Annotated in this window: 64 protein-coding genes and 5 pseudogenes (2 of these 69 cut by a window edge); 37 read left to right on the top strand and 32 right to left on the bottom strand. The window is 61.7% G+C overall.

Annotated features, from left to right (window positions below; all coding sequences use genetic code 11):
- The 3 genes in view from P1K32_RS16895 to P1K32_RS16885 are tightly spaced (at most 1 nt apart) and all read left to right on the top strand, a layout consistent with a single transcriptional unit that may run on beyond the window.
- Positions 1-268, top strand: partial view of a cytochrome ubiquinol oxidase subunit I gene (locus P1K32_RS16895; protein WP_276252418.1) — the 3' end only. Its footprint begins 1,187 nt before the window's first position; 268 of the gene's 1,455 nt are visible here — the last part of the coding sequence; its start codon lies beyond the left edge, outside the window; it ends in the stop codon at positions 266-268.
- Complete coding sequence (locus P1K32_RS16890) at positions 261-1,262, top strand: cytochrome d ubiquinol oxidase subunit II (protein WP_276252417.1); 1,002 nt, start codon at positions 261-263, stop codon at positions 1,260-1,262. The genes P1K32_RS16895 and P1K32_RS16890 overlap by 8 nt, the downstream gene beginning before the upstream one ends.
- A gap of 1 nt (position 1,263) precedes the next feature.
- Positions 1,264-1,467: a hypothetical protein gene (locus P1K32_RS16885; protein WP_276252416.1), complete on the top strand. Its 204-nt coding sequence runs from the start codon at positions 1,264-1,266 to the stop codon at positions 1,465-1,467.
- A 120-nt stretch (positions 1,468-1,587) separates the two neighbouring features.
- Here the strand turns inward: P1K32_RS16885 and P1K32_RS16880 are convergent, their stop codons facing one another.
- The 11 genes and pseudogenes from P1K32_RS16880 to P1K32_RS16830 form a co-directional block, all read right to left on the bottom strand.
- Positions 1,588-2,298, bottom strand: a complete 711-nt coding sequence (locus tag P1K32_RS16880; protein ID WP_276252415.1) for a DUF47 family protein — start codon at positions 2,296-2,298, stop codon at positions 1,588-1,590.
- A gap of 130 nt (positions 2,299-2,428) precedes the next feature.
- Positions 2,429-2,653 carry a hypothetical protein gene (locus P1K32_RS16875; RefSeq protein WP_276252414.1) on the bottom strand — a complete coding sequence of 75 codons (225 nt, stop codon included), beginning with the start codon at positions 2,651-2,653 and terminating at the stop codon, positions 2,429-2,431.
- A 64-nt stretch (positions 2,654-2,717) separates the two neighbouring features.
- Positions 2,718-4,379 carry an FAD-dependent oxidoreductase gene (locus P1K32_RS16870; RefSeq protein ID WP_276252413.1) on the bottom strand — a complete coding sequence of 554 codons (1,662 nt, stop codon included), beginning with the start codon at positions 4,377-4,379 and terminating at the stop codon, positions 2,718-2,720.
- Positions 4,380-4,543: 164 nt separating this feature from the next.
- Positions 4,544-6,292 (bottom strand): b(o/a)3-type cytochrome-c oxidase subunit 1, encoded by a 1,749-nt coding sequence (locus P1K32_RS16865; protein WP_276252412.1) that lies wholly within the window; start codon positions 6,290-6,292, stop codon positions 4,544-4,546.
- Between the two features lies 1 nt (position 6,293).
- Complete coding sequence (locus P1K32_RS16860; protein ID WP_276252411.1) at positions 6,294-6,809, bottom strand: cytochrome c oxidase subunit II; 516 nt, start codon at positions 6,807-6,809, stop codon at positions 6,294-6,296.
- Between the two features lies 1 nt (position 6,810).
- Positions 6,811-7,230 carry a halocyanin gene (locus P1K32_RS16855; RefSeq protein WP_276252410.1) on the bottom strand — a complete coding sequence of 140 codons (420 nt, stop codon included), beginning with the start codon at positions 7,228-7,230 and terminating at the stop codon, positions 6,811-6,813.
- A gap of 157 nt (positions 7,231-7,387) precedes the next feature.
- Positions 7,388-9,725 (bottom strand): annotated as a pseudogene (locus P1K32_RS16850) (heavy metal translocating P-type ATPase).
- A gap of 4 nt (positions 9,726-9,729) precedes the next feature.
- Positions 9,730-10,509 (bottom strand): sulfite exporter TauE/SafE family protein, encoded by a 780-nt coding sequence (locus tag P1K32_RS16845; protein WP_276252409.1) that lies wholly within the window; start codon positions 10,507-10,509, stop codon positions 9,730-9,732.
- Complete coding sequence (locus tag P1K32_RS16840; RefSeq protein ID WP_276252408.1) at positions 10,506-10,703, bottom strand: DUF8131 family protein; 198 nt, start codon at positions 10,701-10,703, stop codon at positions 10,506-10,508. Before P1K32_RS16840 ends, P1K32_RS16845 begins: the two co-directional genes overlap by 4 nt.
- A gap of 82 nt (positions 10,704-10,785) precedes the next feature.
- Positions 10,786-11,673: a sulfurtransferase gene (locus P1K32_RS16835; protein WP_276252407.1), complete on the bottom strand. Its 888-nt coding sequence runs from the start codon at positions 11,671-11,673 to the stop codon at positions 10,786-10,788.
- A gap of 127 nt (positions 11,674-11,800) precedes the next feature.
- A complete protein-coding gene (locus P1K32_RS16830; protein ID WP_276252406.1) occupies positions 11,801-11,923 on the bottom strand; it encodes a hypothetical protein in 123 nt (40 codons plus the stop codon).
- 226 nt (positions 11,924-12,149) lie between these two features.
- Here P1K32_RS16830 and P1K32_RS16825 point away from each other — a divergent pair, with 226 nt between their 5' ends.
- The 10 genes from P1K32_RS16825 (at position 12,150) to P1K32_RS16780 (ending at position 20,507) form a co-directional block, all read left to right on the top strand.
- Positions 12,150-12,866 carry a helix-turn-helix domain-containing protein gene (locus P1K32_RS16825; RefSeq protein ID WP_419181071.1) on the top strand — a complete coding sequence of 239 codons (717 nt, stop codon included), beginning with the start codon at positions 12,150-12,152 and terminating at the stop codon, positions 12,864-12,866.
- Between the two features lie 298 nt (positions 12,867-13,164).
- Positions 13,165-13,593: a CopG family ribbon-helix-helix protein gene (locus P1K32_RS16820; RefSeq protein WP_276252404.1), complete on the top strand. Its 429-nt coding sequence runs from the start codon at positions 13,165-13,167 to the stop codon at positions 13,591-13,593.
- 238 nt (positions 13,594-13,831) lie between these two features.
- The gene (locus P1K32_RS16815) at positions 13,832-14,857 is read left to right on the top strand and encodes an ABC transporter substrate-binding protein (RefSeq protein ID WP_276252403.1); all 1,026 of its coding nucleotides are present in this window, start codon (positions 13,832-13,834) and stop codon (positions 14,855-14,857) included.
- A complete protein-coding gene (locus P1K32_RS16810; RefSeq protein WP_276252402.1) occupies positions 14,854-15,696 on the top strand; it encodes an ABC transporter permease in 843 nt (280 codons plus the stop codon). The genes P1K32_RS16815 and P1K32_RS16810 overlap by 4 nt, the downstream gene beginning before the upstream one ends.
- A complete protein-coding gene (locus tag P1K32_RS16805) occupies positions 15,687-16,472 on the top strand; it encodes an ABC transporter ATP-binding protein (protein WP_276252401.1) in 786 nt (261 codons plus the stop codon). Before P1K32_RS16810 ends, P1K32_RS16805 begins: the two co-directional genes overlap by 10 nt.
- Before the next feature lie 100 nt (positions 16,473-16,572).
- Positions 16,573-16,986, top strand: coding sequence for a CopG family ribbon-helix-helix protein (locus P1K32_RS16800; RefSeq protein ID WP_276252400.1), 414 nt, complete (start codon positions 16,573-16,575; stop codon positions 16,984-16,986).
- A 122-nt stretch (positions 16,987-17,108) separates the two neighbouring features.
- Positions 17,109-18,230, top strand: a complete 1,122-nt coding sequence (locus P1K32_RS16795) for a metal ABC transporter substrate-binding protein (protein WP_276252399.1) — start codon at positions 17,109-17,111, stop codon at positions 18,228-18,230.
- A complete protein-coding gene (locus P1K32_RS16790; RefSeq protein WP_276252398.1) occupies positions 18,230-18,967 on the top strand; it encodes a metal ABC transporter ATP-binding protein in 738 nt (245 codons plus the stop codon). The genes P1K32_RS16795 and P1K32_RS16790 overlap by 1 nt, the downstream gene beginning before the upstream one ends.
- Positions 18,967-20,001: a metal ABC transporter permease gene (locus P1K32_RS16785; RefSeq protein ID WP_276252397.1), complete on the top strand. Its 1,035-nt coding sequence runs from the start codon at positions 18,967-18,969 to the stop codon at positions 19,999-20,001. The genes P1K32_RS16790 and P1K32_RS16785 overlap by 1 nt, the downstream gene beginning before the upstream one ends.
- Before the next feature lie 116 nt (positions 20,002-20,117).
- A complete protein-coding gene (locus P1K32_RS16780) occupies positions 20,118-20,507 on the top strand; it encodes a CopG family ribbon-helix-helix protein (protein WP_276252396.1) in 390 nt (129 codons plus the stop codon).
- A gap of 359 nt (positions 20,508-20,866) precedes the next feature.
- Here P1K32_RS16780 and P1K32_RS16775 read toward each other — a convergent pair whose 3' ends face one another.
- A complete protein-coding gene (locus P1K32_RS16775) occupies positions 20,867-21,295 on the bottom strand; it encodes a CopG family ribbon-helix-helix protein (protein ID WP_379691530.1) in 429 nt (142 codons plus the stop codon).
- A gap of 98 nt (positions 21,296-21,393) precedes the next feature.
- Here P1K32_RS16775 and P1K32_RS16770 point away from each other — a divergent pair, with 98 nt between their 5' ends.
- The 6 genes and pseudogenes from P1K32_RS16770 to P1K32_RS16745 form a co-directional block, all read left to right on the top strand.
- Positions 21,394-22,611, top strand: coding sequence for a GTP-binding protein (locus tag P1K32_RS16770; RefSeq protein WP_276252394.1), 1,218 nt, complete (start codon positions 21,394-21,396; stop codon positions 22,609-22,611).
- Positions 22,611-23,978: a GTP-binding protein gene (locus tag P1K32_RS16765; protein ID WP_276252393.1), complete on the top strand. Its 1,368-nt coding sequence runs from the start codon at positions 22,611-22,613 to the stop codon at positions 23,976-23,978. The genes P1K32_RS16770 and P1K32_RS16765 overlap by 1 nt, the downstream gene beginning before the upstream one ends.
- Positions 23,975-24,547 (top strand): MogA/MoaB family molybdenum cofactor biosynthesis protein, encoded by a 573-nt coding sequence (locus tag P1K32_RS16760; protein ID WP_276252392.1) that lies wholly within the window; start codon positions 23,975-23,977, stop codon positions 24,545-24,547. The genes P1K32_RS16765 and P1K32_RS16760 overlap by 4 nt, the downstream gene beginning before the upstream one ends.
- 183 nt (positions 24,548-24,730) lie before the next feature.
- Positions 24,731-26,032 (top strand): RNA-guided endonuclease InsQ/TnpB family protein, encoded by a 1,302-nt coding sequence (locus P1K32_RS16755; RefSeq protein ID WP_276252391.1) that lies wholly within the window; start codon positions 24,731-24,733, stop codon positions 26,030-26,032.
- On the top strand, positions 26,029-26,295 hold the full coding sequence (locus P1K32_RS16750) for an iron-sulfur cluster assembly scaffold protein (protein WP_379691590.1): 267 nt from the start codon (positions 26,029-26,031) through the stop codon (positions 26,293-26,295). The genes P1K32_RS16755 and P1K32_RS16750 overlap by 4 nt, the downstream gene beginning before the upstream one ends.
- Positions 26,292-26,381: pseudogene (locus tag P1K32_RS16745) on the top strand (SAM-dependent methyltransferase); the annotation flags it as partial. The gene P1K32_RS16750 and the pseudogene P1K32_RS16745, both read left to right, overlap by 4 nt.
- A gap of 25 nt (positions 26,382-26,406) precedes the next feature.
- On the opposite strand, the gene P1K32_RS16740 reads toward P1K32_RS16745, so the two are convergent.
- On the bottom strand, positions 26,407-26,541 hold the full coding sequence (locus tag P1K32_RS16740) for a hypothetical protein (protein WP_276252390.1): 135 nt from the start codon (positions 26,539-26,541) through the stop codon (positions 26,407-26,409).
- A gap of 219 nt (positions 26,542-26,760) precedes the next feature.
- Here P1K32_RS16740 and P1K32_RS16735 point away from each other — a divergent pair, with 219 nt between their 5' ends.
- The 5 genes from P1K32_RS16735 to P1K32_RS16715 are packed head-to-tail and all read left to right on the top strand — an operon-like array spanning position 26,761 to position 31,610.
- A complete protein-coding gene (locus P1K32_RS16735) occupies positions 26,761-28,302 on the top strand; it encodes a metal ABC transporter solute-binding protein, Zn/Mn family (protein WP_276252389.1) in 1,542 nt (513 codons plus the stop codon).
- Complete coding sequence (locus tag P1K32_RS16730; RefSeq protein ID WP_276252388.1) at positions 28,302-28,523, top strand: DUF7511 domain-containing protein; 222 nt, start codon at positions 28,302-28,304, stop codon at positions 28,521-28,523. Before P1K32_RS16735 ends, P1K32_RS16730 begins: the two co-directional genes overlap by 1 nt.
- Positions 28,520-29,293: a metal ABC transporter ATP-binding protein gene (locus P1K32_RS16725; RefSeq protein ID WP_276252387.1), complete on the top strand. Its 774-nt coding sequence runs from the start codon at positions 28,520-28,522 to the stop codon at positions 29,291-29,293. The genes P1K32_RS16730 and P1K32_RS16725 overlap by 4 nt, the downstream gene beginning before the upstream one ends.
- 2 nt (positions 29,294-29,295) lie before the next feature.
- Positions 29,296-30,333 (top strand): metal ABC transporter permease, encoded by a 1,038-nt coding sequence (locus tag P1K32_RS16720; protein ID WP_276252386.1) that lies wholly within the window; start codon positions 29,296-29,298, stop codon positions 30,331-30,333.
- Positions 30,330-31,610, top strand: coding sequence for an FAD/NAD(P)-binding protein (locus tag P1K32_RS16715; protein ID WP_276252385.1), 1,281 nt, complete (start codon positions 30,330-30,332; stop codon positions 31,608-31,610). The genes P1K32_RS16720 and P1K32_RS16715 overlap by 4 nt, the downstream gene beginning before the upstream one ends.
- A gap of 58 nt (positions 31,611-31,668) precedes the next feature.
- On the opposite strand, the gene P1K32_RS16710 is transcribed toward P1K32_RS16715, so the two are convergent.
- The 4 genes from P1K32_RS16710 to P1K32_RS16695 form a co-directional block, all read right to left on the bottom strand.
- Positions 31,669-31,821, bottom strand: a complete 153-nt coding sequence (locus P1K32_RS16710) for a C2H2-type zinc finger protein (RefSeq protein WP_276252384.1) — start codon at positions 31,819-31,821, stop codon at positions 31,669-31,671.
- 221 nt (positions 31,822-32,042) lie between these two features.
- On the bottom strand, positions 32,043-32,723 hold the full coding sequence (locus P1K32_RS16705) for a methyltransferase domain-containing protein (protein WP_276252383.1): 681 nt from the start codon (positions 32,721-32,723) through the stop codon (positions 32,043-32,045).
- On the bottom strand, positions 32,720-34,768 hold the full coding sequence (locus P1K32_RS16700) for a heavy metal translocating P-type ATPase (RefSeq protein WP_276252436.1): 2,049 nt from the start codon (positions 34,766-34,768) through the stop codon (positions 32,720-32,722). Before P1K32_RS16700 ends, P1K32_RS16705 begins: the two co-directional genes overlap by 4 nt.
- A gap of 492 nt (positions 34,769-35,260) precedes the next feature.
- Positions 35,261-35,458, bottom strand: a complete 198-nt coding sequence (locus P1K32_RS16695) for a heavy-metal-associated domain-containing protein (RefSeq protein WP_276252382.1) — start codon at positions 35,456-35,458, stop codon at positions 35,261-35,263.
- Positions 35,459-36,098: 640 nt separating this feature from the next.
- Here P1K32_RS16695 and P1K32_RS16690 point away from each other — a divergent pair.
- From P1K32_RS16690 to P1K32_RS16660, 7 genes and pseudogenes are all read left to right on the top strand, one after another.
- Positions 36,099-37,565: pseudogene (locus P1K32_RS16690) on the top strand (amidohydrolase family protein).
- A gap of 73 nt (positions 37,566-37,638) precedes the next feature.
- Positions 37,639-38,232 carry a helix-turn-helix transcriptional regulator gene (locus P1K32_RS16685; RefSeq protein WP_276252381.1) on the top strand — a complete coding sequence of 198 codons (594 nt, stop codon included), beginning with the start codon at positions 37,639-37,641 and terminating at the stop codon, positions 38,230-38,232.
- A 379-nt stretch (positions 38,233-38,611) separates the two neighbouring features.
- A complete protein-coding gene (locus P1K32_RS16680) occupies positions 38,612-38,911 on the top strand; it encodes a hypothetical protein (RefSeq protein WP_276252380.1) in 300 nt (99 codons plus the stop codon).
- 137 nt (positions 38,912-39,048) lie between these two features.
- Entirely contained in the window at positions 39,049-39,405 is a 357-nt protein-coding gene (locus tag P1K32_RS16675) for an SHOCT domain-containing protein (protein WP_276252379.1), read from the top strand.
- A 91-nt stretch (positions 39,406-39,496) separates the two neighbouring features.
- Entirely contained in the window at positions 39,497-39,640 is a 144-nt protein-coding gene (locus P1K32_RS16670; RefSeq protein WP_276252378.1) for a hypothetical protein, read from the top strand.
- A 4-nt stretch (positions 39,641-39,644) separates the two neighbouring features.
- Positions 39,645-40,013 carry an SHOCT domain-containing protein gene (locus tag P1K32_RS16665; protein WP_276252377.1) on the top strand — a complete coding sequence of 123 codons (369 nt, stop codon included), beginning with the start codon at positions 39,645-39,647 and terminating at the stop codon, positions 40,011-40,013.
- A gap of 170 nt (positions 40,014-40,183) precedes the next feature.
- A complete protein-coding gene (locus P1K32_RS16660) occupies positions 40,184-40,633 on the top strand; it encodes a universal stress protein (RefSeq protein ID WP_276252376.1) in 450 nt (149 codons plus the stop codon).
- Positions 40,634-40,752: 119 nt separating this feature from the next.
- Here the strand turns inward: P1K32_RS16660 and P1K32_RS16655 are convergent, their stop codons facing one another.
- The 7 genes from P1K32_RS16655 to arsD all read right to left on the bottom strand — a co-directional run bounded on the left by P1K32_RS16655 (position 40,753) and on the right by arsD (position 45,616).
- A complete protein-coding gene (locus tag P1K32_RS16655; RefSeq protein ID WP_419181070.1) occupies positions 40,753-41,136 on the bottom strand; it encodes an ArsR/SmtB family transcription factor in 384 nt (127 codons plus the stop codon).
- Positions 41,137-41,261: 125 nt separating this feature from the next.
- The gene (locus P1K32_RS16650) at positions 41,262-42,191 is read right to left on the bottom strand and encodes a permease (RefSeq protein ID WP_276252375.1); all 930 of its coding nucleotides are present in this window, start codon (positions 42,189-42,191) and stop codon (positions 41,262-41,264) included.
- Positions 42,192-42,434, bottom strand: coding sequence for a thioredoxin family protein (locus P1K32_RS16645; protein ID WP_276252374.1), 243 nt, complete (start codon positions 42,432-42,434; stop codon positions 42,192-42,194). It abuts the gene before it with no gap.
- Positions 42,435-42,819: 385 nt separating this feature from the next.
- Complete coding sequence (gene hcsS, locus P1K32_RS16640; protein WP_276252373.1) at positions 42,820-43,008, bottom strand: halo-CC-star protein HcsS; 189 nt, start codon at positions 43,006-43,008, stop codon at positions 42,820-42,822.
- Positions 42,999-43,367: a halo-CC-star protein HcsL gene (gene hcsL, locus P1K32_RS16635; RefSeq protein ID WP_276252372.1), complete on the bottom strand. Its 369-nt coding sequence runs from the start codon at positions 43,365-43,367 to the stop codon at positions 42,999-43,001. The genes hcsS and hcsL overlap by 10 nt, the downstream gene beginning before the upstream one ends.
- Entirely contained in the window at positions 43,364-45,289 is a 1,926-nt protein-coding gene (gene arsA / locus P1K32_RS16630; RefSeq protein WP_276252371.1) for an arsenical pump-driving ATPase, read from the bottom strand. The genes hcsL and arsA overlap by 4 nt, the downstream gene beginning before the upstream one ends.
- The gene (arsD, locus tag P1K32_RS16625) at positions 45,290-45,616 is read right to left on the bottom strand and encodes an arsenite efflux transporter metallochaperone ArsD (protein WP_276252370.1); all 327 of its coding nucleotides are present in this window, start codon (positions 45,614-45,616) and stop codon (positions 45,290-45,292) included.
- Positions 45,617-46,318: 702 nt separating this feature from the next.
- Between arsD and P1K32_RS16620 the strand changes: the two genes are divergently transcribed.
- The 4 genes and pseudogenes from P1K32_RS16620 to P1K32_RS16610 all read left to right on the top strand — a co-directional run bounded on the left by P1K32_RS16620 (position 46,319) and on the right by P1K32_RS16610 (position 48,116).
- Positions 46,319-46,708: an ArsR/SmtB family transcription factor gene (locus P1K32_RS16620; RefSeq protein WP_276252369.1), complete on the top strand. Its 390-nt coding sequence runs from the start codon at positions 46,319-46,321 to the stop codon at positions 46,706-46,708.
- Positions 46,709-46,769: 61 nt separating this feature from the next.
- Positions 46,770-47,201, top strand: a complete 432-nt coding sequence (locus P1K32_RS16615; protein WP_276252368.1) for a universal stress protein — start codon at positions 46,770-46,772, stop codon at positions 47,199-47,201.
- Between the two features lie 327 nt (positions 47,202-47,528).
- Positions 47,529-47,597 (top strand): annotated as a pseudogene (locus P1K32_RS17855) (twin-arginine translocation signal domain-containing protein); the annotation flags it as partial.
- A 189-nt stretch (positions 47,598-47,786) separates the two neighbouring features.
- The gene (locus P1K32_RS16610; protein WP_276252367.1) at positions 47,787-48,116 is read left to right on the top strand and encodes a hypothetical protein; all 330 of its coding nucleotides are present in this window, start codon (positions 47,787-47,789) and stop codon (positions 48,114-48,116) included.
- A 237-nt stretch (positions 48,117-48,353) separates the two neighbouring features.
- Here P1K32_RS16610 and P1K32_RS16605 read toward each other — a convergent pair whose 3' ends face one another.
- Positions 48,354-48,683, bottom strand: coding sequence for a hypothetical protein (locus tag P1K32_RS16605; RefSeq protein WP_276252366.1), 330 nt, complete (start codon positions 48,681-48,683; stop codon positions 48,354-48,356).
- A 149-nt stretch (positions 48,684-48,832) separates the two neighbouring features.
- On the opposite strand from P1K32_RS16605, the gene P1K32_RS16600 reads away from it, so the two are divergent.
- The gene (locus tag P1K32_RS16600) at positions 48,833-49,030 is read left to right on the top strand and encodes a hypothetical protein (protein WP_276252365.1); all 198 of its coding nucleotides are present in this window, start codon (positions 48,833-48,835) and stop codon (positions 49,028-49,030) included.
- A 104-nt stretch (positions 49,031-49,134) separates the two neighbouring features.
- Here the strand turns inward: P1K32_RS16600 and P1K32_RS16595 are convergent, their stop codons facing one another.
- The 3 genes from P1K32_RS16595 to P1K32_RS16585 all read right to left on the bottom strand — a co-directional run bounded on the left by P1K32_RS16595 (position 49,135) and on the right by P1K32_RS16585 (position 50,933).
- Positions 49,135-49,584, bottom strand: coding sequence for a pyridoxamine 5'-phosphate oxidase family protein (locus tag P1K32_RS16595; RefSeq protein ID WP_276252364.1), 450 nt, complete (start codon positions 49,582-49,584; stop codon positions 49,135-49,137).
- 164 nt (positions 49,585-49,748) lie between these two features.
- Positions 49,749-49,922 carry a hypothetical protein gene (locus P1K32_RS16590; protein ID WP_276252363.1) on the bottom strand — a complete coding sequence of 58 codons (174 nt, stop codon included), beginning with the start codon at positions 49,920-49,922 and terminating at the stop codon, positions 49,749-49,751.
- Between the two features lie 189 nt (positions 49,923-50,111).
- Positions 50,112-50,933, bottom strand: coding sequence for a phosphorylase family protein (locus P1K32_RS16585; RefSeq protein WP_276252362.1), 822 nt, complete (start codon positions 50,931-50,933; stop codon positions 50,112-50,114).
- Between the two features lie 331 nt (positions 50,934-51,264).
- Between P1K32_RS16585 and P1K32_RS16580 the strand changes: the two genes are divergently transcribed.
- Positions 51,265-51,702, top strand: a complete 438-nt coding sequence (locus P1K32_RS16580; RefSeq protein ID WP_276252361.1) for a hypothetical protein — start codon at positions 51,265-51,267, stop codon at positions 51,700-51,702.
- Between the two features lie 61 nt (positions 51,703-51,763).
- Here the strand turns inward: P1K32_RS16580 and P1K32_RS16575 are convergent, their stop codons facing one another.
- The 4 genes and pseudogenes from P1K32_RS16575 to P1K32_RS16560 all read right to left on the bottom strand — a co-directional run.
- On the bottom strand, positions 51,764-52,006 hold the full coding sequence (locus P1K32_RS16575; RefSeq protein WP_276252360.1) for an amphi-Trp domain-containing protein: 243 nt from the start codon (positions 52,004-52,006) through the stop codon (positions 51,764-51,766).
- 278 nt (positions 52,007-52,284) lie between these two features.
- A pseudogene (locus P1K32_RS16570) lies at positions 52,285-53,528 on the bottom strand (anion permease).
- Between the two features lie 192 nt (positions 53,529-53,720).
- Positions 53,721-54,458, bottom strand: coding sequence for a hypothetical protein (locus tag P1K32_RS16565; protein WP_276252359.1), 738 nt, complete (start codon positions 54,456-54,458; stop codon positions 53,721-53,723).
- Positions 54,459-54,594: 136 nt separating this feature from the next.
- A protein-coding gene (locus tag P1K32_RS16560; RefSeq protein WP_276252358.1) for a MarR family winged helix-turn-helix transcriptional regulator crosses the window boundary here: on the bottom strand, positions 54,595-54,598 show its final stretch. It continues 272 nt past the right edge of the window; only the last 4 of its 276 coding nucleotides appear in the window; its start codon lies off the right edge, out of view; its stop codon occupies positions 54,595-54,597.

Below are 54,598 nucleotides of genomic sequence, written 5' to 3'. Positions count from 1 at the left end.
TCGACAGCCGTGGGTCATTCAGGGCGTGATGCGGACCAGTGAGGGCGTCTCGCCGGGCCTCACCGGGACCGAGGCCACAATCACGCTGGTCGGCTTCGTGGGAGTCTACGCGACGCTGCTGGGGCTGTACACCTACGTCGTCTGGCGCATTATCCGGAACGGGCCGCCGGGCCGGGACGAGCTCCGCGCCGTCCCTGACGACACGCCGACGCCCGGCCCGGGCCCGAGTCCGAGTCAGTCGACCCCGGAGGCGGTCGACGATGACTAGCGTCGACTCGCTTGCGGCCGGCCCGCTCTTTGGACTCCCGCTGCCGGAGCTGTGGTTCGGCCTGATATTTACGATGCTTGCCACGTTTCTCTTCCTAGACGGCTTCGACTTCGGGGCCGGCGCGATATTCGCGCTCTTGGAGACCGACGAGGAACGCGAGACCGTACTGGCGGCCATCGGCCCATTCTGGGACGGCAACGAGGTGTGGCTGGTGGTCTTCGGCGGGGCGCTCTTTGCCGCGTTCCCGCCGGCCTACGCCGGTCTGTTCAGCCGTCACTACCTCCTGATGTTCGCCATTTTGGGCGCGCTCATCCTGCGCGGGCTCGCCCCGGAGATGTACGAACAGCGCCACGACGCGGGGTGGCAGCGGTGGTGGGGACGGGCCTTTGTCGCCGGCAGCGTCCTCGCCCCGTTCCTGCTTGGCGTCTTCGCCGGCAACTGGCTCGTCGGCAGCGGCCGGTCGCTGACCCTCGTCGGCCCCGTCGTCGGTGTCACGCTGACCCTGCTGACGGTCGTCTCGGGGGCGGCGTTCCTCCAGCTGAAAGCCCGCGAGCGACTCCCCGAGGCGGTGACGACCTACGGCACGGCCGCGACCGTGGGCTATCTGCTCGCCGTCGTCGTCACGCTCGCCGTCCTCGCTGTTCGGCTTCCGGAGGGCGTTTCGGCGCTGCTGGATCCCGTTATCATCGCCCTCGTGGTGGCCTCTATCGGACTCGCAGCGGGTTATGTCGTGGCGCTCCGGCGCGAACAGAGCCTTCGAGCCCTCGGGGCGGCGGCGGTCATGACCTACGGGCTCGTCGCCGTCGTCGCGATACTCATGTACCCCGCAATCGATCCGGCCGCGGGCGCCACCGTCAGGGGTACCATCGTCTCGACGCTGCCGCTGAACCTGATGACTATCGGCGCGTCGCTACTCTTGCCGCTGGTCGCGGTGTACTTCGTCGTGCTGTACTCGGCCTTTAGCGGCCCCATCACCCCCGAGGAGGCGTACTGACGTGGGGCAACCCCTGCTGCTGTCACGTATCGTCGTCACCTGGGTCGAGGTCATCGCGGTGGGATTTGCCGGGGCGGCCCTGGGCGGGATGGCCTCCGGCCCACCGCAGCTCATCGTCTATCTGGCGACGGTGCTTGCCTCCGTCGGCGCGCTGCTGTACAACGTCGACAGACTGATACAGCAGCGCATGGCCGAGCGTCGGTGAGTAGCAGGCTGCGCGTTCATTGCGTCTGCAGTGAATCCGTAGCAACAACGCCGGGCACAACGGCCTGCGAGACTGCGAACGGAGACCCCAAACGGCTGGCGATGGAGCGACCCGACGGACTCAGTTCTCGGAGTCGGGGTCTGCTTCAGTGACGATACCGGGTTCCTCACTCGAAATAACCGTAATCTGGTCGGTGAGGTCCTCGACCGTGTTCGCGAGCTCGTCGAGCAGGACGGCGAACTCCCGGTAGACGAGCGGGTCTTCGACGTCGTCTTCGAAGGCGCTCTTGATGACATCGTTCCGGATAGTGTCACACTGGCTCTCGAAATCGCGAATTTGCTCTATGCCATCGGTCAGCGTCGCCGTGGCGTTGGTCCGGGCGAGACTCTGTATGAACTGCGTGACGACGTCTGCGAGCGCTTCCGCCATCTCGACGATTACCGCGGCCATTTCCTGGAGCCCGTCGTAGCTATGGACATCAGGCGCGGGTCGTATCATCGTGAGCTCCTGTGCGATACGCTCGGTGTGGTTAGCGACGATATCGAGGTCCTTGTAGAATTTGAGTAGCGCAGACTGGTTGAACTTGATTCGGGTGCTGAGCAGGCCGATATCCTGGGAGTCAGCGTTCGCAATCAGGGCCGTGATCGACCGTCGGAGGTCGTCACACTCGCTTTCGGTCTCCTCTATCCGCTCGACGACCTGTTCCGTCTCGCTGCCGCTCGCGTACGCCTCGAGCAGGTCGGGCAAGTACGTGCTACACAGCGTCAGCCGGTCGAGATATGTTTTGGTCTGTGATTCCAGGGTCCCGCTGAAACCGGTTTCAGATGTCATAGGTGGCGGTTCGGGGCCGAACGACAAAAGCGGTTTCTTGGACGGTAACTAGTGTGAGCGGACTGATTCGAGCGTCCTGCTGCTGGCGATACCTCAGAGTGCAGGTCGGTACCAGTGCCGACGACGTCGGTCACCTCGTCCGCTGGTCCGATAGCACGGTGTTCTCCCGTCGGAGGCCGATTGCGAACAGCAGTATCGCACTCGGGACGAGCAAGAGCGCGCCCAGCGCGGTGACCATATCGTCGGTCAGCAGTCCGTACACGATAGCAGTGGAGGCGATACCGGCTGTGAACAGGGCCGGAATACAGATACGACAGCCGAGTACCCGGCGTTTCACTTTGTCACCCAGCGACATACGTATAGGGTCGGTGTCGGAGACCCCTGTACCCTGAGTTGTCGCCTGACAATCCCGGGCGCGGTCAGTCGTCGGCGACCAGCGACGGGTCGGCCCGGGCGGCCCGGTCGCGCTGTATTGCCTCGTAGAGGGCGTAGCCCCCGCTCAGGCTCCCCGCCCTGACACCGTGCTGTTCGAGGATGCGACCGGCGGCGTAGGAGGTCTGGCCCATCTTGCAGTAGGTGACGACCTCGTCGGGGAACTCGTCGGTCCGCTCACGGAGTTCCGGCAGCGGGACGTTGCGGGCGTCGGGGATGTGACCCGCTGCCGCCCGCATCTCCGGCGGGCGAACGTCGACCAGCGGCGGGACCTCGCCGTCCAGGTCGTGCCAGTGGACAACGTCGACGAGCCCCCTGACGACGTTCTCGGCGGCCATCCCGGCCATGTTGACCGGGTCCTTTGCGGAGGAGTACGGCGGCGCGTACGCGAGGTCCAGCTGTGCGAGCTCCGACACCGCGGCGCCGTTTTGCATCGCGGTCGCGACGACGTCGATTCGCTTGTCCACCCCGTCGCGGCCCACGCTCTGGGCCCCGCGAACGGTTCCGTCGGCCGGGTCGAACAGGAGCTTCAGCCAGAATCGCTCGGCTCCGGGGTAGTACTCCGCGTGGGTCGGCGGGTAGACGTACACTTTCTCCAGGGCCGCGTCGTCTAGGCTGTCCTCGGTCTCGCCGACGGTCCCGACCGTCAGGTCGAACACCTTCGCGACGGCGGTGTCGAGTACGGGGTCGAGAGTGTCGTCCCGGCCGGCCAGTACGGTTCCCAGCACGCGGCCCTGGCGGTTGGCCGGCCCGCCCAGCGGGACCCAGCCGTGGTCGCCGCCGACCGCCGGAACCGCCGCGGCGTCCCCGAGCGCGTACACGTCCGGCTCGGAGGTCTGCAACTGCTCGTCGACGCGTATCGCGCCGGAGTCGTGGATGTCGATACCGGCGTCCTCGGCGAGGTCGGTTCGCGGGCTGACACCCGCCGCCAGCACGACGAGGTCGACGCCCGTCGTCTCGCCAGCTGCGAATTCTACGGTCGTCTCCTCGCCCGGGTGAAGCGCACTGACGGTGGTGTCCAGCCGCAGGTCGACGCCGGCCTCTCGGATGCGGTTGTGAAGGTGAGCGGCCATCGCGGGTCCGAGCGTTTGGGGCATCACCTGTGACTCCATCTCGGCGGTCGTCACGGACAGTCCGGCCTCGTGAAGCGTCTCGGTCACCTCCAGCCCGATGTAACCGCCGCCGACCACGAGCGCCCGGTCGACCCCGTCTGTCTCGACACGCTCCCGGATGGCCGTCACGTCGTCGATTGTTCGGACAGAGTGGGTCTCGACGGCGTCGAGGCCGTCTATCGGGGGTTCGATTGGGGCTGCACCCGGCGAGAGCACCAGCGAGTCGTAGCACAGCTCCGTCGTTCCGTCAGCCGACTGTACTGTCACCGTCCGGACATCGGTATCGACACCAGTCGCTTCGTGGTTTGTCCGGACGTCGAGGTCGAACATCCCGGCGACCGTTTCGGGCTCGAGGACGGCAAGGTCGTCCTCGGGTATTTGCCCGTCCAGGTGGTAGGGGAGCCCACAGCTCGCATACGAGACGCGGTCGCTTGCCTCGACGACCACGATGTCGGCCTCCTCGTCCAGCCGCCTGAGTCTGGTCGCGGTGCCCATCCCGCCGGCGTTCCCGCCGACGACGACGACGCGTCGGCTCATCGTCCACCCCCGTCGACCGCGGTCTCGGCACGGTTCGCCAGAGCGGGTCCGTTACGACCGGTCGACCACCGCGTCGGGCTACTCGAATACATTCATCTGGACGTTATCGACGGCGGCGATGAACCCCAGGTTGGCCTGAGACAACGGCCGGCGATGACCGTGTGTCAGACCGGGAACGGGGCCGAGGCGGGATTGAAGACGCCGTCGGCGACCATCGAGTAGATGGGGAACCCGTAGGCGATAGCGACGAGGACGACGGCGATGACGAACCAGAGCTTGACGTTGTCGAGCACGCGCGGGCTGTCGGTGGCCCCGGAGATAGGTTCGGGGAGGTGGCTGTCGACGCGGAGCCGTCCACGCCCGCGTTCGGCCATCCAGGTCCCGGCCATCACGAACACGAACATGAGCGCGCCCAGCGTCAGCAGCGTCCCGCCGATGGCTATCTGGAGGCGCATCTCCGACATCGAGCCAAGCACCGGCGCGAAGTCGAACTGCGTGTACTGCGGTTCGGCGGTCCGCCGGGGCACCCCGGCCAGTCCTGCACGGTGCATCGCGTTGGACATCAGCCCCATGCCGATGAACCAGACGTAGGGCTGTATCTGTGCGACCCCGTAGAACTGGAGTCGCTTGCCGGTTATCTGCGGGTAGAGCCAGTAGCTTATCGCCATCATCGTCAGCGCGCTGGCGGTGCCGACGGTCAGATGGAAGTGTCCGGGCACCCACAGCGTGTTGTGGATGAGGGAGTTGATGTTCATCCCGGCGTTGATGATGCCCGAGAAGCCGCCGGCGGCGAACATCATCCCGGCCAGCGCACAGCCGGCGAAGGCCGGGTTCCCCCAGGGCAGGGCCTTGAGCCAGCCGAGATACCCCGACCCGCCGCGCTGGCGAGCCCCGTACTCCATGCTCGCGACGACGGTGAAGGCGGTGAGGAAACTCGGGAGCAACAGGAACATCGTGTTGGTCATGGCGATGAACTTGAACCCTTCCGGCACGCCGGGGTCGGCGTACTGGTGGTGAAAGCCCACCGGCGTCGACAGCAGCAAGAACAGGATGAAGACGACGCGGGCAAGCGGGTCGCTGAACAGCCGACCGCCCGACAGTTTGGGCAGTATGGTGTACCACGCGAAATAGGCCGGCATCAGCCAGAAGTACACGACGGGGTGGCCGAAGAACCAGAACAGCGTTCTGGTGAGCAGCGGGTCGACGCTCTCGATGAGCCCCAGCGACAGCGGCAGGAGGAAGACGAGCACCTCGACGGCGACACCCAGCGTGGCGATGTACCACATCAGCATCGTCGTCATAATCATGAACATCTGCAGCGGGATGCGCTCGTCGGGGTTGTCCTGTCGCCAGTGGTAGTACGTACGTATCCAGTCGGCCCCGGCGAGCCACGTCCCCACGAGCCATGCCGCAAGGCCCGCGTAAAACAGCGGGTGGGCCTGCAGCGGTGCGTAGAACGTGTACAGTACGTCGGCCGAGAACGGTATCTGGCCGACTAGCCCGCCGAAGATAGCCACCGACGTCATCACCGCCCCCGAGAGCATCAGCAGGAACCACGCGAGCGAGAACCGCGGCGAGGGCAGTTCCCGGCCGAGGCTTCGGCTGGTCCCCCAGGTGAAGATGCCTGTCAGGAAGAAGATGGTGAAAAACAGCGCCAGCAAGACGCCGTGGCCCGTCAGCACGGAGTAGTAATCGCCCGAGCTGATGAGCCCTCGGAAGACGTTCGTCCGGTGGAGCGCCTGCACGATTCCCAGGACGGCGCCGATAGTCAGGGCGGTAAAGGAGACCCCGAGCGAGAGGCGGGTGACCCGCGCGGCGTTCGGGTACCGGTCGATGAAGGCGAGCCGGTCTTTCAGCTGCGTCTCCTCTTTCTCGTACCTCTGTGGTGTCTCGGACCTGTGTGGGTGTGCCATCTCAGTTCACCCCACTCTCGTTGAACTGGGCGGGTGGGACGACCTCCAGGGACCCCTCCATATCGTGGTGGCCGTTCCCGCAGTACTCGTTGCAGACGAGCCCGTACTCGTCGGGTTCGTCGAACTCGACGGTGACCGTCGCGACCTGGCCGGGAACCGCCATGGTGTTGATGTTCGTGCCGACCACCTCGAAGCCGTGCATCACGTCCGTGCTGGTCACGTGGAACGTGACGGTGCTGTTTGCGGGCACCCGAACGGGGTCGCTCGTCCCGGGGACGAACAGGAACTGCTTGGCTTCGATGTAGACGTCGTAGTGGTCCGACTCGCTGCCGTTGTAGACGCCCGGCGACCGGAAGTTCTCGCTTTCAGTCGTGTTCGTCGGGTCGACCTCGCCGCCGGTGTCGTCGACCATACCGTAGCCGGCGCCGACGGCCCCGTAGGTTACCGTCCCGATAAAGAGGACGATGAGGGTCAGCGCACCCACCAGCCACAGGCGTTCGAATCGGTGGACGTGCATGTCAGCCCACCACCGTTGGCCCGTTCGCGAGGAACTCGACGAAGTACATGAACAGCCACATGACCGCGATGACAGCGAAGTACATCGCGAGCAGCAGTCCGGTCCCGACCGGGTCGAACGCGTCGTGGTCGACCGACCCCGTCTCGCTCGTTGCGACGTCGGACTCGTACATCGGCCCGGTGTGGCGGTTGACGACCCTGTCTTCCGTCGGTGTCGCGGGAGTGAAACGCTGTTCGGGCCGGTCGCGCCAGCTGAACAGGTAGACCGCGCCGATGGCGAGCCCGGTGAGCGCGAGCGCGGCGGCCGTGACGTAGAGCCCGGAGCCGCCGCCTCCGCCCGCCGCACCACCACCGGCGTCCTGTGCGCTCGCCGTGCCGGCGGTCGAGAGTGTGACCGCCGTCGATACCCCGCAAAGAACCACTCTCCGGGCGCGCCGGCGGCCAGCACGTCCGACTCGCCTGGCCGACGCCCCCGCGCTCGCTACTCGTTTCTCGGTAGTACCCATTCTGGTTCGACTGGATTGACCTTACAGACTTGAACCCTAGTTTGTCACGGGACAATCCGTCGGCGACCGCCGGTCAGCCACCCCCGCGGTCGGTGACGGCCCGCGTCGAGTTGAGCACCACGAGCAGGCTGCTCGTCGCCATCGCGACGGCCGCGAACAGGGGGTTGAGAAGTCCGGCGACCGCCAGCGGGACGGCGATTCCGTTGTAGAGGAACGCCCAGCCGAGGTTCTCGCGGACGCGCCGGCGGGTTCCGCGAGTCGTATCGAAGACAGACGGCACCGGTGTCAGCGAGTCGGTCGTGACCACCACGTCCGCCGCGTCGACGGCGAGGCGGGTGCCACGCTCCATCGCGATACCGACGTCGGCGGCGGCGAGCGCGGGCGCGTCGTTGCTCCCGTCACCGACCATCGCCACTGTCTCCGTCGCCGTCAGCCGCTCGACGACGGCCGCCTTGGCCTCCGGGGGACACCCGCGAACACCTCGTCGACGGCGGGGTCGTCCTCGAGCGGGCGGGCGGCATCCGGGTCGTCACCGGTGATGACGACGACGCGGTGTGTCTCGGCCAGTTCCCCGACGACGGACTCCCACTCGGGCCGGAACTCGTCGCCGGCGACGACGACCCCCGGACACGGCCGTCCCAGCCGACGTAGCTCGGGACGGTCGCGGCTGGCGCCGAGCGGTAGCGCTCTTCGAGCTCCGACGGAATTGTCCAGCCGCGGTCGGCAAGCAGGCCGTGCCCGCCGACCAGCACGTCCCGGTCCCCGACAGTCGCGCCGACGCCCTGTCCGGGGTAGTTCTCGAAGTCGGTGACTGGGTCGTCACGGGGGTCGCCTGCGTCGACGATGGCCTCGGCGACGGGATGGGTCGCGAACTGCTCGACCGCTGCGGCGTAGGCCAGTGTCGCCTCGTCACCCACGACGTCTCGCACCGTCATCTCGCCGGTGGTCAGCGTCCCGGTCTTGTCGAACGCGACCGTCTCTATCTCGGGGGCCGTCTGGAGGACGTCCCTGTCGGTGATGACGACGCCGTCTGCGAGCGCGTCGCGTATGCCGGCGGCCACCGCCATCGGTGTCGCCAGCCCGAGCGCACACGGACACGAGACCACGAGGACCGTCAGCCCGGTCAGCAACGCCGGAGTAGCGCCCGCCCCGACGGCGAGATGACCGACGGTCGTCAAGCCCGCGAGGGCGAACACGAGCGGCACGAACACCGCCGCGATACGGTCGACGAGCCGCTGGGGGCCGGCCGCGGCGCTCTGGACGTTCCACAGGGTCTCGACCAGTCGGTCGGCGGTGCTCGTCGGCTCCGCGTCGGCGCGCACGACCAGCCCGCCGTCGACGAGGACCCCGCCGCCGATGACCTCGTCGCCTGGTGCCTTCGAGACCGGGAGCGATTCCCCCGTGACCAGCGCCTCGTCGACTGCGCCCGTCCCGTCGACGACGCGGCCGTCAACGGGGACCCGCTCGCCCTCCCGAACTACCAGTTCGTCGTGGCCCTCGACCGCGTCCCGCTGGACCGTCTCCGTGCCCGTCGGGGTGCGACGCCGGGCCGTATCACTGCGCTCGTCAGTGATTTCAGCGAGCCGGCCGGTGGCCCGCCGCCGGACCCGCTCCTGATAGTAGTCCCCGACGGTGACGGCGAGCACTACCACGATGGCGATGTCGAAGTAGACGTCGACGTGGCCAAGCGCCATCGCGAGCGTGCTGTAGGCGTAGGCCGTCGTCGCCGCGACGGCGACCAGCAGGTCCATGTTCGGCTGGCCGACCCGGAGGCTGACCAGGGCCCCCCGGAGGAGCGGATAGCCCGTATACCCCAGGACGACGGTCGCCATGACCCAGACGTTCGCAAGCAGGAACCCGCCGGCCGGCCCCGAGAGGTCGACGAGACCACCGGCCGGCCCGACGCCGAGATAGACCGGGTAGAGAAAGAGGACGTACCACATCATCACCATCATCCCGAAAAAGCCGCCGACGAGCAGTCGCCCTTCGGTCCGGTAGTCGTCGTCCGGTTCGTCGGTCGTGTGTTCGCGGGCTTCGTAGCCGTAAGCCGTGACGCCCTCGGCCACGGCCGCGGCGTCCGTTCGGTCCGCGTCGTAAACGACCTGTACCATCCCCGACGTGTAGCTCGCTTCGGCCGCGCGGACGCCGTCGAGGTCGGTCGCCGTCGTCTCCAGGAACTGCTCGCAGGTCGCACAGTGCATCCCCGAGACGTCGAGGTATGCCTCGTCTCCATCGACGTCCGCCGTCGCCGGGCCGGTGTCGAGTTCCTCTTCCACGTCGGCGTCGCTCGGGTGCTCCGATAGTGTCCCAGCGACGGTGAGACAGCCCTGACAGCAGTACTTGCCGTCGACGTCCGAGGCGGTGTGTGGCGGATTCGGCGTCGGCAGCCCACAGAGTGTGCAGTCGCCCACTGAATCACCCCAGGGGCTGATATATGGGAATCGACGGGTGTGGGAGGTCGAATCCCAGAATTATCAGTCCGTGCGACAGCGGCAGGTATCCAAGGACGAGGAAGACGACGCCGAGCGTGCGATGCAGCCGGGACTGAAATCGGGGCGGTATCGAATTGAACGCGACGCCGTATCCGAACACCGCGGGGACGGTTCCGAGTCCGAGTACCGACAGCGCGAGCGCGCCGTAGGCCGGCGAGCCGACGGCAAAGGCGTACAGAAACGCCGGATACAGCAGCGGACACGGGAGGAGGCCGTGCACCGCGCCCAGCGCGACGATACGCGGCCCGCCGACCCACCGCTCGACGTGCTGATGAAGCCCCATACTGAGTCGCTGGAACAGCGACCCGGACCCGAGGCGGCCCACGGCGCCGGCTGTCGTCCCGGTCCGGAGATACATCCCACCGGTCACGATGATGAACCCACCGACGGCGATGCCGGCGACGGCCCGGACGTTGTCGGCCAGTGCGACGACCGCTGCAGTGTCGTAGACGACGGTTCCGAGCAGCCCCATGAGCGCCCCGATAAGCGCGTAACTCACCGTCCGACCGAAATTAAACAGCAGATGCTGGCGGATTTCGCCCCACGAGACCGGGCCGTCGTCGCCCAGCTGGTCGGCGTACAGCGTGACCAGCGGGCCACACATTCCAAGACAATGCGCGCCGCCGAGCAGTCCGACGAGGGCGAAGACAACGAGACCGACGTCGCCGGTGACAGCACCCACGCCGTGGCCGCCGGCCATCATCGTATCCGGGACAACCCGCGCTGTATGGATTCGAGGTCGTCGGACCCGAACATGATTCGGACCGCGACGACGATGAGGACCGTATTGACAACCGCCAGGACGGCGACCGGTTCGAGGGCGACGACAAATGCGACCGCGAACGGAATCGCGAGCAGCCCGACGAGTGGCAATCGCGAGACAGGCTCCGAGAGCATATCGGAAAGTCACGCCCTCCCTGACTTAGACCCCTGGTTGTCCTGTGACAAGTCCGCCGTGGCGACATGCCGGCAGTGGCAACTACTCGCCAGGAGTGGGACCGGTAACGATGGGGGCACCGATGAGGTTGCCCCACTCGATCCACGCACCGTCGTAGTTCCGCACTGAGGGGTGCCCCAGTAGTTCAGATAGCACAAACCACGTCAGCGACGACCGCTCACCGATTCGGCAGTAGACGATGACATCGCTGTCCCTATCGATTCCCCGAGTTCGGTAGAGATCCGCGAGTGTCTCGGTTGATTTGAACCGCCCATCAGACTGGAGATTTTCCGACCAGACTATATTCTTCGCGCCGGGGATATGGCCACCCCGCTGGGCGGTTTCGTTCATTCCCGGCGGCGTGATGAGCGCTCCCTCGTACTCCCCGGGCAGCCGGACGTCGACGAGTTCCGTCGGCTTGGATAGCGCACGCTCGGCGTCGTGTTGATACGCTCTCACGCTCTCGAAAGGCCCGTCCGGACGATACGAGCGCGGCGTGTACGACGGCACACTGGTCGTCGTCGGTCGCCCCGATTCGAGCCAGTGCTTCCGACCACCGTCGAGGAGATACACATCGTCGTGTCCGTAGTAGGTGAGCATCCAGTAGAGATGCGCGGCGAACCAGTTCGAGTTGTCCCCGTACAACACGATCGCTGAATCTTCGGTCATGCCATGGGTACCGAGGAGGTCCGCGAACGCTTCCTTCGATGGCAAATCTCTTTTTATCTCGTGCTGTAACTCGCGTCGCCAGTCGATACAGACGGCACCGGGAATGTGTCCCTGCTGGTAGAAGTCGGTGTTCAGATCGACCTCGATCAGGCGGAGCTCGGGATCGTCGGCTGCGACCGTTTCGAGCCGTTCTTCGAGCCACCCTGGCGTGACAAGTGCGTCTGCCACGGACGGTTGGGCGTATTTCGACTGGGGAGTCATTCTCGGCACACTGGGTCAACTCTCGTGCTGACCTAACTAAGGTAATCGGATTCTGTTACTTAAGGTTATCTCTGTCGCCTGACAATACCGCTGTCGGACGGCACTACTCCGGCGACGACAGACGCGGTTACCAGGCCGCAGCGAAGGTGAGCAAATCGATGCCGATGATAAAAATGGCGACCAGCACTGCGATACCGATAATGCCTTTGACGAACCACGGGAGCGAGCCGTCAGCGGTGGAACTGCCCATATCCGATCTAATATCTCCAGCTTTCTGAACCCTTCGTTGTCAAGCGACAATGTCCCTGTCCGGTCACCGTCCGCCCACTCGCAGGTCATCCGCTCGTGGTGCTGGCTATACCAAATAGACGGTATTCGCCACCCACGTACGGCGAGTATCGGTGCGCACCTGCGGCCGCCGGTGGCGAAGATGCGAACCGAAATTGACTGTACGCTCGACACGTAAGTGGGCACAGATGCGGGAGTTCGTCTTTGAAATCCGGTACGAACCTGATGCCGACGAGTTGATGGACCTGTTCATCGAGACGCCGGACGCCCGGTCGACGACGTTTCTCTGTTCGATGGGTAACGCACAGCTCTGGCAGCTAGACCGGATAACGGGCCCTTCTTCAGTCGTCGAACAGGCGACGGCTTTGTTAACTGACTCGACGTACGATCAGTTGACTATCAGTGACCGCGCCTGTGGTGGGCGCCGCTACAGTGACGTGCTCGAGAACGGTTCGCGACGGAGTCTCGTCTACAGTTACTTCGAACAGCTCATCCACTGCGATTCGATACCGACGATCACGAACCGGTATATCACAGGTGCGTTGCTCTTCGAGGTCACCCGTAACGGCAACACGGAACGCTGGCGAATCCTCATGGAGGACGAAAAGAAGGTCGGGATGCTGTACGACACTCTCGGCAGCCTCTTCCAGGACGGACTCTCCTTTCACTTCGACCACGTCAGCGACGCGTCGGGCCCCTTGCTCGCGCTCTTCGACTCGATCTCTGTTCGACCCGAACAGCGCCGTGTGCTCGAACTTGCGGCGGAGAAAGGGTATTACGAAACGCCACGCCAGACGACCCTCGACGAGCTCGCCGCGGAACTGGACTGGCCCCGCTCGACGGTCTCGTACAGGCTGCGACAGGCGGAGGCGGCACTCGTCGAGGAATATATGTCTGTCAACTGACCAGCGAGGGTCGCAGCGCTGGCTCTCGAGTCGGGCCTCTCGCGCAGAGCGAGTCGCTGGTCGGCGCTCGAAGCCCACGGTGTCACGAGCGGCTCCTGGCCCGCTCAAGAACGTGAACCGTTCGAGAAGCCAGATCCTCCGACGTAGCGGAGCTGAACATAGTCCACCACCTTGCAACGCTTGGCGTCTCTATGTGTGCTGATCTCTTGCTGTCGCGATGAGTGACTCGCCCGTGATTACCGCAACCACCGCGCTGTGTATAATAACCTTTAATATTTGAGGCGGCCTATCTTGTTATATGAGTGTTGTAAGTGTCTCGATGCCGGAAGAACTGCTGAACCGCATCGACCAGTTCGCCGAGGACCACGGATACACGGGTCGCAGTGAAGTTCTTCGAGAGGCAAGCCGTAATCTGCTCGGAGAGTTCGAGGACAAAAAACTCGAAGACAGAGACCTCATGGGTGTCGTCACTGTCGTCTTCGACTACGAGACGACGAGCGTCGAAGAGAAGATGATGCATCTCCGCCACGAACATGAGGGCATCGTCGCGTCGAACTTCCACAGTCACGTCGGTGGTCACCACTGCATGGAGCTGTTCGTCCTCGAAGGCTCGCTCGAAGAGATATCCACGTTTGTCGGGAAGATCCGCGCGACCAAAGATACGCTGACTATCGACTACTCCGTGCTGCCCGTCGACGATTTCGGGCCGCTCGCGGACATGAACTGAGTTTCCGTTCGCGGCAAATCGACCGTTTGGAGGCTCCTATACAGAATTTCGGTAGCTTCGCTGCCAGCCACAGCTGAACGAGTCCCAGAAGGAACGGCAGCGTCGGTGTCCGCTCCGTATCATGCCCCGTCAGTCTCGAGAGAAAACGAGAGGGGCGCCTATGATGTGCCAGTTATGTTATTCGCGAAGGCCAAAATCACAGGTATTATTATATTGAAGTCGGAGTTTAACAATACTGATGGCACATATCACGCGGCGAGGACTGCTCCAGACGGCCGGCGCTAGTGCGATTGCGACGACGCTCTCTGGCTGTCTCGGGCAGGGTACTGGTTCGCTCGATTCCATGACTGTCGCATATGTCCCCATCTACCCGAATATGCAACACTACGTGATGGAACGAGAGGGGTACTACGAGGACGTCCCAGCGGAGGTCACTGTCGAGCGCTTCAGTTCCGGACCGAGCGTTGTCACGGCGTTTGCCAGCGGTGACGTCGATGTCGCGCTATTTGGCATCACTCCGGCGATGGTACTCGCCGACAGAGGAACACAGGCAGGCGTTCTCGCTGCGAATTCACGAAACGGGTTCAAGATCATGGGAACGAGCGAACTCGTCGAACTGTACGAGCAAGACGGCCCAGCCGTTTTCGACCGCTTCGAGCGCGAGAACGACCGGAAAGTCAGGTTGGGTGCACCGCCGGACGGGAGTGTCCCCGATATCGTCGTACGCTACTGGATTCAGGAGGACCTCGGTGCGGGCGAGATGGACGCCGTCATCGACAAGTCGAAAGTCCCACCGGCGAAGGCCGTCCAGACGATCCAGTCGGGCGATATCGATGCGACGATAATTCAGGAGCCGTTCGCGACGATAATCGGTCGGGAAGACGAATACGCGGAGCTCGAATGGTCGGGGAATGTCCTGGAGAACCATCCGGTGACGGTCCTCTACGCGAATCAACGGGTCATCGACGCGAGTGATATCGCACAATCGCTGGTCGAGCAGCACACCGCATCCACCGAGTTCACCGGGAACTCGCCGGACGAGGCCGCGAGTCACGCCGCGTCGGTCATCGGCTCGGGTGTGAGCGACGAACTCGCCGAAGCCGCCATCGAGTCACAGGCGTCGGATTTCATTTCGGATCCGCATACTATCACCGACCAGACCGCGACGATGGGTGAGTTCGTCGCGAACGTCGGAAATATCGACGAGCCGATTCCCACCGAGGACCTGTTCGCCTTTGGCCCCTACGACGCTATCGACTCATGACCACGCCGACCGACACCGGTTCCGAGACGCTGCTGGAGACGGGCGTCGAGTGGGATATGCCGCGATATCTCCGTGGTCTCGGTGGTCTATCGATATTCCTAGCCGTCTGGTGGGTCGGCGCGCTGACGACGCAGCCGTCGTACCTGGTCCCGGGGCCCGTCGACTCCGCACGCGCCTTCGTCGAGTTGTTCACGACCTCGACACGAATCGTCGCCCCGCTCGCCGGACTGGAGCTCGTCTTACCGACGGGACTCGCACATCTCACACAGACGCTGTTTCATTACATCCCGGGCCTGCTGTTGGGTGCCGTCTGTGGCAGTAGCCTCGGGCTGACGATGGGCTGGCACGGCGTGCTGGACGACTGGCTTCGCCCACTCGTCCGAGTACTGCGGCCGATTCCACCGCTGGCGTGGGTCGTCTTCGCTATCGTCTGGTTCGGTATTCACCACACTGGTGCGGCTTTCATCGTTTTCGTCGGCGCGTTCTGGATCAACTTCTACGCTGCCTACGGCGGTGTCGAGGGCGTCTCCGACGAATTGACCGATGCCGCCTCAACGCTAGGCGTCGAACGTGACCTCTCGATGCTGAAGCTGGTCGCACTCCCGAGTGCCGCCCCGCAACTGTTGACGGGCTTCCGGACAAGTATCGGACGCTGCTGGATGATTGTCGTCGGGGCCGAACTGTTTGGAGCGCCCGGTGTCGGCTACGAGATCATCAACGCCGCGAACAACCTTGCAATGGAGACCAGCGTCGCGTACATGTTTCTCATCAGTCTCGCCTTTCTCACGATGGACGTCGGCTTTCGGCTGCTCGAACGGAGGGCTCTCGCGTGGCGCTAAGTGACCAGTCGTCGGAGCCGGCCGACTCCGGTCGGAAAATCGTCGTCGACGGCGTCAGTAAGGCCTACGACTCCGTTCAGGCACTCTCGAACGTCTCCCTCTCCGTTCGCGAGGGTGAATTCTGCTGTATCGTCGGCCCGTCGGGCTGTGGCAAGACGACGCTGTTGCGGACAATAGCGGGCCTCGAAGATGCCGACAGTGGCTCGATTCTGGTCGACGGGGACCGGGTCACCGACCCCGGGCTGGACCGGGGAATGGTCTTTCAGGAGTATGCGCTGTTCCCGTGGCGGACGGTCCGGGGGAACATCCGCTTTGGCCTCGACCGGCCAGCGTGTGAGTGTCCCGATTGCGAACAGCGCATACGGGAGCTTCTCGACCTCGTTGGCCTGTCGGAGTTCGAAGACGCGTATCCCAAGGAACTCTCCGGGGGAATGAAACAACGCGTCGGTATCGCTCGTGCGCTCGCCGTCGACCCGGAGATACTGTTGCTCGACGAGCCCTTCGGCAGCGTAGACGCCCGTACCCGGGACCGACTGCACGAGGAACTGCTCGATATCTGGGCCGAAACCCAACAGACGGTCGTCTTCGTCACCCATGATATCGACGAGGCGGTGAAACTAGCCGACAGAATCGTGGTGCTAGATGACGACCCTGGGTCCGTTCAGTCGACAGTGACCGTCGACGTTGACCGCCCCCGCGAGCGGACGTCCCAGGAGTTCGTCGACTACGTCGCATGTATCCGGGCTGAATTCAGCCACGTAACTGACACTAGTTAAGAGAGTATAAAAGGCAAAAATTATTAACTCCAAATTCTCAAAACGTTATCTCTATTATCTTCGACTTATATTTTAATATATGCCCATCGTCAGTTCCTCGATGACGGAGCGTCTCCGGGACGACCTCGATACGTTCGCCAAAGAACACGGGTACAGCGGACGCAGTGAGGTCATTCGAGAAGCGTGTCAGTCATTGCTCGAAGAGTATCAGCAGACCGAATACGAGGGGCAGCGAGTCCTAGCGACAGTCTCTGCAGTGTTTGGATACGACGAACCAGCGATAGAACGCCGGATGATGGATATCCGTCACGAGTTCGAGGTGGCGATTCTCTCTAACTCACACAACTGCCTCAAAGGGGCCACAGGCTGTGTAGAGACATTCGTCCTCGAAGCAGAGTACGACGTGTTCATGTCGTTCGTTGCGACCGTCAGGGGGGCCGACGAGGACGTTTCTGTAGATTACACACTGGTTCCGGTCGCTCACACAGCCACAGACTGCTCTACGGAGGCATAGCGACGGTATATCGGGCAGCGGCCACTATCACAATCGATTAGATATAGATAATATCTATTAGTATTGCCCATGAGTTTGAATAGAAGGATTATTATACTCGAATACAGAATTAACAACTACCTATGAAACTCACCAGACGGCAGTTGCTGGCCTCGACGGCGGCGGCAGCCGGTACGGGCGCACTCGCCGGTTGTATCGGTGATGGAGCGTCGTCCGAATCAGAGACAGCACAGGCTTCATTTTTCGTGTTCGGGGATATCGCTGCACACGTCGCCGGCGACACGACGTCGACGAATCTCCTCGTGCCGGTCGGACAGCACGGTCACGGGTGGGAACCCGGACCGAGTGTCCGTGAAGACATCAACAACGCCGAGCTGTTACTGCACGGGATGGAGGGATTTCAGCCCTGGGTCGATGATATACTCACTGACATCGATGTCGATGCCCCGGACCTGAACGCGGTGGACGTCACCTCGGGACTGGACCTCCTTGAGGCCGGAGCGGACCACAACCACGGCGAGCACGAGGAGGAGGAAGAGGAACACCACAGCGAAGAGGAACACCACAGCGAAGAGGAACACCACAGCGAAGAGGAACACCACAGCGAAGAGGAACACCACAGCGAAGAGGAACACCACAGCGAAGAGGAACACCACAGCGAAGAGGAACACCACGACGAGCACGAAGAAGACGATGAGGACGACCACGGGTCCATGGACCCGCACTTCTGGATGGACCCACTCCGGGTGAAAGCGGCGACCGAGACGGTCCGGGACGGATTCGTCGATGTCGACTCCGACAACGAGGATGCCTACGTCGAGAACGCACAGGCCTACAGCGACGAGCTCGACGCGCTCCACGAACAGGTAGAAACGCTCATCGCCGAGGCGTCACAGGACGTGCTCCTTATAGCGGGACACGACTCGTTCCAGTACTTCGGTGACCAGTACGGTGTCACAATCGAGGCGCTCACCAATGTCTCGCCTGACGACAGCCCGACGGCTCGGGATATCGACCGTGCACAGGAGGTCATCGAAACCCACGGGCTGCAGTACATCTGTGCGGACCCGCTTGAATCCCAGGAGGCCGCAGAGCAACTCGTCGCGGAAACCGACGCCAAAGAGGTCCTGCCCCTGACTGCGATGCCGGGGCTGACCGAGGAGTGGGAGAGCGAGGACTGGGGCTACGTGGAGGTCATGGAAAACGTAAACCTTCCTACGCTGGAGCGCGCACTCGACGCATAATGGCCATCCTCGAAGTCAGTGACGTCACGTTCGCCTACGGCGACGCCCCGGTCGTCGAGGGGGTGACGGTCGACGTCGAGGCGGGCGAGTTCCTCGGGCTCGTCGGCCCGAACGGTTCGGGGAAGACGACGCTGCTCGAACTGATGATCGGGCTGCGTCGCCCCGACAGCGGGACGGTGACACTGTTTGGCGATCCGGCCCACGAGTCCAGCCACGGCGAACGAATCGGGTTCGTCCCACAGGACGTGACGAACACGACAGGCGAGATGCCGATTACCGTCCGGGAAGCCGTCCGTATGGGGCGATATCCGCACAACCTGACCGGACGGTTCACGAGTGCGGACCGCGACGCAGTCGACGCCGCGCTCGCCCGGGTCGATATCGCTGACCTCGCCGACCGTCGCATCGGCCGGCTCTCGGGCGGACAGCGCCAGCGTGCCTTTATCGCCCGGGCGCTAGCCTCCGAGGCGGACCTGCTCGCACTGGACGAGCCGACAGTCGGCGTCGACGCGGAGTCACGGGACGCGTTTTATCACCTGCTTCACGAACTCAACCAGGACGGAATCACTATCATCCTCATCGAACACGACATCGGTATCGTCACGACACACGCCTCGGAGATTGCCTGTCTCAACCGGGAGCTGTTCTTCCACGGCGACCCCGAGGCGTTCGTCGACACCGACGCGCTGGCGGACGCCTACGGTGGCGCAACCTCCGTCCTCGAACACCACCACTGATGATAGCGCTTCTCTTTTCCGGACTCGGTCAGCTTCTGGCTCCCGGACAGGTCGGCACTGTCGACCGGATTCTGCGGTTCCTCCTCGACGATCTGTGGGGAACCGTCCTCGACCTGCTCGCCGAGCTCACTGGCATCGGTATACTGAGCTCCGCGTTCATGCAACGGGCCTATCTGGCAGCAATTTGTATCGCTGTCATCGGGCCACTCGTCGGGAGTTTCCTCGTCCACCGGGAGATGGCGATGATTGGAGATACCCTCGCACATTCAGCCTTTGCCGGTGTCGCTGTAGGGCTGTTCGTCAACGCCGCGTATTCGGTCGTGGTCCCACCGCTGCTTTCGGCCCTGTTCGTCGCCGCCGTCGCCGCGTTGCTCGTCCAGACGCTGGTCGACTACGCCGGCGCCTATCGGGACACGTCACTGGCTATCGTGCTGACGGGGTCGTTCGCGGTGGGGAGCGTCCTCATAACCGCGACTGACGGGGGTATCTCCGTCGGCATCAACGCCTACCTCTTTGGCTCGCTCGCGACTGTCTCCCGGCTAAACGCGGGAATCTTGCTGGTCTTGAGTGCAGTCGTGGTAGTCGTCGCCACCGTTGCGTATCGACCACTCGTTTACGTCACCTTCGACGAGGTCGGTGCACGTGCAGCAGGCCTCAACGTCACTCGCTACAACCAGTTGCTCGCCGTTCTGACGGCTGTCGTCGTCGTCGGGGCGATGCAGATAATGGGCGTCATCCTGGTCGCCGCGATGCTCGTTATTCCGGTGGCCGCAGCGACACCTGTGCGTGGCTTCAAGCGCTCGGTCGGGGCTGCGGTGTGTGCGGGCCTCCTCGCGACAACGATCGGTGTGACACTGTCGTACATCTACGATATCGCAGCGGGTGGTGCGATTGTCCTCGTCGCAATCGGCATCTACGCCGCGGCGAAAGTCGGTGTTCGACTCCGACGGGAGCAGGCGCGTCGGAAGCACAATCGAGACGTGTCGAGGTCTCCCTCGAAGACTGTCAAACCGGACGGTGGAGACGACGAATGACCGGGGTCCGACGGCGTCGAACCGGGCCTGTGCGTCGCTGGTCACAGCTGTGTACTGCCCGAACCGCTGCGAGCGGTGGGTGTCAGCGACGCCGACTTCCAGGCGGGTGAGTCACTGTGCGAACGAGCTTCAATATTCCCGACGACTTGATCGAAGAATTCGACGACACCTGGCAAGAAGAGGGGCTGGATTCGCGTTCACGCGGTGTCCGCGAAGCGATGCAGGAGTATATCGAGGCACACACACGACTCGAAGATATCGAGGGCGACGTCGTGGTCGCTATCGCGTTCGATTACACCCACGAGGCCGTCATCGAGGACGTCCACGACGTGCAACACCAGTTCCAAGACGTCATCACGACGACGAACCATATTCACGAGGGCGAGTGGTGTCTCGAGACGGTGTTCTGTCGCGGTCCGGCCGAACGTGTCCGGCAGCTCACCTATCGGCTCCGCGATTTCGATGCTGTGAGTCGGGTCAAACTAATGTTGCTCGCCGAACACTGACGCCGTAGACGTATCATAGACTCACGAGATTCTTTCGTCGATAGCTGATTGAGTTGGTTGCTCGATAGGCCTGCAAACGTACCTTTTTCCGCCTCGGGTTTCCTCGCTCACTTCGTTCGCTGCGGGAACCGCGTGGCGGCGAAGCCGCTACGTCGTTCGGTTGCGGGCCGTCGGCCCGCAACCCACTCGGCGGAAAAATCTACGCTAAAAAGGCTGAACGCGAGGCGAAGCCGAGCGTTCAGTGCATCGCGCTCACTCCGTTCGCGCGAATGCTCACCGGTCACTGCACCACCTGTATCGACCACTTTCGGGTGTTCGGCCCAGGGTTGGGGTTCTCTCTGTGATACGCTGAGCGTACTCTACTGAAGGGCTTGCTCGGAGAGCTCGACACCGAGCGGTAGTATCGAATACTCGACCGTCCGAAGGTCGGGCACCGCGCGAACCGTATTGACGAACCCGGCTATCTCTTCGATAGTTCCGCTGAGCACGAACAAGTCGATGCAGTACTCGTTGCTGACGTGTGCGTGCGTCGTTCCAGAGACAATGCCGTCGTTCTCGTGTCGTATCCCAGTCAGCTGCTGTTGCACTGCTGACTGGCCGTAGTCGAACACTGCTGTCACCGTGCAGGAGTGGGCACTGCCGTCGGTAGCTCCCTGCTGAAACTCTTCGAGCAGTGTCCGTGAGGCTTCTCGGAAGACTTCACTGCGACCGCTGTATCCGTGCTCGTCGGCGAACGTGTCGAGGCGGTCGAGTAGCGCCTCGGACATCGAGATGCTCACAACGCTCATACAATAATTCAGAATCCTAATTTGATAATTGCTATTATGACTGTGGCCAGAACAGCATAATAATTAGTATTTTAATCTAGTAGATTCATAACTCAGGTATGGCTTCGAGCAACACCCCGATTCCGGTGACGATTCTGAGCGGTAGTCTCGGTGCTGGCAAGACGACGACGCTCAATCACGTGCTGACGAGCGAAGGGGAACTGAACGCCGCCGTCCTGGTCAACGATATGGGCGAGGTGAACGTCGACGCGGAGTTCGTGGAGCGCGAGTCCGAACTCTCACAGAGCGACGAGGAGATAATCGAGATGTCGAACGGCTGTATCTGCTGTCGCCTGCGGGGCGACATGCTGGACGAGGTTGGCCGGCTGGCCGACCAGCGGGACTTCGACTACTTGCTCGTCGAGTCCTCCGGTATCAGCGAACCCATCCCGGTGGCCCAGACATTCGCTCGCGGGTTCGAGGACGCGGAGTTCGACCCCACGGGCGTCTACGAACTCGATACGATGGTCAGCGTCGTCGACGCACACAGTTTCTGGCAGGGCTTCGACTCGGGCCAGGCGCTCACCGACGACGACATCGAACCGCAGGGCAATCGTGTCCCCGAGGAGGCGTTAATGGACCAGATCGAGTTCTGTGACGTCCTCCTGCTCAACAAATGTGACCTCGTTCCCGACGAGGAACTGGAAGAGATGGAGGCAGTCCTGCAGGCGCTCCAACCACGGGCGAAAATAATTCGGACGGAACACGGTGCCGTCGACCCGACGGAGATACTGGCCACAGACCGATTCGACTTCGACGAGGCCAGTCAGTCGGCCGGCTGGAAGCGAGAACTCCAGCACGGTCACCATCACGAGTCGGCCGCCGACGAACACGGCGTCACCTCGTTCATCTTCGACGCCGACCGACCGTTCCACCCGGAGCGAATCGCTCGGCTGTTCGCCGACCTCCCGGACGGTGTCGTTCGCGCTAAGGGCTTCTTCTGGTCGGCTGGTCGCGAGGACGTCGCGATGGGGCTGGATAAAGCGGGCCAGTCCGTCCGTGCCGGGTCGAAAGGGACGTGGATCGCGACGCTTCCGGAAGCCGAGCAGGAGCGATACTTCGCTGCTCGACCCGGTATCAAAGAGGACTGGGACGACCAGTGGGGCGACCGCGGGACCGAACTCGTCTTCATCGGCCGAGAGTTCGACCAGGAGACGTTGACCGACCGGCTGGACGACTGTGTCCTCTCTGATGCTGAGATGGACGAGGACTGGGATGCGTATCCCGACCCGTTCAGCCCGGACGACCAGCGCGAACTTGCCTTGGCCGACGACTGATGAGCATCGACGACCAGCCGCCGGTCACCATCCTGAGCGGTGGGCTCGGTGCCGGCAAGACGACGCTGTTGAACCACCTGCTGACTGTGGGCGGCGACCGCTACGACATCGCGGTGCTGGTCAACGACGTCGGCGAGATGAACGTCGACGCCGAGCTCATCGAGAACGGCTCCGAACTCTCGATGGAAGACGATGGCATCACGGAGCTCTCGAACGGCTGCATCTGCTGTGGGCTCCAGAACGAACTCGACCAGGAGCTGCGCCGGCTCGCCTTCGACGCCGAGTTCGACCACCTGGTCATCGAAGCCTCGGGTATCAGCGACCCCGTCCCGATCGCACAGCGGTTTCTCGAACCGGCACGCGCCGCGCAGTTGTACGAGCTCGACACGACCGTCACGGTCGTCGACGCCGCGCAGTTCTACCGGGCATTCGTCCGGGGCGACCCGATAAAGTCGACTGATGACGACGCACGGCCACTCTCCGACCTCCTCGCCGAACAGGTCGAGTTCTGTGACGTACTCGTGCTCAACAAGTGTGATCTCGTCTCCGAAGAGGAACGACGGGCCGTCGAACGCGTCCTCCGGACGCTGCACCCCGACATCGACATCGTCGGCACTGTCAACAGCGCTGTCGACCCGGAGCGGGTCCTCGGAACCGGTCGGTTCGACCGGAACGAGGCGAGCTACGCCTCCCGATGGAAACAGGCCCTCTCGCCCGACCACGAGGCCGGTGGGGACCACGAATCACATCAGCATGACGCCGACACGGATGACGGCAGTCACGGTCACGACCACGACGACCACGACGAACACGGCCACGACCATGGCGACGAACACGTCCACGACCACGATGAGGGACACGACCACGACGACGAACACGACCATCTGCACCCGCCCGAGGAGTTCGGTGTCGATTCGTTCGTCTACGAGCGCAGACGACCGTTCCACCCCGAGCGGTTCCGCGCGTGGCTCGACTCGTTCCCCGAGACCGTCGTCCGTTCGAAAGGCCACATGTGGGTCGCCGGTCGCGAGCGGTTCGCACTGGATATGAGCCAGGCCGGGACGGAGATTCACGTCGATGTCAACGGCCGATGGGCGGCGACACTTCCGGAACCCCGACAGGCATCCTACCGCGAATCGCGGTCCGATATCCAGTGGGACGACGAGTGGGGCGACCGCGAGAGTAAACTGGTCTTCATCGGTGCCGGAATGGACGAATCCGCCATCGTCGACGGGCTCGACGACTGTCTCGTGGACGCTGACGCGATGGACGAGGACTGGGAGGTGTTCGACAATCCGTTCCCGGGGACGATGGACTGGTCGAAACCGCCCATGCAACAGCGGCTCGTGATTGGTGATACCCAATGATTGCAAACCGTCGGGAACTGCCGCCGCTCGAGGACCGACGCGCGAGCGATGCCGACGGGCACGACGTGCTGGACCCGCTCGGTGTCGCAATTGTGACTATCTCATCCTCTCGTGGCGGGACGGTCGAAATGGCACCACCGGACCCCAGCGGCGACGCTATTGCCCGTATCCTCGTCGAGGCGGGCCACGTCGTTACGGCTCGGACGCTGGTCCCAGACGACTACCTCGGCATCAAGACCGCCGTTAGCGAGTGTCTGGACCGGCCGGACGTGGACGTCGTCGTGACGACCGGCGGCACGGGCGTGACCGCCGACGACGTAACCCCCGACGCGGTCGGGGAACTCTTCGACCGGGAACTACCGGGGTTTGGCGAAGCCTTCCGCTGGCTTTCCTGGGACGAAGTGGGGAGTCGGATTGTCTCGACCCGTGCGACGGCAGGTATCGCCCGTGACATCCCGGTGTTCGTCCTGCCAGGAAGTGAGAACGCCGTATCGCTCGCGACAACGGAACTAATAACCGAAGAGGCATCGCATCTCGCAGGCCTCGCGACCCGGCACGAGGGAGAGTAGATGGAGGGTTCGAAAATGTATCAAGAGGTGATCCTGGATCACAGATACACAAGGAGGAAGCCCACGGCTTTAGCCGTGGGAGGAATCTGACAAGACCCGAAACAAACCACGAGCGATAGCCACCCGACTCCACCACGCCAGTCATAGATTTTATAAAGAATAACGGTGATATGTGAAATACGGATGGAGGATGTGATTCGCACCGTCAAAGTCAAACTTGATGTACCCGACGAGCGGTGCGACGACCTCCATCAAACCAAAAACCAGTTTCTCCACTGTGCGAACACCACCGCAGCGTGGGCGTGGAGACACCCGAACGACTACTGCATAACCTCGAAACAGAAAGCCGAGCGCGCCCTCTACGACCAACTCCGCAACGAAACGGAGTTGACTGCCAACCTCGTCCAGAAGGGTATTCGACGGGCTATCGAAGCTACAAAAAGCGGTGTCGCCCGACTCAAGAAAGGCGACACCACCAGTCAACCGCACTTCGATGCGTGGAGCGTCGTCTATGACAAGCGTTCAGCGACGTTCCACCGCGACTACGTTTCCCTTTCAACAGTAAACGGTCGCGTCGAGTGCGACTACGTGCTTCCCGACGAGTCAGAGGGAACGCCGATTGGTGAGTACCTTCTGAACGAGGACTACGAGTTCCGAATGTCCACGTTGCAGTACGACCGCGCCACGGAGTCGTTCTACCTCCACGCACGGATGCGCCGAACTGCAGGCGAACAAGAGTCGTCTACGACTACTTCTGAGGACGCCAAGCACAGAACAGTCCTTGGCGTTGACCTGAACGTGGACGGCTCGCTCGCCGTGACGTCGACTGGCGAATTCATCGGGAACGCCGACGAGATGAACCATCGGCGGCGAGAATATGAGAGGGCTCGCGGCTCGATGCAAGAAGCAGGTACCCGGTCGGCACACCTGTCGATTCAGTCGATGCAAGACCGCGAACACCGCTGGATGCAGGACGAGTTACACCAAGCCTCGAACCAGATTCTCGAAGAAGCCCGCGACCACGGATGCACGCATATCGCGTTCGAGAATCTGACCGACATTCGCAAGCGGATGGCCGGTGCAAAGCGATTCCACGCATGGGCGTTCCGACGCCTGTTCGAGTACGTCGAATACAAAGCCGAGATGATTGGTATCGAGGTTGCACAGGTGAGTCCTGCATACACGTCTCAGCGGTGTTCCTCGTGCGGGTTTACCCACGAGAATAATAGGCGGTCGAAACACCAGTTCGTGTGTCAAAAGTGCGAGTACGAACTGAACGCGGACTACAACGCGAGCAAGAATATCGCTCGGAAACTACTCAACCGTCTCCACTCGGGGCAGAAGTCTTCGGGTGGAGGCGCACCCTGTCAGTGTGCGCTTGCGTCAGGGGCGTTGAACCTGAACGGCGATTTCCACGCCTCCGTCGAATCGACGGCAGAAGGGGAGTCCACTGACAAGCCCACGACTTCAGTCGTGGGTTACTGACGTTCGACCTCAGACTCGCCGAGGACGGTGAAACGATTGAAGAGGTCGCATTCACTGGAGAGGGGTGTGCGATCAGCATTGCGAGCGCGAGCCTGCTTGCCGAGGAACTCCCGGGAATGACGCTCTCGGAGGTTCGTGACCTCGACCGGGAGGACGCCCTCAATCTTCTGGGAATCGATCTGACGCCCATGCGCATACCGTGTGCCGTGCTCGCGGAAAAAGTGGTTCAGGACGGCGTCGAGAGCTACGAGGACGACGAATGACACTCTACGGAAATGGGCTGGGACCGGGTGCGACCGACCTGCTCACGGTTCGCGGTCGGCGCCGGCTCGAATCGGTCGACGTCGTCTCGGTAATCGCTACAATAACCCGTATCAGGCGGTAACACCCAGCGTCTCTAGTTCTTCGGCGGAGTACTCCGCTCGAAGTTCGTCCGTCGAGTGTTCCTCGACTAGTTCGGTTCGCTCTGCCTCGCTCATCTCGCTCAGGTCGCTGAAACAGTGACACATTGCAACCGTATCTCGGGGCCATAGCTACTAAACACCTGTTAGCACCCTTCTCGCGCTTATGTAATACGGAACCGGTGATAGCAACGTTTGGCAATTTGGGAGACAGGTTTAGTTACGCCAGCCTATTTTAGCAATACTGAACTCAAATTAGCTGCTATTATTAAATTAGTAGTCTAAAATCATAGCCCTTATTATCTAGTCTGCTAATGTTAACAATACATGCCGCAGTACACTCGACGACGACTCATCGCGACTGGACTCAGTGCCGCTTCGATCAGTGCCATCTCGGGGTGCCTGGGTGGCGGCAGCTCGAATAGCGAAGCGACAGCACAGGCTTCCTTTTTCGTGTTCGGCGACTTCGCAAGTGAGGTCGCCGGGGACGTGACGACGGCGGAGACGCTCGTCCCGGTCGGGCAACACGGCCACGGCTGGGAACCGGGGCCGGATATTCAGGGAACGATTCGCGAATCCGACCTGTTCATCTACGGGGTGGAGGGGTTCCAGCCGTGGGCAGACGACATCGTAACCACCCTCCGTGACGACGACGCCGACGTTTCCCTCCTCGCTGCAGGCTCCGGTATCGACCGTATCGAAGGCGGCTACGACCACGGATCTGAGCAAGAAGAGAGTCACGACGAGGAACACGAATCCGAAGGCGAACACGACCACAGCGGCGAGACGCCATGGGAATGGGCCGGCCTCTATCACCTGGATGCAGGCTCGTACACGTACACGTTCCAACCGGGGCCGGACCCCGAGATGCAACTCGCCGTCCTCGAAACCGACGAGGGCGGAGACCACGGCGTCCATCACGTCGAAGAGACGGCTCACACGCTCTACGAGTCGGACCACGATGCCCACTCAGAGGTCCAGACCGGTGGCACGCTCACCCCTTCCTCGGAGAGTCTCTATCATCTCCAGTTCGCCGACTCGGGTGCATCGACGTACACGCTCGATATCCCGTCGTCGGGTCACTACGTCCTATTCAGCCAGCACGTCCCGTCGGAGTTCGACGCCGCTCTCACCGACGAGAGCGAGTCGTCGGTCGACCCCGAAGTGACCGAGAGCGCTGGTGGCCACGACCACGAGGGGGAACACGAAACGGGAACGCACGAAGGTGAGCATGACCACGAAGGCGAACACGAATCTGAATCTGACCACGACCACGAGGAAGAACACGAAACGGGAACGCACGAGGGAGAGGACGAGCACGGCCACGACCACAGCGGCGAGGACCCGCACTTCTGGCTTGACCCGACGCGGGCGAAGCAGGCGGTAAGTACCATCCGGAGCGGGTTCGTTGACGTCGACGGCGACAACGCCAGTGCCTACGCCGACAACGCCGATTCGTATCGGTCCCGCCTCGACGAACTCGATAGTTCCTTCCAGTCGACGCTCGAAAACGCCTCGAAAGACGTCGTCTTCGTCGCCGGCCACAACGCCTTCCAGTATCTCGGCCAGCGCTACGGGTTCGAGGTGGAGACACTGACCGGACTCTCACCGGACGACCAACCCACACCAGAGGATATCGAACGCGCACAAGAGATAATCGCTGAACACGACCTCGAGTACGTCTGTGCCGACCCGCTGGAGTCCCAGGAAGCGGCGGACCAGCTCGTTGCGGAGACCGATGCCACCGAAGTCCTCCCGCTGACCCCGATCCCCGGCCAGACACAGGAGTGGGCTGACCAAGACTGGGGCTACGTCGAGATTATGGAGAACGTCAACCTCGAAACGCTCAGGACGGCCCTCGACGCGTAATGAACGATTCCAGGTATAACACCCCAGAACCCGAGTGGCACGGACACGCCGAGCCGGGCCCGTCCGACCAGAAACGGCCGGACCTCGTGGGACTCGTCGTCGACCGGCCCGATGGGACCGCCTGTACAGTGTATCCGCCGGACGTGGCAGAGCCGTACCGGACGACGGCCTGGATGACCGCGACGGGTGATTCCTTCGTCGATGCGGAGGAATGCAGATGACGCCGGCCGCCAGCAAGGCAGATGAATCGACGGGTTCGCTCATCAGCGTCCGGAATGTCTCCTTCAGCTACGGTGACGTTCCCGTTCTCGACTCGGTGTCTATCGACGTAGAGCCAGGTGCCTTCCTCGGACTCGTTGGCCCCAACGGAAGTGGCAAGAGCACGCTGCTGGACTTGATGCTCGGACTCCGTCGCCCGGACGATGGAACTGTCTCGCTGTTCGGCGAGCCAGCGGCGGCGTTCGACGACGGCGAGCGAATCGGCTACGTCGCACAGGACGCGACTGAAGCGGGACGAGACATGCCGATCACCGTCCGCGAAGTGGTCAGAATGGGTCGCTACCCGAAGCGACTCGTCGGTCGGTTCTCAGCCGAGGACCGGCGAGCTGTCGAGGTGGCCATGGAACAGGTCGGTATCGCCGACCTCGACACCCGCCGCGTCGGCCGCCTCTCCGGTGGCCAGCGACAGCGTGTCTTCATCGCCCGCGCGCTCGCCTCGGGAGCCGACCTGCTCGCACTCGACGAACCGACGGTCGGCGTCGACGCCGAATCGAGAGAGGAGTTCTACGGACTGCTCGAAGATCTGAACGCGGCCGGGCTCACAGTCGTCCTCATCGAACACGACATCGGCGTCGTCACGACGTACGCGACGGAGATCGCCTGTCTCAACCGCCAGCTGTATTTCGATGGTGACCCCAGCGAGTTCGTCGAGACAGACGCCCTCGCGGCAGCCTACGGAAAAGACCAGCACGTCTTGCACCACGACCACTGACCATGTTTCTGACACACGTTCGCGCAGCTGGAACGCCACTCGCCCAACTCCCAGTCCTGTGGCTCGCCGTCACCGGCACTATCGAGTGGTTCCTCGACAACGTGGTCGGCCCCATCATGGACCTGCTGGCAGAGGTCCTCGGGGCGCCGATGCTTGGCTACCCGTTCATGCAGCGGGCGTACCTCGCCGCAATATGCATCGCCGTCATCGGCCCGCTGGTCGGGACCTTCCTCGTCCACCGTGAGATGGCGATGCTCAGTGATACGCTCGCTCACACCGCCTTCGCCGGCGTCGCAGTCGGTCTGTTCCTCAACTCGGCCCTCTCGCTGGCGCTGTCACCCCTGCTGACTGCATTTGTCGTCGCGATAGGGACCGCGTTGCTCGTGGAGTTACTCGTCGAACACGCGGGTGCGTACACCGACACGTCGCTGGCGATGGTGCTGACGGGCGGATTCGCCGTCGGAAGCATCCTCATCACAGCGACCGACGGCGGCATCTCCGTCGGCATCGACGCCTACCTTTTCGGGAGTCTCTCGACCGTCTCGACAGCGAACGTCGGTCTCCTCGTCCTGATGAGCCTCGTCGTCGTCGGCCTCGTCACGCTGACGTACCGGCCGCTTCTGTACGTCACGTTCGACGCCACCGCTGCGCAGGCGGCCCGACTGAACGTCCGTCTGTACAAACGGCTCATGGTCGTGCTCACGGCACTGGTCGTCGTCAGTGCGATGCAGATTATGGGCGTCATCCTGGTCGCCGCGATGCTCGTCGTCCCCGTCGCTGCGGCGGCGCAGGTCGCACGTAGCTTCAGGCAGTCCATCCTGCTGGCGATACTCGCCGGTGAGTTCGCAGCGATAGCCGGTGTGACCCTCTCGTACAACTACGGCGTCGCGGCCGGCGGTTCGATCGTCGTCACGGCCCTCACGGTCTACGTGGCGACGCTCGCCGTCCAGAAACTGGTACCGAGCCTGCGCCGCCTCGGCCGACTGCGACCCGGTCACTCCGAGGCCGGACTCAAAGCCGATGGCGGTGAGAACGAGTGACTGTTGGGCAGGGCGACACCGAGTCGGCTGGTCGACAGCCCTACGAGTACGTCATTATCGGCGGCGGCATCCACGGCACGTGTCTGGCGAACTACCTCCTTGCCGACGGTGGCTACTGCCACGACGAGGTCCGAATCGTCGAGCCACGTGACGAACTGCTCGCGTCCTTCGAACTGAAGGCCCGTCAGTGCGGGATGAAGACGTTGCGTTCGACGTTCGTCCAACACATCGACTCCGAACCATTCTCGCTTGAATCGTTCGCTGAAGGGGCCGGACTCGGAGCCGAACTCGTCGCGACGGACGACTACCCGAGCCGACCCACACTCGATCTCTTCCTGGACCACGCTCGTGCCGTCATCGACCGTGCCGACATCGACGACTGTCACCGACAGACGCGGGCGATTGGTATCGACAGTAGTGATGACAGTCTGCAAATCGAGACGCCAGACACCAGATTCGAGGCCCGGCGTGTCATCCTCGCGCTCGGTCTCGGCGCCGACCCGACGTACCCTGAGTGGGCGGCGGGGCTGTCCGACGGCGCACCGATCACACACGTCTGGCACGGTGAGTTTGACCCGTCGACGGCGGCCGCGTTCGACGGCGAGACATACGTGGTCGGTGGCGGTATTACTGCGGGACAGCTGGCCTGTACCCTCTCGGAACAGACGAGTGTGACGCTGCTATCGCGCCACCAGCTGGCGAGTGCGCTGTCGGAAGCGGACCCGTACTGGCTCAACTGGCGCCACCTCGAACGCGAGCTACATTCGCTGCCACCGGGGTCACAGGCACGCCACGACCGGGTACGGGCCGCTCGAAACGATGCGACGATTCCACCGTACGTCGAGCGACGACTGGACGAGGCACGCGACTGCGGGGCTCTCGACGTCCTCATTGGGGAAATCGTCTGTGCACACGCTACTGAGAACGGGCTACTGCTTCGATTTGCTGACGGCACCACAGATTCGAACGCGCAGGTGATTCTGGCGACCGGACTCGACCCGGTGCTGGACCACCCGCTCGTAAGTACCGTTGCGGAGTCACTGTCACTCCAGCGCGGGACGAACGGCTTCCCTGTGCTCGACGACCGGACGTTGGCGTGGCAGCGAACCGACGGGAGTCCGTCGCCAGTGTACGTCTCGGGTGCGCTCGCCGAACCCAGCGTGGGCCCGTTCGCTCGAAACGTTATAGGCGCTCGTCGTGTCGCCGAACGGCTGCTCGATCCGCCAGACCAGGCTGATTCGCGGCGAGCAACCCCCCGCTATAGTGGGACGTCCTGAGGCTGACGCTGTCAGGGTGGTAAGTCTCTTTGTAGAAGTGCTGGTTTCGAGACGCCGCTCAGTGGTTCTCGTGGATGTGCTCGCGCAGCAAGTCTGTCTCCTCGAACTCTTCGTTGCACTCTGCACACGTGTTGTGGTGGAGCGCGACGTGCTGGGTGACGCCGGCGGCGCTCTGGAACTGTGCATCGCAGGTGGAACAGGGGTATGCCATTACATTAACAATCGAGGCGAGCAGATACTAAAAGGGTTATTAAAAATAAGATAGCTAAAGTTACCATACCGTATTAATTTTCTCGCCTAAATAACTAACTAGAGTGTAACCGAAGCGAGATATCGATATGATTTCCTCTGGGACCAAACAACCGGTGTAATCCGCCGAGTAGTCTGCAGGTGATTATTCTGTGCCCCTGAAGGCCCCACTCTATGGAAATGTCATGCTAGCTTTGTGCCCGTTACTACATAGACGGTCCCACCGTGAAACGTCTCGCTGGAAACCGATGCGAACGTCTCTTCGACTGATCGGACGATCGGGGCTTCGGGATACCAGTTTGTACTGTAAGCCGAGACACCTTCGATGAGTGGGTTGAGACAGCGAAGCGGTGCCGTCTGGAATGACCGAGCGTCGAGAACTGCAGTGCGTCCCCCTGGGCGCAGTACGTCAGACATTTCGGACACGACCGCCTCGACATCACTCATCGCGCTCAAGGACAGTGTTGCGCACACGCCATCGAAGCGACCGTTCGACAATGGCAGTCTCCGGGCGTCCGCTCGAAGTACCTCGACTTCGCAGTTCAACTGTTCGCCGCGGTCCCTCGCTCGCTTGACCATACCGGGGCTGGCGTCGACGCCGACGATAGTTCCAGTCGGGCCAACAGCGTCGGCAAGTCGTCCGAAGTTGGGACCGGGACCACAGCCGACATCGAGGACGGTATCACCGTGGTCCAACGAGAGGGCGTCGACCGTCCGGTCGCGAAATTCGCCCGTTCGACCGAAAAGGAAGGCCGTGACGAACGCAGCGTACACCCGGTCGTGCCGGCTCCACCAGTCGTACACGCGCTGGCTGTGCGCGTGGTCGCGACGGTCGAAGGCCCACTGGCGAAACGCGTCAATCACGAGAGATCGACTCCGCGGAGTCTGCGGGCGTTGATGGCGACGATGACCGTCGACAGCGACATGAACACCGCACCGATGGCCGGCGACAGGAGAATACCTATCGGTGCGAGGACGCCGGCTGCGAGGGGTAACGCGAATACGTTGTACCCGGTCGCCCAGACGAGGTTCTCCTGCATCTTCCGGTAGCTCGCCTTCGAGAGTTTGATGAGCCGAACGACGTCGCGAGGATTATTCTCGACGAGGATGATGTCACCCGACTCGATTGCCACGTCGGTACCGGACCCGATGGCTATCCCGACGTCTGCCCTGGTCAGCGCCGGCGCATCGTTGACGCCATCGCCGACCATCGCCACCAGTTTTCCCTCGGATTGGAGCTGTTCGACTTTCGTGTCTTTCTCCTCGGGGAGCACTTCAGCGAAGTACTGGTCGATACCGAGTTCTTCGGAGACGGCCTTCGCGACGTCTTCGGAGTCACCGGTCAACATCGCCACCTCGATGTCCATCGCGTGCAGCGCGTCGATAGTCTGTCTGCTTTCCTCCCGGATGACGTCCGCCAGGGCGAACGCAGCAACCACCTCTGATTCGTCTCGGATGAGATAGATGACGGTCTGGGCGTTCGAGCCGGCCTCATCGGCAAAGGAAGCTATCGACGAGGGTCTATCGATGCCGAGTTTCTCGACCAAGTTGGGGCCGCCAAGATGGACCAGCTCGCCGTCTCGCGGGTCGCTGTGCTCACGGCTCGCGCCGTTCGCATTCGAGGCGGTCCCCGCCTCGCCCTCCCCGCTCGCCTGTTCAGAGCGGCTCCGCGGCTCTACGTCTATGGTTGCCTTGACCCCGAGACCGCGGAGATTCTCGAAGTTCGAGACGCTCGCTCGCTGGACGCCACGTTCTTCGGCAGCAGTCCGAATGGCACGGGCTATCATGTGTTCTGAGTCACCTTCCACGCCTGCGGCGACCTCGAACGCTTCTTGTTCTGACCAGTCATCAGCCGTTTCCACCCCGACGACACCTTGCTCTCCCTTCGTGAGCGTCCCGGTCTTGTCGAACATCACCGTGTCCAGATTCCGGGCCTCCTCCATAGCGATGCGGTCGCGGATGAGCATCCCGTTTCGAGCGGCTGTCGACGTATTGATAGCGACGACGAGCGGCACAGCAAGACCGAGCGCGTGGGGACAGGCGATGACGAGCACCGTTACGACGCGTTCCAGTACGGCGATGTTCAGTCCCACTGCGATGACCCACGCCACGGCCGTGATGGCCGCCACACCCAAGGCGGCGTAGAACAGCCAACCGGACGCCCGGTCGGCGAGCAGCTGTGTCTTTGACTTGGACTGCTGGGCGTCCTCGACAAGCCGCATAATGCCGGCGAGCGTGGTATCGTCGCCCGTTTTCGTCACGCGGACACGGAGGCTCCCGTCTTGGTTGACCGTGCCAGCGACGAGATCAGAGCCTTCCTCCTTGTCCACGGGTCGCGATTCCCCCGTAATCATCGACTCGTCGACCGAGGACGCCCCCTCGACGACTTCTCCGTCGGCTGGAACACTTGCTCCAGGTCGGACGAGTAGTACGTCTCCGTCCTGAAGTTCCGAGACGGGCACCTCCTCGGTCTCGCCACTCCCGGTGACTCGCTCGGCCGTATCGGGCATGAGTTTGGCCAGTTCGTCGAGCGCACCGGAGGCGGCTCGCACCGACCGCATTTCGATCCAGTGACCGAGCAGCATGATGTCTATCAGCGTGACCAGTTCCCAGAAGAACGGCGTCGTACCGGGAATGAATAGGCTGCCGACGGAATAGAGAAATGCGACGACGATCGCCATCGAGATGAGCGTCATCATCCCCGGCGACCGGTCTTTCAGTTCAGGAACCGCCATCTTGAGGAACGGAACGCCACCGTAAGCGAACACGACTACCGCGAAGACGGGCGTTATCCAACTGCTTCCGGGAAACGCCGGCGCGGAGAATCCGAGTGCCCCCTGTATGAACGGACTGTACAGGAGTACGGGTATCGACAGCGCCGTCGAGACGAAGAACCGACGGCGGAACATCTGTTCGTGACCGGCGTGCATCCCACCGTGGCCGTCGTGATCGGCCTGGTCGCCGTCTTCGTCGTCACTATCGTGCGTATGCTCGCCGTGTTCTGTTCGTTCGTGTAACTCCCGCTCGGCTTCATCGGCCTGTTCGGTCTCGTCTTCGAGCAGCTCCTGTTCGACACTGGAATCGGAATGGGTCCGGGGACTGTGTTGTTGTGGATGGGCGTGCTGGTGCTCGCTACTGGATGTGTCATCTCTATCGCCGGAAGATTCGAGCTGACAGATGCGGCAACAGGCAACAGGGTCCTCTGACTGCGGGACAGTAGGGTGATCCGGGGGCTGTTCGTCCGGGGGCTGTTCGTCCGGGGGATCGTGGGTTGGGTGGTTATTCATAAATTGTCTATTGCTACCGTTCCCCATTGTACTATCTACACGCCGACACTATCGTCCTCGGTCGGCAGGAAGACTCGAATGAGAACGACGGGATGGTTGTCAGTACGTCGTCGGTCAGGCCTTCGCGGTGTATCCCGCATCTTCGACGGCCGCCACGAGGCTCGATACGTCAGTGTCCCCCTCGACAGTGACCTGTTCGGCGTCTCGGTCGGCGGCGGCACCTGTGACGCCGGAGACGTCCTCTATCGCATCTTCGACTGTCTGTTCACAGTGTCCGCAGGTCATCCCTTCGACGGTGATAGTGGTAGACATACATTAGCAAATACGTCCCGCTCTTTTATTCGGATTATCATTTATTATCGAAACTATTTGGGGGGTATAGATTTGGAATCGAAGCAGAGTGTACCGGATGAAAATCAGAGAGTACATCCTGCGGTGTTGAGCGAGCGGGTCTGATGACCCAGACACAGAAGACGCAGTAGGTGCATAGGTCTTGTTCACAAACAGTGGTTGTGGTCCTCGGACCGCGCTTTTGAAAACAAATTTTTGACGAGCTCAGAGCTACCAATATTATGAACAATTGAGAAAAGAGAGGGCTGTGTTAGTCTATATATGCAAGCTGCCATCGTGGATGGGATGTTCGAATCCTTACGGATCGGATTCGGCTTCCTTTGGACAGCAGCCCTTGTCTCACCCATGGCGGCGAGACGTACTACGTCTGTTCAGAACGCTGCAAGGAGTCGTTCGAGGAACGTCCGACTGATTTCTCAGACCTACACCCACAAGTTTCTGAAGGAGGTGAGGCTGGCAGCCATGACCACTAACAGAATCCCGCCACAGCGCATCAACGAGAGACAGCAGTCCGTATCGCCACACCTGTTAGCGTTCCGCGTTCACCCCCTAACATCAGGGACACGATGCCCCAGCGAATTCACTGCGGGGGTGACTGAGCGTGACCGATGACCTGGTCGTCCACGATGCGTTCGTTTTGACTGTCGACGAGCGCAACCGACTCTACGAGCGTGGGACGGTCGTTGTCGACGACGGACACATCACAGAAGTTCGAAAGGCCAGCGACGGCGACGCAAGCATTGCTGCCGACGAAATAATCGACGGCGGTGGATAGCTCGTGATGCCGGGACTCGTCAACGCCCACACGCATCTGGAGATGACACCACTGATTGGCGCCTTCAGCGACCGCAGTCTCCAGGAGATGATGGGAAGCATGACCGCTATCTTTGGTCGCCTGGCCGACGGCGAGTTCGACTATCTCGTGGATGCGGGATACGAATTAGCTGCGCTGAACTTCGCGCTTGCCGGTGTTACGACGTCCAACTCGATGGACGTGCAGCCCGATACCGGTGCAGAGGCGTTTGGCGAGGCTGGGCTTCGTGGGTTCTTCGGCCCGGTACTTACGGACCTCTTCTGGGACGAGGCCGTTGACGAACAGTTCGACCGGGCTCGCCGCTTTATCGAGGAGTATCACGACACCTACGACGGTCGCATTCGAGCGACTATCTGCCCACACGACGACTGGTCGTGTACACGCGAGCTCTGGGAGCGGACAGCGGCGCTCACGTCCGAGTATCCCGACGTACTCGTGCATACTCATCTGCTCGAGCTCGAGGCGAGTAACACGATGGCACGAGCCAACGGCGCCACGGACTCGCTTGCGTTGCTCGACGATGTTGGTCTCCTTGATGATCGCCTACTCGCGGCACATTTCCGTGTCGCCGACGAGGACGATATCGAGCGAACTGCCGCGACAGGTGCGTCTGTCGCACACTGTCCCTCTGTCTTCTCCTACTGGAATCCGGACGCGGATATGCAGTGGACACCGGTGCCCGAGTTACGGGCGGCGGGCGTCGACGTCGGGCTGGGAATCGACGACCACTATTGGCACGATTCCTACAGCCTTTTGGGCGAAGCGCGACAGGCTCGCCTCGCAGCCAACCTCAAGCGGACCGCGGGACAGTACACGTCGATGGAGCTCGTCCGAATGCTCACTATCGAGGGAGCACGGGCTCTCGGCGTGGGCGACGAAATCGGGAGTGTCGAACCCGGCAAGCGAGCGGATTTGATTCTTCTGGATATGGAGAAGCCGAAATTCACGCCGCTAACCAACATCCCCGCACATATTGTGAACAACGCCGCCCCGGCCGACGTAGAGACGGTCATCGTCGACGGAGCCGTCGTCGTGCGAGACGGGAACCCGGTAACGATGAACGTCGACAAGGTGCGACGGCAGGCGGAGCAAGCCGTCGACCGCTTTGCAAACGAGACGAACTGGGAACTGAATATTGGCGGGGCTGAGCCGCCAGGGACGGTTGATACCCTTCGGGAGGTCCCGAAGAGGGGGCCGACACGGCTGTTGTCGCGGCTTGCGGTTCAGTCAGTACGGGACACGTTCAAATGGTAATCAAAACTGGTACACCGCCGTCTCACAGACGCTTGCATATGATCATGCGATACACCAGAGCGGGGTGTGAGAGATGAATCGCCGGCGTGCAGATATGGCTGCCGGCGTCCTCGTCGCGGCCATCTTTCTCTTTGGCGGAGTGCTCACCTGGCAAGCATACCAGCGACAGCGCGCTTTCGAACAGATGGGTTCGATGATAGGGATGGGGTCGTCGATGGGTGCTACTCACGGAACGAGCCCGCTCTTGTACGTCTTCGGGACGCTTTTTCTCTCCGCTGTCGTTGGCGGCGGGTATCTCTTCGTTCGAGATGAGTTCACTAACCCAGATGCAGACACCCGTTCGCAGGCCACAGCAGCGAGTGCGGATAGTTCTGAGAGCATTGCATCACCGGAGGAACAACCGGATAGCGAGACACCTCAAGACACCCAACCACAGGCTCGTGTGTTAGAGCTCCTGCCGGAAGACGAACGCCGAATTCTCGAACCGGTACTGTCCTCACCCGGCCTCACGCAAATTGAATTGCGCGACCGTTCGGACTTCTCGAAGAGCAAGGTGAGCCAGACGGTCAGTGCCCTGGAAAAGCGCGGTCTGTTGTACCGCGAGCGCCAGGGGCGAACGTATCGTGTCTATCCGAGTGACGGGCTAACTGAGAGTCAAAGGAGTTAACCCTCGGCACGGTTGGCCTGGGATTGATCACGTGGGTCACGACCAGCCGAGAATGGCAGTTGGACTGGCTGCTCGCGATACTGCTCGGCGTCCTTTCGCTGTCAACGGGCGCGCCAGCCATCTGGTATGACCTCTGTGCGCGTGGTCAAACCGATAATCTCTCGAACTGAGACGCCTCGGGTAAGTCCTGCCTCTCCTGCCAGTCGAAGTTCTAGTGGAGCGGGATTCATTACACAGCCGAATTCGGCACGTATGAACGGTCCTGTTTCTGAGAGTCGATTAGAACGCTCTATAAACACTCTCGAACGCTCTCCTGTGTCAGTTCACACCCATTGTGATAACCACTGAGGGGTCCTACGCTTACCTGAGGCGAAAGACAATGACCAACTTCACCATCGGCCGCTGGCTGCTCGTGGCGCTCGCAATCGTCGGCCTCGCGCTGGCCCCGGGACTGGGGAGCGCACACGGCAACGACACGGCGGCAGATGACGCGCCCCCGTACGACGAGACCACCGACGACTGGGCGACCGGGATGGACGGCCACATGACTGACCACATGGGTCCCGGTGCCGTCGAGTGGATGGAGTCCACCATGGGCGTGACTGTCGATGAGGTGGCCCAGGACCACGCTGACGACGATCGCCACGATAGGGGGACGTACAGACAGGGCCACTGCTGATACTGGTGGCTGTAAGTTCGCAAAGATATTCGCCACCCCGGGGTGGCGAATTACTTCAGTTTGTTACAGCCACCAGTATGAGGGGCTTCCCCGTTTCGAGCGTTCCAACCGAACACCACACCGACCAACGCAAGACAATGACGCAACTCACCACTCACATCGGACGCACTGCTCGTCGACTCGCGATATTCGCCATCCCGCTACTGGTCGCGACGACTGGAACAGCGGCTGGCCACGGTGGCGGGAGCTATGGCGGCGGCATGATGGGTGGGGGCGGCTGGGGCCTCTTTGGCGGCGCAATGGGGCTTTGGGGACTCCTCTGGATGGGGCTACTGGTCGCTCTCCCGCTGTATATTGGCTGGACGCTCTGGGCGGGTCGGGACGATGAGCGCGGCGAGCGCTCGATGGAGGTCCTACGCGAACGCTACGCCCGTGGCGAACTCTCGGATGAGGAGTTCGAACGACGGCGCGAACAGATAGAACGGTCCTCGTGAAACGGGCGTCGTACCGATAACGCAGACACTGTACCCACGCGTGCTTCATCTGGACATTACTATTAAATATCCAACAACTGTACCATGGCGTATGAGCTACACGATGGAAACGTCAGTGGCAGGTGACTTCGACCATGCGGGTGAGCTGGCCGTTGACGCGCTCGACTCGATTGTCACAGACGTCCGCAACCGATTGGAACGGGTGTTATCGACAGTCGGCAACGGAACTCGATAGTCGCATGTCCGTCGACCAGACGTCCGATGGCCTGCTCCGCGCCGTCTTGCTGGTCCTTGCAGTTATCGTCCTGTTGCCGGTGTTGACGATGGCGCTTGCGATGCCGATGATGGGGATGATGGGCTGGTGGTGGAACGGCGGGATGGCCAGCGGTTTCTCACCACTATGGGGCATCGGGATGATGCTCGTCTGGGTGCTCGTTCTCGGCGGGATTGGGTACCTCCTGTATCGCGCCTTTGCCGGTCGGACTACATCGTCGACCAGAACCGACCCTGCCCTCCGGGAACTCCGGGTAGCCTACGCTCGTGGCGACCTCACTAAAGAGGAATTCGAAGAGCGTCGTTCGAAACTCAGTCGTCAGGAGTCGAACTAGCCCGCCAGCAAATCTCTCTGTGCACTGTCGCAGGATTCTCTGATGATGGCCTACTTCGTTAGATTCCCAGTACCAGTGGCGTCGATCACCACTGTAATTGCGCTATATCCCTGCCGAGTGTCGGGAATCAGAACTGGAATTTATTATGGCCGCCGCTGAAATCCGAACGAATGTACGACCGAATACTGCTCTCGACCGACGGCACTGTCGCGTCTGAACAAGCTGCGACGCACGCACTCGAACTCGCAGCGGCGCACGACGCTGTCCTCCACGTCCTCTACGTCGTCGACGAGGACGTCGTGACTGCATACAGCGGCGACGAGTACGTCGACGAAGCCGAAGGTCCCGAACACGGCCTCGAAGAACACGGCGAAGAGACGCTTTCGGCGCTCCGGAGCCGAGCGTCCGAAGCCGGCGTCGACATCGAGACGGCAATCCACCACGGTCGCCCCGCCGAGACCATCGTCGAGTACGCCGATAGTAACGATACGGACCTGCTCGTGCTCGGCACCAAACGGCGGCCGGAAGAATATCGCGCGCTACTCGGAAGTGTTACGGACCGCGTCCTCCGATTGACGACTCGGCCAGCGACTGTCGTGAAAACCGAAGTTACCGAGTAGCGAACGACGCAGGATTGAACGGTTTGTCCGAGCTGGTCGACGAGACACTATATAAACTTACCAATCGTGGCCGTCCCCGACGGGCGTTCTCGCCGCTACTGGCCGTTGGCGCGGCACCGTCAGCTATCCTCTGTGAGGGCCGTCGCAAGCGACAGCAACTGGATAACTGCGGTGTCCCCGATTCGATAAAACGTCCACTTCCCTTCTCGTCGTTTTTTGACGAGCCCTGCGTCCGTCAGTTCGCGAAGATGGCTCGCAACGGTCGACTGCGGGGCATCTAGGACAACCTGCAGTTCGCAGGTACACATTTCGCCGTCCCGGAGCGCCTCGAGGATACGTAACCGATGGTCGTTCGCGAGCGCTTTGAACACTGTGAGTCTGTTCTCGACCGTCTCATCGTCGACGTCCATCTCGAACAGTGACGTGACTCTCGTCTCCGGGTTCTCGTAGAGCCGTTCGAGCGTCTGTCGCGTCGAGGTCGGGATTGAATCTGTAGATTTCACAGGTGGACACTCCGAGTACGTCGCAGAGGCCGTGTCACGTCGCAGCGGTACCGTCACTGACCGTCTATCCGGCCGCTCTCTCAGACGTATCGGAATTATTCGGTTTCGAACCTATACCTTGTGGTCTAGATGACGGCGTTGAACAGCAGTCCGATGAAGAGTATCCCGCTGCCGAGCGTGACTGCGAACGACGCTATCAGCTCTTTTCGCATCACCTTCGACAGAATCATGAACTGCGGCAGGGAGAGAGCCGCGACCGACATCATGAACGCTAATCCAGTACCGATGGGAAGGCCCTTGCCGATGAGCGACTCGACCACGGGAATCACGCCAAGAATGTTCGTGTAAATTGGGACGCCGACAGCGACAGCACCGAGCACCCCTAGCGGCCCGGAGAGATACGACGTCACGAGTTCCTGCGGGACGTAACCGTGGATGACAGCGCCGAGGCCGATACCGACGACGACATACGGCATAATTTCCCGGAGCAACTCTTTGGACTCGGCGTAGGCCTGCTGGGCCCGTTCGCGCCGAGTCGGTTCATCGATATCGACGTCGGTATCCCCGAATTCGAACTCCTTGATGTACCGGTCCATCCCGGCTTTGTTGAGTAAGTAGCCACTCGTCATCCCGATAGTGACGCCACTGACGGCGTACAGCGCGGTGAGTCTGAAACCCACAACACCGGGAAGGACGACAAGCGCCGCCTCGTTGATCATCGGCGAGACCGCGAGGAACGTCATCGTGATGCCGAAAGGGATACCGGCACCAACCATCCCGAGGAATATCGGAATCGTTGAACACGAGCAAAAGGGCGACACGATACCGAGACCGGCCGCTATCGCGTAGCCGGTGATGGCACGCTTGCCCTCGAGATAGGCTCTGATCTTCTCGGGCGGGAAGTACGTTCGGAGGTAGCCGACGCCAAAGATGACGGCCAGCAACATTGCGGTGATTTTGAGCGTGTCGTACACCCAGAAGTGCACTGCCGCTCTGAGCGCCCCCTCGAGGCCGAGGAAATCGACGACGGCCGTCGCGAACTGGTCGAAGACCATCTATGCCCAGTCGTCGATGATTTCGACCAGTTCCTCCTTGGACGGGTTCGACCCGCTGAACACTATCTCGTCGTCAATCTCGAATCCCGGTGTGGACATGATTCCCTTGGCGGCGAGTTTGGCCGCGTCGCCGTCTTTTGTGACCTCTGCCTCGAACCCGTGTTCCTCGACGACAGCCTGGGTTTTCTCTTTGAGTTGCGAGCAGTTACTGCACCCCTCCGGCCCGTAGATCGTGATGTTCATAGGTCTCCTCCCGGTTCCCAGGGGTCCGTCGGCGGCTGGGTCGTCCGAGACGATGTATTACGGTTCGTCGCAACAATTCGGGCTGACATACATATCGAGAAAAGCCGAATTAAGACTAAAACGTTTCGGTAGAATTCGATTTGCTTTGGCTACTTTACTACTCTGGCCCGAGTATAGTGTCCACATAAGTTCCTATTAGTGGCTATAAATCGGCTAATTCAGTAGATTAAAATCACACCACCATATTCACTCGCGAATAATCGGGCAGCTTCAATTCGATAAAATCCAATTCGATTATTCGCTCCAACACCGTCAGGGAAAAGTCGAATGCACCGATTCACGAACCTTCCTGCAAGTTCGCTCTATCTGTGGTACCGTGGTCTACTCAACAGCTCCCACCGGCACCGCAGGCATCACCGTACTGCACCCCTGTCTCCTCGCTGATGGCTTCGTTACACTGCATCAGGACTGTCTCGAACTCGAATTCAGTCGTCTCGGACTGCATCGCCGCCAGTTCCTCGCCGAGCGCTTCGGCGGCCGCCAGCACGTCTTCGTCAGCGGTGCTCAACAGCACCCACCTCCGGTTGACTGGGCGAACTCCCGACCGAGCTGCTCGCTTATCACGTCGTTTGTCTCCTGCAAGAGTTCGATGAGCGCTTCCTGTGCCTCACGATGACGCTCCAGGGTGTCATTTTCGTCCATTTCCGCCTTGAGATCTTGGAGTTCGCTCATGAGCGACTGGTCGAACCCACCTCGCTGCATCTGTTGTTGCTTCTGCTGGAACTCCCGGAGGAGCGCCGACGCTTCCGAGTCTTCTTCGAGCGCCTCACTGGCTTCGACGAACTCCTGATATGTCTCAGAATCGGTGAGCGTCTTCATGAACGTCCGGAGTTGCTCCTCGACAGCTTCCTCGCCGGACTGAACCTCGCTCATGAGAGGGCCACCCCCTGCTTCCGCTCAAGGTCTGAGAGCCCGGTAATCTCGTCACCGAAGGCACGCAGTTCGTCCAGTCCGACCGGCTCGTCCCGTCGCAGCGGCGCGAGCATCATCGGTGTCTCGAAGCGGTCCTTGATTTCGCCGAGATACTTCTCCTGTTGCGCCCGCCGATTCGCGAAGAAGGCGTTGTCGCCGTACGCCTCGGGTAGCAGGTAGTTCGCGACGACGAAGGCCGTCTCGATACCGACTTGGTCTCTGAGGTCCTCGGCCGCCCGATAGGCCTCCATCATCGGTGTAAACTCCGGATACATGACGAACGCGAAGGAACTGCGCTCGGGGTCCTGCATCGTCTCGATGACCTCGTCGTACTGGTCGCCCTTCGCCGGTGCGGCCCCCTTCGTCAGCGACCCGAGGTCCATGAACCCCTTCCAGTCGGACGGAAGTTCGAGCAGCCGGAGCGTGTGCCCCGTCGGAGCAGTGTCGAAGACGACGATGTCGTAGCCGTCCTTCTCGAAGTAGCTGACGAACTTCTCCAGTGCGGCCATCTCCTCGGCACACGGTGACTCCAGCTCCTCTTCGACGTTGGCGATAGCGGCCTCGACGTCGATTTCGGTGTCCTCCTTGTCCGCGTACATCTCCTGGACGTGACTCAGGACCTGTTCGCGGTACTCTTCGAGGGCCTGTTCCTGGTCGATTCGGGCCGCGTCGAGGTTCGCCTGGCTCACCGACGTGGGGTCGTGACCGACCGGCTCGCCGAAGATGTCTTCGAGGTGTGCCGCCGGGTCGGTCGTGACGACGAGCGTCTCGTAGCCGGCTTCGGCGAGTTTCGTCGCCGATGTCGCTGCGACGGTGCTCTTGCCGACACCGCCTTTCCCGGTGAAGAACAGATAGCGGGTCTCCTCGCCGGGCGTCAGCTGCTCGGCGACCGAGTCGGGGTTGGCCAGCGCGTCGACGTCGACCGACTGGTCCGTCTCGACGTCGGTGGCCGAGCCGACTTCGACGGTGGCCTCCTCGCCGTCGTAGATGACGCCGCCGACATCTGAGAGCAGGTCCAGACCCGCAATCTCGCCGGGCTGGAGGGGATAGGTCGCCGTGGCGTCGGCATCGAACTCAGTTCGCGCTCGCTCGATGACCGCCTGTTCGTCTGCGCGTTTCCCCTCGAAGAATGGGTCTTCACAGACCGATTCGGGGAGGTAGCCGTTGACGACGAGTAGCTGTGACTCGATGCCGAGTTCGCCCAGGTCCGAGGCGCTGCGTTCGATCTCTTCGAGCGAGGACTCCTCTGGCTTGCCGACAAAGGCGAAGGCCGTCTGCTCGTCGTCCTGTAATGTGTCGATGGCTCGCTCGTACTGAGCCTTCTTGTCCTCCATCGAAGCGGCGGGCCCGATACAGGTCGAGCCGCCCTTCTCCAGTTCGGCGTTCCAGTCCGAAGGCAGTTCCATCAGGCGGATGGTGTGACCGGTCGGCGCGGTATCGAAGACGACCACGTCGTATTCAGGACTATCCATGAAGTCGACGAAGTTGTCAAAGGCGGCTATCTCCTCGACACATGGGCTGTTGAGCTGCTCCTCGACGGTTTCGAGTTCCTCGTCGTCGAGCAGCGCCCGCATCGGTTCGATGGTCTCCTGGCGGTACTGCTCGGCTGCGACGTCGGGGTCGATTTCGATGGCCGAGAGGTTGTCGATATCCTCGATTTCGGTCACCTCGTGGCCGATATCCTGCTCGAAGATGTCCGAGAGGTTGGGTGCCGGGTCGGTCGTCACCAGCAGCGTCTCGTAGTCGTTGTCTGCGAGCCACGTTGCCGTGGCACAGCTGACAGTGCTCTTGCCGACGCCGCCCTTCCCGCTGAAGAAGACGAACTCCGTATCTTCGCTAGTCGGTTCGACAATTTCTCTGGCTGGTGTTTGTGTTGTGGCCATCTACGCTTCCTGTGGCTCGGCGGAATTCTCGATAGTCGATGCGAGTTCGTCGTACGAGAGATACGCCTCTTTGGCGACGATCTCGTCGTCGACGACGGTAATCGGAAGAATCGACGGCCCGTGCTCCTCGACCAGGGCAGCGATTCGCTGGGTCTCGAGGAACTGCTCGATGTTGTGTTGCATATTCGCACGCGTCACCTCGACGTCGTACTCGTCTTCGAGTTGGTCGAGGGCGGCGCTGACCTCGACGAGTTCGTCGTCGGGGTCCGGTCCACAGACGCCGGTGGAACAACACATCGCTTCTTCGTACAGGGTGAGTTCAGTCATTGGAATCGTATCTCCGTTCAATCGAACCGCGGATGCGGACATACTCTCCGCACGTTCGGCGGAACTATACTGCCGAATTCATTTGAACATTTCTTCAGATAAACTTCAACCCTTCGGTCAGCCTCCGAAGCGATCGGTCGGCCACGATTCATTTTCGGGACGCGGTCTCGTCCGGCAGCGCGACGTGGGCGCACTGACGAGGCTAAACGTGCTTTCGGTCTCACCGTTCCGTCGCTGCCGAGTCGGATCCGGTGGCATCCACTTCGTATCACCGGCCACCATTGTCACCGCTTCATCGTCTGCGATGACCGTTCCGTGCCCGTCAAGGGGGATGTACACTCCCTCGTGGTCGTTCCAGCAGTAGTCGTGTAGGCTGTTCGGCCAGCCGGTGGCACAGCTGACCTTCGAAACGCCGACCTGTTCGGTATCGAGGGCGTCGCTATGGCTGTCCATCGCACCCGAAACCGGTTCGAGTTCTCGTAGCTGACCCACGTGAACGCGGCCACCAGCAGCGACACCTCCGCCCGTGAGACGCTGACTCCGTGTGTGGTGGCCGTCTCGTGTGGCGTTGGTGAGCCACAATACGGACCTCCATGCGTGGATTATATCTGAGAATACCCTAAATTGTCTTGTATCCTGTCCTCACCGATTCACAGCGTGCACTACACAACACTTACTTTACTATCTCCTCAATCTAGCCGCATGTCATCGACCGAGCGATTACAGCGGTATCTTTCCGACGAACGCGGTGGCTGTGGCGACGAGGCGGTTGCCCAACGGCTCGATGAGCTCGACGAGTTGGACGCGATTGCGGGCGGTCCCGATCTCGAAGCGGACGTAGGCGTGTTGTCCGCGCTGGCCAACGAGACGCGGTACAAGATTGTCCGCATCCTGCACGTCGCCGACGGGGAGCTCTGTGTCTGTGAGTTCTCACCGCTGCTCGACGTCAGCGACAGCGCCATTAGTCACGCGCTCTCTCAGCTCACTGACGCCGGACTGCTGCGCCGACGGAAGGACGGGAAATGGCGAAAATATCGGACGACTGCTCGGGCGACCGCGTTGCTGGTCGCACTCGACGGGTCTCGGGAATGACTGACAATGCTAGTGCAAGTATAGCCCCGTTTCTTTGCCCCCTCCCGCGTAGTCCGATGTGATGTACGACCGGATTCTCGTCGCAACGGACGGAAGTGACAATGCCCAGCGCGCGACAGGCCAGGCGCTCGACCTGGCTCGGCAGTCCGGAGCAGAACTCCATGCGGTCTACGTTATCGAAACCAGAACAGGGTACGATAACGCGATTGTCGATCCCGACACCGTACGGCAGAATCTTCGCTCCGATGGCGAGGCAGCTCTGACGACCATCGCGTCGGAAGGAGAACCCGATATATCCGTTGTCACATCGATTCGAGAAGGGGTCCCACACGAAGAGCTTCTGGCATACAGCGATGAGCGAGGCATCGACCTCGTCGTCATGGGTGCGAAAGGGCTATCGGCCTTCAAGACGATTCTCCTCGGAAGCACGACTGAGGCGCTTCTACGGGCCGATCAGGTTCCCATCCTGGTTGTCAATAGTTCTGGAGAGTGAGCACCCATGCGAGGGTTACCGCCCTGAAATGACCGTTTCACCGTCGGACGTCCGCTTCTGGCGTCAGGAAATATCGAGGACAATCCTGAGCCGGCGTAGTCGTCGTATCGACATAGATAGATTTTGTATAGCGATATACAATTTATAATAATTGATGCGCAGCAGGCATACTTCCTTGTTGGTTGTGGTGACTCCAGTGGTCACAAAGAGCAACAGACCTATAAAATAATCAACTGTAACGCCCAGTATGCCGAAATCACCGGATGCAGATTCACTACCACCAACCTGTCCCCACAAAGAACTTGTAATCAGGAGTAAACGACCCGCATGGACCGGCGTTCGTTCCTCGCGACGACTGCTATCCTCGGCGGCCTCGCTGGGTGTTCCTCGATGCAAACGACCACGACACCAGCGCAGACCGCTCGACCGACCCAAAGCGAGACATCCACGGCTACCCCGGGAACGCCGGAACGCGAACGCCCGTCCTGTGTCGACCCAACCCGCCCGAATCCGGATAGCGAGAGCGGAGCGGTCGACCCGGTGGCGTACCCAGATACCAGACCAGCAGTCAGCGAGACGGGCGCCATGGCTGACTATATCGCCGCGTATGAGAGCGCATATCGGACCAACTGGCTGCTCGAAGAGCATGGGAGCGAACTGACCGATATCTACTTCGGCGTCGGTGAGCCCACGTATTTCGAGTCACCGCCGGCGTCGGTCATCGGCAGACTTCGATACAGCTACGGATTCGAAACCGATTCGGTCGTCGCCGACTCATCGACCATCTATGCGTCGTACTACGTCGACAACACACTCATCGTGCGGGCGGAGCGTCGGGGCCGGTTGCGGGACGAGTCGGTCCTGCAACCGAACCCGCTCGACAGTGGGCACGTACTGGAGTGTTTTGACGAGTGAGAGATGATGGACCGCCCGAGAGCCACGGCAGCGCCCCGGTCGGCCCCGCGCGCGGTCACGTGGCACCCTCCTGGGCGCTTCATCCCGGCCGGCTGCCCCACGTTCGAGACACGATATAAACACCCAGTGGCGAGCGTAAAAATGAGCCTCGCAGACCGCAGGTTGCCGACGCGTTTGCACACTGGGCAGCCGATAGATGCGCTAGCTGTCTCCCGGTGTGGTGTCTCACTGGGTGGGTTAGTCCGGTGAGAGTGCCTCTAAGTCGATCTCGAAGTGTAACGTCCCGTCGACCACCTCACGGGTGACTGGGACCTGTTCACCGACTATATCCTCGATTTCGTCCGGCGAAAGGCCGTACGCGTCCAGAAGTCGTTTCAGCTCGCAGTTGGCTCCCCAGACCGGCGGGCGTTTGAACCGCTGTTCGAAGTTTGGGCTGGCCGGCAACTGGAGGTGGAAACAGACCTCGTGACTCTCTTCGGTGACTTCGACAATCTCAACGGTGTCGAGGTCCCCGTTCGACTGCACGCTGGACAGGGCTCGGGCCGTGTCGTCGATTTCTCCGGTCACGTCCGGCCGTAGCGTCGCGCCACGTCAAATCTCTTACTGACGACACTTTCGGACAGCCGCAACGCCGGGTCGGGAAGCGAGCGCCATGCAGACAGCCGATACCCCATCATAGAGGCAAGATTTGAGAGGAGTCGCCCCGTAGAGAGTGTATGAATGTCGACGCACTGAAAGAACTCGCACCACACTACATCGCGCTGATGATTCTGGTCGTTCTGGTCCTGACGGTCGTTCAAGCAGCTGTGGGCGACGTCGGATTCTGGGCCGAATTAGCGATTGTTCTCGCCATCGTCTTCGCGTATCGCCCCATCGTGGTGAGACTCGGTGTCGCCCCCAGTGGATGGACGTAGCGTGTGGGACTGCCCCTCGATGCAACACAGCCAAAGCGTTCTCCCCCTGTACAGGGTGGCCGGGAGTCGTATCCAGCCGCTAGTAGCAGACGGATAGCGGACGGTCATTCCGCGTCGCTGATCTGTTTGCGGCCGGTGAGTTCGTCGGGAACCAGACGGAACTGACGGAAAGCCACATCCGTTGGGGGCTCCTCGAAGATATCGACGAGTGGGATATCGACCCCCCATCGTTCCTGGACGGCGCTCGACTCGTGGGGCTCGTTCGTCAGGTCCTCGAGAGAACCGGTCGCGACGACACTCCGCCACCCTTCGTCTGTCTGGTTGTGCGTGACGAAGGAGACGGGCTGAGCGACGAGGGACTCCTTCTCACTCCCCGGTGGGAGCGCAAGCCGGAAATGGAAGTGTTTCACGTCCGCGTTGAACCCGTACGACACCGGCGTGGCGTATGGGGGGTCGTCGCGACTCGTCGAAAACGAGATGACGCCCGTCCCGCCGTGCCCGAGAAACGCGGTCAATTCGTCTTCGGACATCTGTGGCCAGCGGAAATTCTCCATACGAAATAGAAGCTCCACACCGGCAAAAGTGTAAGGAGTAGTTCATATTCTCGACACCTCGTACCGTCGAACCATAGACTGACCCTGACTCCATCCGAGGCTCTCGACCGAAAACGCGGAACGCACCCGACGGAGTGAGCGTGATAGATTGCCGCCCAGTCAAGCTATAACCGGAACGTGTCCCCTCGTCGGTCGTCGGGCTTTGCCCTGGCTGCACAGTCCGCACAGAACCCCATCTCGCCGTCGTAATGGAGCCGACAGACGGCCGTCCCACAGCGGTCACACTCCTGACGTGCCGGTCGAGACTCACACAGCTGGCAGCGCGTGTCTACGTCCATGGGGTCCCTACACTGGGGATCGCCACAACTGTTGTGGGGGACGGGCCTGTCGGCGACGCTGGTGCAGTCGGTCGCGCACGTGTCTATCTCTGGCCGGCACGGGGGTTCGACGGTCGAGACCCGCTGTCCGATTGTGAATCTGTTGGGGGACAGTCTGGTACATCCTGCCGGGTGTTACAGAAGTGCAGTTCAGTCTAGCAACTCCTGAACGATTGCATGACCGACGCGAACTGCGTTCTCCGCGCCCAACTCGAAGACATCGCGTTCGATACTCTCGACCGGATCACCGCCCGCTGGTTCGCGGTCGAAGTTCGATGCGGCTCGAACGGAAATGTACTGGTCGAGTAGTCCGAACCGCTCCAGTGCTGTCACCGTCCCGGCGTCCTCCATCTCTGTCGTTGCGAACGCAGTGAGACCATACGATGCACAGAGTTGCGCGACCTGCGTGGCTGCGGTTGTCCCGTGGTAGACCTCGTCGCCACAGACAGTCGCTCCAGTGTCGACAGTCGGGGACCGGCTGTCGTCGTAGTCGGTTCGAATCGCCTGCACACGCGCACTATCCGCCAGCGACACGTCCTGTGCAGCCCCAATCGCCCGCTCGACGAGGTCGGCGTTGAGTTCCCAGATGTACTCATCGACGAGCCACTGCATCCGGCGTGTAGTCTCGCCGATACGGAGTTTGATATCGCCGTCGACGACCCGGTCCGTGACGAAGACACTGCCAACTGTCCCAGCAGCAGGATTGCAGCCGGCAATTCCGACGGTCAGTATCGTCGCGTCTTCGAGTGCGACCTCGTCACCAGCTGCGAGCGCGGCGACCGTCGTTGCAGCCGCACTCTTGCCGATTCCGGTCGGGACGAGGGCGATGTCGGGGGCGCTGGCATACTGTAGCTCGTGTTTACAGCCGGCGATAGCCACCTGACGGTCGAAGTCGTACCGTTCATGCCAGGGGGCGACCTCCGACGCGTCACCGGTGTACTCCGCGTCAGTGAACGCTGGAAGAACAACCACAGCCGGAGCGAGTGTCATATCGCTATTCACAGTGCGTGGTACAAAGAGTTCAGTGAGGGCGACCCGTTCGGAGCCTGATTCTCCTCATTGTCACTGGGGGCGATGAGTGTCGGCTGCTGGCCAGCCTCGGGTGCTTCGTCGGGAGTTCGTACAGGGGAAACTCGCTAAAGCGTTCGCTGTCCAGCGGTATTTCCGTCGACTGTCTATCTATCTCCGAACGGAAAGTCGCCTGTCGGTAGTCGATCGTATGCGGATACGTACACCGTAAACTCCGTCACCAGATGACGGCTGTCTGACGCAGTTCTATGTGGAACACAGGCATAGCTCCCCTATGAGCAGCCAGCCGAGCCAGCCGTCCGGAATCGATTCACAGAGGGTGTCGTGTACGTTCTGTGGCTATCTGTTGACCGAACAGTTGCTCGCCCTCCAGTGCTATCCCAGCGAGGCGACGTCGGTGCCGGCCGGTGTTCCGAGCGACGGCGGCCTCACGCTCTGTCCGGACTGTGCGAGCGAGGTGGTCGCACTGCTCACAAACTGGCACACACACGGACAGCCGCAAATCCGTACGGACGCCGCCATCGGCGACGCCTACCAGATAGTGGCCTCGACCTGCAGTTTCTGTGCGGACAGGACTCCCCGGGCAGGCCTCGGCATAGAACTCTATCGGCGCGTCGGCGACGAACTACCCGCGTACGCAACGTACACGCTCTGTGAGCACTGTCAATCGGTCTTTGGTGAGTTCCTCCGGTCCCTCCCTCCGAAGAGATAACGGCAGCCGCATCTCGAGTTATCCAGTGGCTACCGTCCTGGCGTGACCGACACCGGGGGTGTTACTCCGTCCACCTGATTTCGTACTCGAGTTCGAATCGTTGCGCTCCCGTTTCCGAATCGGTCAACCGTTCGAGTTCGACCTCGAAACGGGGTTGCTCCGGGACAGTCACGCTCTGTTTCTGTGAACCGCTCAGCAACTGGACATCGCCGGATTCGATCTCGGCCGCTGCCTCACGTAAGGCTCGCGCGATAGCGGTTCTCTCGGTCTGTTCTTCGGTTTTGAATAGTTGTTCCTCAGGCATTGGGACTCGCCTGCGAGGACATATGAGTTAACTGACAAAACCAGTATCGCTTGTTTCCACTCTGCTTGACACCGAAAAGTCCGACTGCACCATGGAGGCCAGTCACAGCAGCGGCTGGTCGGCGATTCCTGCAGACGAGCAGTCGTCAAACCGTACTGGGTGGCGGCAGGGCTCGAAGACGGGTGGCTCACGAACAGTACCTACCACCGGCGAATCGTTACAACTCACGTTCGACAGTGACAGGTGACTGTCGACCTGCCAGCAGTGCTGTGTCCTGCTCACAGCAGGAACGCGAACACCGGATACGAGGTCACAACGGCCAGCGACGGTGTCAACACCCACATCGTCACGATACGCTTGGCCGCCGCTGGGTCGAAGAGACTCCGCTGGTCGAGGTCGGCCGGCCCCTCGGCGCCGACATCCGGGACCTCCGGAACCTCCTCTGGCTTCTCTGCCGGCTTCTCATCTCGCGCGATGTCCCCGATAGTCGGGCCAGCGGGAGCGTCCTCGGCGCGCGAGGTCACCAGTGCGCCTGTCGTGACGTCTAACTCCGGCCCGTCGGGCGATGGCGTCGCTAACTCCGCCAGTGTGGCTGCCCGACTCGCCCGGCCCCACCCGAGCCCGATAATCGTCGACGTCGTCGAGACTGCGAGACTCGCTGGAATCCCCAGATAGGAGAGGATAGTGATAACCGTTCCCCCGACGATGGAGATGATCAGTGACGCGAGAACGGCAGCTCCGTGATATCGTCTCCGACTGTCTCCAGCGTGCGACGGGCGATGGTGAAACTACCCAGCCCGAAAGCCGCCACCGCGAGCATGACGCCCTGGTCGACTGTGAGGGACCCCCCTGCACCGACGAGAGGGGCCACGGCGTTCGCCGCGTTCGACGCCCCTGCCGAGAACGCCATATAACAGCCGATGACGACCACCGAGAGCGAGCCGACGATGTCCTGTGGTGACGCGTTCGGGTTTATCGAGGGCCGCGGAATCGCGCCCGACCGGTCGAGCTGGATGAAGTGGAGGTCGAACGTTGTGAACGCGATGTAGCGGTCGAGATACGGGTACAGATACCGGCCGACGACGACCCCGATAACCAGACACACCAGCGGGGCGACAATCCACGCCGAGACGATGACGAACATCAGCGCCTGGTTCAGGGTGCCCGAGGCCAGGCCCAGGCCGACGATGGCGCCGACAGCGGTCATCGAGGTCGAGGCCGGCACGCCGTAGAGATTCGATATCAACAGCGACGCCCCGGTGAAAAACAGCACGGCGACACTCGCGATGGGCGTAAACTGGGTCGCCGGCACGATACTACTGCTCATCGTCGCGATGACGTTCCGGCCGACGGTCCAGGCTCCCAGAAACCCGAACCCAACGAACAACGCTCCCGCAGTCGTCTTTCGAACCAGGCGTGAACCGACAGCCGGCCCGAACGCCACGCCCGTAGACGACCCTCCGATGTTGAACCCGACGAATACAGCGACACCGATACCCACGACGGCTAGCAGCTCGACCATCGTATCAGGAGCAACATCAGGAGACGGCATGTTATAACTTCTGACAGCAGGTCCAGGTCGGCACTGGGCGACTCCAGACACCGGCGATTGAGTGCGGAGCGAAAGCGGATTGGTCGGGTGCCACAAGAGACCGCTATCGCGTTCGGCCGAGTACCCACCGCTCCGGCCGCGATAGAGCCGAGTGACTGACGGTCACTCTGCCGTTAGCCAGAGGGTACCGTAGAACAGGGGCGAGGGGAGGAAGACGAAACTGAAAACCAGGAGACCCGTCAGGAAACCGCCTCCGCCGAGGGCGCCCGAATCGACCTCCCCAGAGAAGACGTACAGCCACACCATCCCCGTGAGGCCCGTGATAAGGGCGATTCTCGCTACCGACAGGCGGGGCTTGGAGACGAGGAGAGCCAGGACCGGAAACGACACGAGGATGTTGCCAGCGGTGACGAGGAATATCCACGACGTTATAGTCCCCCGGTAATCCATCGCGACGACAGCTGTCAGTGCCGCGAACGCGGTGGCGACGGCCACTGCAGTCAGTCGCTCGTCCGTTATCTCGGGTGACTGGACCGCCCCGGGTGCCGATGCAACGAATTCGCGAACACCCGCGACCACCCCGTCGTCAGGACGGTAACGCCAGACAACGAGGGCCAGGAGGCCCACCGTCAGTAGTCCGCCGATGTCACCCAGCATGGCCAGGAAGAGGAAGTGCGCGACGAACAACCCACCCAGCGCCAGGTGAGCCCCGAACAGCCAGTCGTCACGAGGGTTCCAGCCATCGTCCAGCCGGCGCGGATAGTAGAGCGCAAAGCTGCTGGCGAGGCCAACCAGCGGCACGCCAAAGAACAGTGCCCCCGAAACCGCCGACTCACCGGCCCAGCTAACGACCTCCAGCGCGATGGCTGGACGGGCGAGTGCCTCGTGTGAGCCGAACACGACGTACGTCCGTGGGGAGACCTCATCGCTGGCTTTTGGCCTGCCACGACAGCGCCCTGACCGCGCTAGGTCAGTGGGGTGGGACTTGTCCGTTGCGGAACCCCAGGGCCCTTCGGGAAGTACTGGAAGAACTCGCTCAC

It is taken from the genome of Haloarcula rara (genome assembly GCF_029338235.1).
GTDB lineage: Archaea > Halobacteriota > Halobacteria > Halobacteriales > Haloarculaceae > Haloarcula > Haloarcula rara.
Note: the sequence above shows the minus strand (reverse complement) of the source record. Positions and strands in the feature narration are given on the sequence as shown.

Bases quoted from the DNA above. Each gene is read 5' to 3' on its own strand.
- P1K32_RS16890 (WP_276252417.1), top strand. From the start codon at position 261: ATGACTAGCGTCGACTCGCTTGCGGCCGGCCCGCTCTTTGGACTCCCG.
- P1K32_RS16880 (WP_276252415.1), bottom strand. From the start codon at position 2,298: ATGACATCTGAAACCGGTTTCAGCGGGACCCTGGAATCACAGACCAAA.
- P1K32_RS16875 (WP_276252414.1), bottom strand. From the start codon at position 2,653: ATGTCGCTGGGTGACAAAGTGAAACGCCGGGTACTCGGCTGTCGTATC.
- P1K32_RS16870 (WP_276252413.1), bottom strand. From the start codon at position 4,379: ATGAGCCGACGCGTCGTCGTCGTCGGCGGGAACGCCGGCGGGATGGGC.
- P1K32_RS16865 (WP_276252412.1), bottom strand. From the start codon at position 6,292: ATGGCACACCCACACAGGTCCGAGACACCACAGAGGTACGAGAAAGAG.
- P1K32_RS16860 (WP_276252411.1), bottom strand. From the start codon at position 6,809: ATGCACGTCCACCGATTCGAACGCCTGTGGCTGGTGGGTGCGCTGACC.
- P1K32_RS16845 (WP_276252409.1), bottom strand. From the start codon at position 10,509: ATGATGGCCGGCGGCCACGGCGTGGGTGCTGTCACCGGCGACGTCGGT.
- P1K32_RS16840 (WP_276252408.1), bottom strand. From the start codon at position 10,703: ATGCTCTCGGAGCCTGTCTCGCGATTGCCACTCGTCGGGCTGCTCGCG.
- P1K32_RS16835 (WP_276252407.1), bottom strand. From the start codon at position 11,673: ATGACTCCCCAGTCGAAATACGCCCAACCGTCCGTGGCAGACGCACTT.
- P1K32_RS16830 (WP_276252406.1), bottom strand. From the start codon at position 11,923: ATGGGCAGTTCCACCGCTGACGGCTCGCTCCCGTGGTTCGTCAAAGGC.
- P1K32_RS16825 (WP_419181071.1), top strand. From the start codon at position 12,150: ATGCGGGAGTTCGTCTTTGAAATCCGGTACGAACCTGATGCCGACGAG.
- P1K32_RS16820 (WP_276252404.1), top strand. From the start codon at position 13,165: ATGAGTGTTGTAAGTGTCTCGATGCCGGAAGAACTGCTGAACCGCATC.
- P1K32_RS16815 (WP_276252403.1), top strand. From the start codon at position 13,832: ATGGCACATATCACGCGGCGAGGACTGCTCCAGACGGCCGGCGCTAGT.
- P1K32_RS16810 (WP_276252402.1), top strand. From the start codon at position 14,854: ATGACCACGCCGACCGACACCGGTTCCGAGACGCTGCTGGAGACGGGC.
- P1K32_RS16800 (WP_276252400.1), top strand. From the start codon at position 16,573: ATGACGGAGCGTCTCCGGGACGACCTCGATACGTTCGCCAAAGAACAC.
- P1K32_RS16795 (WP_276252399.1), top strand. From the start codon at position 17,109: ATGAAACTCACCAGACGGCAGTTGCTGGCCTCGACGGCGGCGGCAGCC.
- P1K32_RS16790 (WP_276252398.1), top strand. From the start codon at position 18,230: ATGGCCATCCTCGAAGTCAGTGACGTCACGTTCGCCTACGGCGACGCC.
- P1K32_RS16785 (WP_276252397.1), top strand. From the start codon at position 18,967: ATGATAGCGCTTCTCTTTTCCGGACTCGGTCAGCTTCTGGCTCCCGGA.
- P1K32_RS16775 (WP_379691530.1), bottom strand. From the start codon at position 21,295: ATGAGCGTTGTGAGCATCTCGATGTCCGAGGCGCTACTCGACCGCCTC.
- P1K32_RS16770 (WP_276252394.1), top strand. From the start codon at position 21,394: ATGGCTTCGAGCAACACCCCGATTCCGGTGACGATTCTGAGCGGTAGT.
- P1K32_RS16765 (WP_276252393.1), top strand. From the start codon at position 22,611: ATGAGCATCGACGACCAGCCGCCGGTCACCATCCTGAGCGGTGGGCTC.
- P1K32_RS16760 (WP_276252392.1), top strand. From the start codon at position 23,975: ATGATTGCAAACCGTCGGGAACTGCCGCCGCTCGAGGACCGACGCGCG.
- P1K32_RS16755 (WP_276252391.1), top strand. From the start codon at position 24,731: ATGGAGGATGTGATTCGCACCGTCAAAGTCAAACTTGATGTACCCGAC.
- P1K32_RS16740 (WP_276252390.1), bottom strand. From the start codon at position 26,541: ATGTGTCACTGTTTCAGCGACCTGAGCGAGATGAGCGAGGCAGAGCGA.
- P1K32_RS16735 (WP_276252389.1), top strand. From the start codon at position 26,761: ATGCCGCAGTACACTCGACGACGACTCATCGCGACTGGACTCAGTGCC.
- P1K32_RS16730 (WP_276252388.1), top strand. From the start codon at position 28,302: ATGAACGATTCCAGGTATAACACCCCAGAACCCGAGTGGCACGGACAC.
- P1K32_RS16725 (WP_276252387.1), top strand. From the start codon at position 28,520: ATGACGCCGGCCGCCAGCAAGGCAGATGAATCGACGGGTTCGCTCATC.
- P1K32_RS16720 (WP_276252386.1), top strand. From the start codon at position 29,296: ATGTTTCTGACACACGTTCGCGCAGCTGGAACGCCACTCGCCCAACTC.
- P1K32_RS16710 (WP_276252384.1), bottom strand. From the start codon at position 31,821: ATGGCATACCCCTGTTCCACCTGCGATGCACAGTTCCAGAGCGCCGCC.
- P1K32_RS16700 (WP_276252436.1), bottom strand. From the start codon at position 34,768: ATGTTCCGCCGTCGGTTCTTCGTCTCGACGGCGCTGTCGATACCCGTA.
- P1K32_RS16695 (WP_276252382.1), bottom strand. From the start codon at position 35,458: ATGTCTACCACTATCACCGTCGAAGGGATGACCTGCGGACACTGTGAA.
- P1K32_RS16685 (WP_276252381.1), top strand. From the start codon at position 37,639: ATGAATCGCCGGCGTGCAGATATGGCTGCCGGCGTCCTCGTCGCGGCC.
- P1K32_RS16680 (WP_276252380.1), top strand. From the start codon at position 38,612: ATGACCAACTTCACCATCGGCCGCTGGCTGCTCGTGGCGCTCGCAATC.
- P1K32_RS16675 (WP_276252379.1), top strand. From the start codon at position 39,049: ATGACGCAACTCACCACTCACATCGGACGCACTGCTCGTCGACTCGCG.
- P1K32_RS16670 (WP_276252378.1), top strand. From the start codon at position 39,497: ATGAGCTACACGATGGAAACGTCAGTGGCAGGTGACTTCGACCATGCG.
- P1K32_RS16665 (WP_276252377.1), top strand. From the start codon at position 39,645: ATGTCCGTCGACCAGACGTCCGATGGCCTGCTCCGCGCCGTCTTGCTG.
- P1K32_RS16660 (WP_276252376.1), top strand. From the start codon at position 40,184: ATGTACGACCGAATACTGCTCTCGACCGACGGCACTGTCGCGTCTGAA.
- P1K32_RS16650 (WP_276252375.1), bottom strand. From the start codon at position 42,191: ATGGTCTTCGACCAGTTCGCGACGGCCGTCGTCGATTTCCTCGGCCTC.
- P1K32_RS16645 (WP_276252374.1), bottom strand. From the start codon at position 42,434: ATGAACATCACGATCTACGGGCCGGAGGGGTGCAGTAACTGCTCGCAA.
- hcsL (WP_276252372.1), bottom strand. From the start codon at position 43,367: ATGAGCGAGGTTCAGTCCGGCGAGGAAGCTGTCGAGGAGCAACTCCGG.
- arsA (WP_276252371.1), bottom strand. From the start codon at position 45,289: ATGGCCACAACACAAACACCAGCCAGAGAAATTGTCGAACCGACTAGC.
- arsD (WP_276252370.1), bottom strand. From the start codon at position 45,616: ATGACTGAACTCACCCTGTACGAAGAAGCGATGTGTTGTTCCACCGGC.
- P1K32_RS16620 (WP_276252369.1), top strand. From the start codon at position 46,319: ATGTCATCGACCGAGCGATTACAGCGGTATCTTTCCGACGAACGCGGT.
- P1K32_RS16615 (WP_276252368.1), top strand. From the start codon at position 46,770: ATGTACGACCGGATTCTCGTCGCAACGGACGGAAGTGACAATGCCCAG.
- P1K32_RS16610 (WP_276252367.1), top strand. From the start codon at position 47,787: ATGGCTGACTATATCGCCGCGTATGAGAGCGCATATCGGACCAACTGG.
- P1K32_RS16600 (WP_276252365.1), top strand. From the start codon at position 48,833: ATGAATGTCGACGCACTGAAAGAACTCGCACCACACTACATCGCGCTG.
- P1K32_RS16595 (WP_276252364.1), bottom strand. From the start codon at position 49,584: ATGGAGAATTTCCGCTGGCCACAGATGTCCGAAGACGAATTGACCGCG.
- P1K32_RS16590 (WP_276252363.1), bottom strand. From the start codon at position 49,922: ATGGACGTAGACACGCGCTGCCAGCTGTGTGAGTCTCGACCGGCACGT.
- P1K32_RS16580 (WP_276252361.1), top strand. From the start codon at position 51,265: ATGAGCAGCCAGCCGAGCCAGCCGTCCGGAATCGATTCACAGAGGGTG.
- P1K32_RS16575 (WP_276252360.1), bottom strand. From the start codon at position 52,006: ATGCCTGAGGAACAACTATTCAAAACCGAAGAACAGACCGAGAGAACC.